Raw genomic sequence first — 57,671 nt, 5'->3', positions numbered from 1 at the left:
GCTAACTGGATCGCCACATGACCCACGCCACCAGCACCCCCATGAATTAACACCTTTTGTCCAGGTTGTAATCGTCCTCGATCATACAATGCTTCCCAAGCGGTAATTAAGACTAAAGGAGCCGCCGCCGCTTCCGCAAAACTCAAACTTTGGGGTTTCAAACTGGCAAATTTTTCATCAACAACAATTAATTCCGCATAATTGCCCGATTCTGCACCTAAACCCCCCTGACAAAAATAAACCGCATCTCCGACTTGAAATTTTTGCACTTGGGAACCGACTTTTTCTACAACTCCCGCCCCATCACAACCTAAAATGGCGGGCATTTGATCGGGATAAAACGTGCCTCTACTGCGTAATTTGATATCAATGGGATTAATTCCCGCAGCCTTTAAACGGACTAAAATGTCAGTGTCAGATTTTATTTGAGGATCGGGTATTTCTTGAAGTTGTAAAACATCGGGTTCCCCAACTTCGGTCATGAGAACTGCTTTCATTGTTTAATAATAAAAAAGTTTTGTTTTTGGGTTTTGTTGTTGGGCTTTAACCCTAAATTTTTAGACTTGCTGCCCAACAACAAATTTACATTGTCAACGATTGAACATTGGTTTCAATCAATTTAGCTAAACTTTGTAGGAATGTTGCCGCATCCGCCCCATAAATAATCCGGTGATCACAGGTAATATTCACTTGCATTTGGCGTTTAACGGCCATCGAACCATCGGCAGCAACCACTAATTGGGGACGGGACGCACCGATGGCCAAAATTGAACCTTGACCCGCAGGTAAAATAGCATCAAACTTATCTACCCCAAACATTCCTAAATTCGAGAGGGTAAAGGTTCCACTGCTATATTCATCGGGTTGTAACTGTTTTGCCCTAGAGCGTTCGACTAAATCTTTCCAAGTCCGAGATAGGGAATAAAGATCAATTTGATCGGCATTTTTTAAGACCGGAGTAATTAAACCGCCATCGGGCATAGCCACGGCGATCGCAATATTAATTCCCGCCCGATATTGAATCCCATTTTCTACATAACTAGCATTCAAAATCGGATGTTTTTGTAACGTCACCGCCACGGCTTTTGCTAACAGAGCCGTCATGGTCACACCTTTGGATTTCAGTTGTTTATAAAGCTGATCCAACCCATCCGTAGTAATCGTATATCCCACCCGGAACACCGGAACCGATAAACTCGCCGTCATATTTCTGACCACGGCGTTTTGTAGGGTATTCATCGGGGCAACTTGACCCAGGGGAACGGTGACTGGGGTTGGGGCCGCCACGGGCTTACTAACAGCCGGAGCCGGAATCTGAGGTAGAGTCCCGACAGTAGCCGGACGTCCCGAAGCTGTTTCCACATCTTCCGCAATGATCCGACCATTCGGCCCACTTCCGGTTAAGGTGGCTAAGTCTAAATTGAGTTCCTTGGCTAATTTGCGGGCGCGAGGTGAGGCAATAATCCGGCCATTTTTAGGGGGGGTGGGGGTGGCGGCAACAGCCGTGGCTGCCACGGGACTCGCGGCAACGGGTTGGGGCACGGCGGCGGGGGTGGCGGTTGCAGTAGAGGCGGCTTTTTGTTTGGCCTGTTCAATTTCCCCTGGAGTTTCTGCGATTAAGGCAATGGTATTTCCCACGGGGGCGGCTTCTCCGGCCGGAGTAATAATTGTGGCTAGATACCCTTCATAGAAAGATTCCACATCCATATCCGCCTTATCCGACTCAACGATCAAAACCGTTTCGCCCTTTTCAATTTTATCACCTGGGGATTTTTGCCAAGAAACGATTTTACCCTCGGTCATGGTGGAACTCAGGGCGGGCATAAAAACTTCATGAATGGCCATAAGCGTTAGAAGAAATAGAGTTCAAATGTTATCAATAGGGGTTGAGTTTTGACTGTTAACGGTTAACAGAAGACCGTTAACCGAAACCTTTTAAATATCGCCGCGAATTTCTTCGATTACACCATCTCGTAAAAGAATTTCCACTTGCATTTTGGTAATCAAATTGTCGCCTTCTACCACAGTAAAAATACTTTCAATTTGTCCTTGAACAACTTCTTGTTCCAGTTCTAAGGTTTGCACCTGTTGGAGTTGTTGCAAGTTTTGATTTTTCTGCTCTAAGAGTTGACTTTTTCGTTCATTCACCTCAACTTGGATACTGTCTACTTTTTGCATCGCATCGGGGCCAAGGGGTTGCAGGCTTTGGCGTTTAATTTCCGCCACCATGCGTTGTCCTTGCATTTCTAACTGTTGCAACTGACTATCAATTTGATTAATTTGGACTTGAAGTTGCTCTTGGGCTTCGTTTTTCCAACGGGGTGTGACCACCGCCTTCACATTAATCGGTCGTTTCAACAGTAATTGTTTGAGATTGTCCATAGGTGGTTATGCTGTGTCCGTTATTAGTCCGCCGTCACCCGCGCAACGTAGGGGTAACGCAAACGGTCACCCTTACACAATCACAAAGAGGTTTAGGAAGGTAATCACCGTGAGTTACCTATTTCGATTCAACTTGGCAGAGGGAGTAGAGACACTCAATCGTTAGCGGGTGACGGTTTCATACATTTTGTTAATCATATCGCGGTAATGTTCCATTACAACGGGGCGTTTGACCTTCAAGGTTTGGGTTAACATTCCGTTTTCCATGGAAAAGGGTTCTGCCAATAACTGAAATGGGCCAATGCGATCATCAATTCGATAACTCGGACGGTTTTTAACTTCGCGGTTGAGTTCTTCCCGGAACAGGTTTTGAACGGCGGGACTCTCTAAGGTTATTTCCTGAGTTTTGGTCACGGTTTCTTCAGGCAGTTTCAGGGTCAGATTTTGTCGAATTGCCCACTGTTTTAAAGCATCTAAATTCGGAACAATTAACGCTCCTAAATTTTTTTGATCCTGACCCACTAACATGATTTGATCAATATAGGGACTGCGTAAACAGGCATCTTCTATGGCTTGGGGTTCGATGTTTTCACCATTGGTTAAAACAATAGTATCTTTAGCTCGACCAGTTAATACTAAGTCATTTTGCGGGGATAACCAACCTAAATCTCCGGTATCAAACCAACCCTCTGGATCAATGGCTTTGGCCGTCGCTTGGGGATTTTCAAAATACCCGGTCATCACCTGGGGCCCCCGGGCGAGAATTAACCCGGTTTGACCACAGGGCAGAATTTGACGGGTTTCGGGGTCAACGATGCAGAGTTCGGTTTCCGGGATGGGTTTTCCCGATGATCCGCGTAAATTGTGCCATTCCCGACGGGCACTTAATACCGGAGATGTCTCTGTTAAACCATATCCGACTAATAGGTTAATTCCGACGATTTCATAGAAATCCTCTAAGTACATGGCTAAGGAGCCACCCCCACTAATGGCAAATTTGAGTTGTCCTCCGGTGGCTTCTCGCACTTTTTGATAGACTAAGCGATCGCCGATAATTTGAAAGGGCGCGTATACCCAAGTTTTTAACTGAGCCAGAAGTTTTTCCCCAGCAGAAGCGGGCTTTAAATCTAAAGTTAATCCCTGGGTAATTCGACGGGCTAGAATATATTTTTCACTCAAGGAAAAGCAGAAATCAACAATTTTTTGTTTCTGGGCAGACTGTTCTCGAAATTGTTTTTGCGCGCTTTCATGAATCGCTTCCCAAATTCGAGGTACACTAATCATATAATGGGGTTTAAATTGCTTTAAATCCTGCTTAAAATAGCGAATATTGGTATAAACAACCGTACATCCTTGAGATAAACAAAAATATTGTCCGGTGCGTCCAAAGGTATGCCAAGTGGGAAGAATACTCAGAAATATTTCTCCGGGTTCGGGTTGGATCACATCGGGAATAGCATTAATTTGATGTAATAGGTTTTCATGGGTTAACATGACTCCTTTCGGTTGTCCGGTTGTTCCCGAAGTATAGAGAAGGGTAGCTAAGGTGTTTTGGCTAGATTTAGAAGGTTTGAGACTTGTCTGTTTTCCAGTTTCGATTAATTGATTAAAATTCAATACCGGAATAGTCGGTAAATCTCGGGAATTTGGCGTTTCATCCGATAATAAAATTACAAATTGAATCGGTAAATCTTCAATCTGCGATCGCAATTTTTTTAATAGGGAAAAGTTTTCGACAACCAGGGCGGTACTGCCACTATCTTTCAGAATATAAGCTAATTCTAAGGGGTCAGCCGTGGCCCCGCGCACCACATCGGCGGCTCCGGCGGTTAAAATTCCCTGATCCGCAATGATCCAACGGGGGCTATCATCAGAAAACAGAGCAATGCGTGGTGGTAGACCATCGGTTGTGGATTCTATACCTAAGTTTTGTAACCCCGTGGCAAATTGTTGAATTTTTTCCCACAGTTGGGAATAGCTCAGACGCAGTTCGGGTTTCCCGTGGGGGTCATCTAAAGCAATAATTTGACCAACATTTTGATCCAGAATTGGCCAGATTTCAGGAATAGATTGCACAGAAGAATAGAGGGAACGCCAGTGAGTTGAGTTAATCATAAAAACCTCGGGGGAAAAGGGTCAACCAATCAATGCAAGTTGCTGATGTATTTAGTATGTTTATGTTCATACATCAGTTTATCAGCTTTGGCTATCCATTCTTCCAGGGAACAATTATTATTGATATCGCAGGGTTGTATACCAATACTAATAGAAAGTTTATAGACTCGCTGGGAGTTTTGATTAAAAAAATCAATATTAGTTTGTAAGCGAGTTTTAAAATCCTGTGAATGGATTTCTTCACCCAAAAGAAATAGGGTAAATTCATCCCCACCGAATCGTGCTAAAATATCAGCATCCCGAAAAGTTTGCCGGAGAATTTGGGCAGCATCAACAATCACTTTGTCTCCTAATTCATGTCCCAGGGTATCGTTAATTTTTTTTAACCCATCTAAATCGGCAAATATCAGACAGCATTTATTTTTAGTGCGTTGTGCCGCTTTTAATTGTTGTTGGGCGAGTAAAAAAAAGCCCCGGCGGTTATAAAGTCCCGTTAATTCATCCCTTAAAGATAGCTGTCTAACTTCGGCTTCGGCTTTCAAGCGTTCTTGAATTTCCCGCTCTAACCGTTGGTTTTGTTCAATTAATTGTTGGTGTTGTTGTTGAATTAATAATTGATTTTTCACCCGGACTAAAACTTCCTGTTCTTGAAACGGTTTAGTAATATAATCTACCCCACCTAACTCAAAGGCTCTGACTTTATCTTCGAGTCTTTCCAAGGCACTCACAAAAATCACCGGAATTTGGGCTGTGGTTTCTGACTCTTTTAGCTTTTGGCACATTTCATAACCGTTCATATCGGGCATATTAATATCTAGTAGAATCAGATTGGGTGGATCACGCTGCACCCCTTGAAGTGCCATTCTACCATTGAGAGATTTACGGACAATATAACCCTGGGACTCTAAGATTTTAGTTAACAATCGCAAATTATCAGGGGTATCATCCACAATTAAAATATTCGTTTGAGTCGCACTTTTGAGTGGAGTTGTCATGATCTTTCCCCTAAATCTGAGTCAGAATTGCGATCGCCTCTAGCTGAAAATTATCGACAAGAGAAGTCAGGGTTTCGATCAGAAATTGATGCTCCGGTGGAATTTCAGTAATCAGTTGAAAAATCCGGTGATCATTGAGATCCAGTGCTGCTTCATGGACTTGATTGATCCAGTCCGTGGACATGACTTTCAAGTCTGCTGAAGTTAGGGTTTTAGACGGGCTGGGGGCAGTTTCGGGGGCTACAGGTTCAGAATAGCGATATTCCAAACCCAAATATTGGGCCATTTTCTGAAACAATAGTTGTTCTCGGAAGGGCTTACTCATGTAGTCGTTACAACCCGCCGCCAGAGCCAGGCTACGATCACTCTGGGAGGCTTGGGCGGTAAGGGCAATAATAATACTGCTTTTCCCCTGTTCTATAGCTCTAATTTGCTTTGTCGCTTCATATCCATCCAAAACAGGCATCCGAATATCCATCCAAGTCAAATCAGGTTGCCATTCCCGCCATAGTTGTACGGCTTCGAGTCCATTACTGGCTTCTCTGACCTCCAATCCCAACTGGGTTAATAACCTGACCAACAATAGGCGATTTTCCTCTCGATCATCAACGACTAAAATTCGATGATGAGTATGACCTGGAGCCAACCCCAAGATCAGGCGATCGCTCTGTTCTGGGATGACCTCCATGTCATCACTGACGGTGACTCTGAGGTTAAAGCTAAAGGTCGTTCCTTCTCCTATTGTACTGCGAACGGAAATGTCTCCCCCCATCAGTTGCAGGAGTTTTCGGCTAATGGTCAATCCTAACCCGGTACCACTTACCGTTTGCTTTCCGGCTTTGGCTTGGACAAAGGCATCAAAGATGCAGTCGAGTTCCTCTGGAGCGATCCCAGCCCCAGTATCAGTCACCGCAAACTCAATCATAGATTGATGGGGAAGTTCAGTTTCCCCAAGAAGATGTCGCACCTGTAAGGTAATTCCTCCTTGACGGGTGAATTTAATGGCATTTCCCAGCAGATTAATTAAAACTTGACGCAGTTTTTGAGGATCGGTTTTAATAAATTGGGGAACATCTGGATTGATATTAAAACTCAGTTCCAGCCCCTTAGAACTAGCCCTTTCTGCTAACATATTTCGCAGAGAATGGAGCAAGTTAATTAAGTCAAAGTCAGTTTCTTCTAAGGTACAGTGTCCCGATTCAATTTTGGACAGATCCAAAACATCATTAATTAAACTTAAAAGGTGATCACCACTGCGTCGAATCGTTTGCAGGTCTTCTTGCAAATTGGGAGTCAGGGCAGGATCATGGGCCATGACCTGGGCAAATCCCAAAATCACATTTAAGGGAGTACGGAGTTCGTGACTCATATTGGCTAGGAAAATACTTTTAGCCAGATTCGCCTGTTCTGCGGCTTCCATTGCCCGTCTGAGGGCGATTTCTTTTTGTTTGCGATCGCTAATATCCCGACAAATACAAAAATGCAAAATCTCTCCGTATAAAATCACCCGACTGTAACTAATTTCCACATCATATTTAGAACCATCTTTGCGTCGATGTTTGGTTTCAAAAAGCGGCATCATGGTATCGCTATTCATGATAACTTGCAATTCTTCTTTTGTCCATTGAGCATCCCAATCTGCCAGATTTAAACCCAAAGTTTCTTCTAATGTATAACGGAGCATATGAGCAAAACCAGGGCTGGCTTGCACCACATTGCCTTGATGATTCATGACAACAATACCGTCCATTGAAGTATTAAAAATTGTTTTGGTTTGCAGCAGTTCTTTCTCTAATTGTAATTCGGCTTTTCTGCGTTCGGCTTCGAGTTTTGCTTTTTCACTAATATCCTTCATGAAGCAATAATGACCCGACAGTTGATGCTGTTCGTCGTAGGTGGCAATCATGACTAATTGTTTATAAAAAATCGAACCATCTTTACGAATACCAATGGTTTCTACCTCGACTCTACCCTCTTTTACCATCTGACCATAAGCGGCAATCAGTTTTTCTAATTCATCGGGATGTACGGTTTTTTGCCAAGGCATTCCAATCATTTCTTCTGGTTGATAAGCCGTAATTTGAGCGTAGGTTTTGTTAACATAAACATAACGACCTTGAACATCTAATTTAGAAATCCCAGATACGGCATTTTTCATAACTTCACTAAGTTCTTTGCGCTCGCCTTCGACTTTTTTCTTATCGGTAATATCTTCTGAAAAACAGAGTAAATATTGAGGCTGAACCTGTTCATCATAAACCGGAATTTTGGTCGTATGTAGCCAACGGGTTCCCATATTTAGGCTACTAATTATTTCTTCAGAAATATATACTGGACTCCCTTTTTGCAAAACTTCCCTATCTTTTTGATCAAAAAATTCCGCCTGTTCTCTAGGGAAGAAGTCATAAACGGTTTTACCGATAGCAGTTTCTGCGGAAATTCCAAATAACTGTTCGCTGGTTTTATTCCAAAACTGAAACTCCCCAAATTTTTCCGGCTGAATATTTTTAACAAAAACAGCAACGGGTAAATGATTCAGGAGGGCTTGTAAAAAATTACGAGTTTGTTGAATTTTATCTTCAGCTTCCTTGAGTTGGGTAATATCAACAAACATAATTATCACTTGTTTGAGTTGATGGTTAGAATCAAATTCACAGAAGGCATTGACTAAAACCCAAACTCGAGACAGATTAACTCTATTAATTCCTAATACATAATCTTTAAAAGGCTGTTTTGTAGATATAATCCGATAGACCGGATACTCCTCAAGGGGCATTCTGGTTCCATCTTCCCTGAGAAAATACCATGCGGGATCAATTGCTGTTTTTCCCATCATTTGATCCATCGATAACCCTAATAACTCACAGGCGATCAAATTACAGACTAAAATTTTGGTATCTGCCCCATGAATTACAAACCCCAGACTTAAATTATTGATCAGTTCTCGATAACGGGATTCACTTTGCCCGAGAGCCGCTTCAGATTGTTTGCGTTCGGTGATATTTCGAGCAATCTTGGCAGCCCCAATTACAGTTCCTGTTTTGTCTTTAATCGGGGAAAGACTTAAAGAAACATCAATCACATTCCCATCTTTTCTAAGTCGCTTTGTATCGTAGTGTTTAATGTGTTCACCCTGGAAAATTCTTTGCAAAATTTCCTTTTCCTCATCGTTATCTTGTTGGGGAATTAGTTTTCGGATCGATTGTCCTACCATTTCCAAGGTACTATAACCAAAAACTATTTCTGCTCCTTGGTTCCAGCTTGTAACAATCCCTTCTAAATTTTTGCTGATAATAGCATCTTCTGAAGATTCCACAATTGCTGCGAGTCGAGTTAGGGCTATTTCTACTTGTTGGCGTTGATGTATTTCCCGTTGCAATTGGTGATTGATTTGCTGTAATTGATGGATTTGACGCCGACTGATTTGTACCAAATAAATTACTAATACGGATAACCAAACTAAAAATAATCCCCCAATTAGAACAACAATTGGTAAAGGAGTAGTTGCTTTTTTGATTAAGGCTGAAGTCGGGAAAACAACCACTTGCCAGTCAGCACCATAGGCTTTAACCACAACGGTTTTTTCCAGTCCGGTAGGAGGGGGCAGTCCGGGTTGAGCATAAATTAATTCTGTCCGATCATAAATCGCTACTTTATAATCCGGTGACTCTCTCAAAATACTCTCGAATAGGGTTTGAAATTCAAAAACTCCAATAATAAATCCATCAAAGCGACTATTAATAAATAAAGGTACATTAGCCAAAAAACCTTGACCCCCTTGCACCAAAGAAATTCGATGAGTTAAAATAATTTGATTCAGATCCCTAGCTACTTTTAGGGTGATTTGGCGACGGGGTTCTTGATTAAGATTAATATTATCTATGATGTTATTTTTATCCCTTGATACCACCCAACGAACAATAAATTTAGGGTCAACCCATTCAATGCTTTGATAACCAGAAAAATTATTAATATAAGCCTTAGCATCGGCTTCCCAAAGTTCCTTGGAGGTACCCCCACTGACTTGCCAGCGATTCGCCATTTGCTGTAAGGTCAATATTCGAGTGGTGAGTTCTTTGCTGATTTGTAACTCAATGCTATTAGCTTCGGTGTTGATTAGTTGCTGAACTTGGAATTTTTGATTGAGGTATAGTCGTGCCACCAGAAAAAAAATTCCCACGGTCGCCAGTCCACCTAATAATAAAGGTAACAGTCGTTTCCACGGTGTTTGGCTGAGGATTTTCATAGTTGAAATGGGGAAAATCTCAAGGATTAGGAATGGTGAGGTTAATGGAGGCTTCAATCCCTTTAATTAAACAAGATAAAGGAATCACACCCGAAACAAAAACTAAATAACCTTTAACTGAATTATGACAGAATTCAAAGGTCGTATCAACCATTAAAACATAACGGACTTCATTTCTGCTTAACATTAGGGATTTGACTAAATCCGGTAAAGGTTCAATTTGGAACGTAGGCATGGAAAAGGTAAATTGACATCCCATTAAAGTGCCTAACAGACCAATATAGGAATTTAATAAAATATTGCCCGCTTCGGTTAAAACTTCACAAGCAGAAATATTCAAATAGACAATCTGATCTTTACTATTATGTCGGAGTAAATTTGTTAATTGAACCGCAAAAGAATAATTTAAAAGTAATAAAGCATCTCCACTAATTGAGCCTTTAAAGACTTGATGAATACTAACAACATCTTCCTTAAAATGCTGGGGAAATTGCAGAGTTAATTTACTCAAAGGAGATAAGGAAACCCCCGCAACTATCATCTTGACATCGGAACCAGTCAATTCTGATAGGGCCGTTGCTGTTGTCATGGAGAGAACCATTCTCATAAACTCGGATAACGCCATTTTTTGCTTTTCAGTGAGTAGCATTTATACACCTTTTTCGGTTGTTATTTATCAGTTAATCTCCTGTTTTCTCTGGCTATAAAACCTCTAAAATTGCCTGTGCCATATCAGATAAAGGAATTTGGCGATCGCTTAACCCCGACTCCACCACCGACCGAGGCATTCCGTAGACAATACAGGTTTCCTCTGATTCGGTAAAGATCGAACCGCCAGAAGACTTAATCCAGGCTGCACCCTGTTTCCCATCGGAACCCATTCCGGTCATCACAATTCCCAAAACCCGATTGCCATAAACCTCGGCCGCCGATTGAAACATCACATCAACCGAGGGACGATGGGGCATATCAAAGGGTTGGGCAGCTAAACGGGCCACCACATGATCGCCTTGACGTTTAAAGGTTAAATGACGTCCGGCGGGGGCGATAAAAACCATACCCGCAGAGATAATTTCCCCATCGGTTGCTTCTACCACTTTCAACTCAGATAATTGATCCAATCGTTCCGCATACATTTTGGTATAACCAATGGGCATATGTAAAACAATGGCGACGGGGATGGGAAAATTACTGGGTAACTGCGGAATTAAAAAGGCTAAGGCTTGGGGGCCGCCGGTGGAAATTCCAATCACAATTAAATCCGTAACACTCGTATGGGTTAGGGCTTGAATTGGATGTGTTCGATCGGTAGACTTCGCCAAAAAGGGAAGGGGAAGACGCTTAAGGGGAACATTGGCGGCGGCTTTGACTTTATCAATTAATTCTTCCGCCAGTTCATACATTTTTTCTGTCGCTAAAGCCGTAGGTTTATGGACAAAATCCACCGCCCCCGCATCTAAAGCCGCTAAGACCATTTCCCCTCCTTCGTTGGCAATACTGACCACAATCACCGGGATGGGATGTCGTTCCATTTGTCGCCGCAGAAACTCCACCCCGTCGATTTTAGGCATCAATAAATCTAGGGTAATCACATCGACTTGATCCGCCATCTGTTCTAGTTTGTCTAGGGCTTCTTCCCCATCGTGAGCCGTTCCTACCACTTCAATAAAAGGACTGCGAGACAGCATTTGTTTAATCACTTTACGCACATAAGCTGAATCATCAACCACTAAAACTCGAATAATTTGACTATTCATTGTTATGCTCCTTGGTTATAAAAATTTAGATTTATACCTAACTATAAATTTAGCATTTTTGCTTTGATTTTGCGATTATTCTTTCTCATATTTTAGCTGAAGAAAAAGAGTTTTATTTTTTTTGTTTTGCATAGACAAATGACCCATCAATTTCCTGTAACTCAAAATTTGTTTTAAGTTTAAGTAATGATTCCGAAGCACTCAAAAACAAATAACCTGGGTTAAACATTCTTTGATAAAAAAAATTCACCGTCTTTGAAATAGAAGCCTCAGAAAAATAGATAAAAACATTCCGACAAAAAATAAAATGAGCCTGGGCTAAATATTGAATATCTGATTCTACCAATAAATTATTCACCGACCAATGAACTCGATTATGAATCAGGGGAGAGATCTGCCATCCTTCCTCATGGGCAGAAAAATATTTGGCTTTTAAGGATTCAGGAAAACCACGAAAGGAGTATTGTCGATAGACTCCCGATACAGCCTTATGAATCGCTCGCGAAGAAGCATCACTCGCCCAAATTTCAATCGGAATCCGTTCAAACCAACCCGCTTCATGTAAGGCGATCGCAATGGTTAAAGGTTCTTCTCCCGTTGAACAAGCCGCACTCCAGATCCGCAGGGGTTGACCGGGATAGGAAAGGTTATAAAACCGCTCTAAATATTTTGGTAACAACACCTCAACTAAAACTTTGATTTGGTCATACTCTCTCCAGAAATAGGTTTCCTGCACCGTTAAAGCATTAATCACTTCCTGCCATTCGACCGATGCTGATTGATCATATTTTAGCAAATAATAATAGTCTAAAAACGATTCTAAACCCAGTTCTTTTACTCTAATTGATAGCTTATCTGCTAACATTGTCTGTTTGGAAACACCATAAAACAATCCAGTCCGTTCATGGATTAGATCTCGTAAAATTACAAAGGTATTATCGCTTAAATCCAGAGGTTCTGAAGAAAATTTCATATCATAGTAGTAATCAGTAATCAGTCAGCAGTTATAGCAAGAGGCAATAGGGAATAGGCAATTGGCAATAGGTAAATACTTACTGTGAGCAGCTTTTGGCTTTCGAGAATGTCCTAATAGATGTGGCGACTGCTATATCAGTTATTAGTTATTAGTTGTTAATTGATAGTTACTTTTACATGATTTCATTTCTTTCACTGATAACTGTTGACTGTTGACTGATAACTCTTAACTGATAACTGTTAACTGTTAACTGATAACTGATTATTGGTGTATTCCTTTTTGAGCCGCTCGACGAACCGCGGCAGAAGCGTCATTCCGGGCTAATATTCCCAACTGTTCAGTGCAAGAACGATTACCCAGGTAGACCAAAGCGTTAACCGCAGCTAAACGGACGCTTTGATCCTGGTCATTCAAGGCACTAATTAAAATTTCCGAAGCAAAAGGATGTTTGAGGCGTTTGAGGACTTCCACCACCGCACAGCGAACCGCCGGATGGATATGCTTTAACCCCTGACTAATCCCCTCAATATAGTCCTCCTTGATGGTGGAATTATCCAAATTGCGAGAAGCCAAGGCTAAAATACAAGCCTCCCGACTGCTCGGATCAACCGATAATTCCAATAAAGCCGCGATCGCCTCAGAAGTTCCCATCCGCGAGAGGGACTCAATCGCCGCCTGAACCACTTTTTCCTCCGGATCAGCCGCAGCCATCCATTGCAAAGCCACTCCCGCCTCCTCTCCTCCCCGTTCTCGAAAGGCGTGGAGGGCATCCAAACGCCGTTCGGGATTCGTCGAATTCAAAGCCATCAATAACGGAGCCACCGCCTCGGGACTATCAATACGTCCCAAAGCAATCACCGCAGCCCTGGCCACATCCCCATCCCCGACATCAGTCCCCACCAAAGAAGTCAGTAGAGGAATGGCCCGTTCGCCCCCAATGTAACCTAAAGCCGAAGTTGCCGCCGCCCGCACAGGATAGGCAGAGTCCGTGACCACCAGACGCTGTAAAATCTCAAACACCGCCATCAGGGTTTCATCCTCAGCGATTACCAACTCAGTTAAATCCAGACGGCCAATCGAACGGGAGGCTTGATAGCGTACCCAAGAATCCCCATCCCGCAAAGCCGTCAATAGATGAGGGAGAACCACCGTTGTCTCCAAATCCCCCAAGGCGTGGGCAACGGCGGCCCGCACCGCGGGAACCTCCTCCCTTAAAGCCATCACCAAAAGGGGTAGAACCCGTTCATCCTCAATGTAGGGTAAATGCTCAATCGTCGCCCGTCGAACCTTCTCCTCCGGGTCATGGATACAGTTTAAGAGGGCTTCGATACACTCACTGAAGGCAAAATAGCCCGCAATCTTAACCGCCGACTCCCGAATAATTGGATCAGGGTCGGCGAGTAAATGCAGAATTCGTTCAGGTAAGGCAGGATGACCCAGGGAATTTAAGGCAGCGATCGCCCCCAAACGCACCGCCGAATCGGGATGTCCCAACAGATTCAACAAAGCCTCAAAAGCTCTAGCATCACCAATTTGGGCTAAAGCAGCCGTGGTCACCATCACCAATTCCGCATCCTCCCCGAGTAAATGGGTGAGGGCTGGCACCGCCTGATTGCTGCCAATCCGACCCAGTACCGTAATCACAGCCTTCCGCGTTTCCAAATCCGGGGCATCTAATTGGGCAATTAATAAGGAAGTGATGGAACTGCCAAACTTCACCAAAGCCTCAATAATCGGTTCTCGTAACTCGGCATTATTCAATAGTTCCGTCAGAGCAGCCGCCACATTTTTCCCATCCAACCATCCCAGAATCAGGGCAAGGGACTGTAATTCCTCGGAATTTGAGGTTTTAATCACATTGAGTAGGTTCTGAGTTCCTAGCTCATCAACGGCACGGCGGGTCAGATCGGCGATAAACGCTCCCTCCCCAAATTCCTTGTGATAGCGGTGATAAATCTTAGCTAAGGCGATTGCCAAACCCCCTGCCGAACAGGGAAAGTTGCTGCTATCCGGTTGATTCAGAAAAGCAGCCATGGGTGTAACCACCTCCGCATCGCCCAAGACCCCCAAGACCTCAGCCACCTGATTTCCCAGAAGTTCATCACTCAATAGGTCAACAATTCGAGAACCAATGGTGGTGTCTCCAATTTTCATCAGGGCTTCCAAAGCCGGGAAAGCCAAAAAGAAATCCCCAGAATGAGCAATTTCAACTAACTTATCCACCGCCTCCGTCGCCCGCAGATGTCCCAGGGATTCAATCGTGTGATAGCGAACATTCACATTCGGATCGTCAAGCACCCGAATTAAAGCCGGAATAGCCCTGGGGTCGTGGCGCTCTCCCAAAGCTAAAGCCGTATAAATCCGTAAATCTGGGTCGGGGTCATTCAAACAGCCCACCAACGAAGGAATCGGATCAATATGGCTGAGAACCAAAACCTGAAGCACACTATTGAGAATATCGGGATTGCGGTGTTGTTCTCGCAGCAGGCGCAACAAATCCTGGGTTAAGTTCGGATCATCCTGCATAGCCAAGCTATCGACGGCTTCCCGACGCACCCGCCAATTCAGAGTTTTTTGGATTAATGGCATTAAACGTCCTGCGATAGAAAGATCTCCAATTTGCATCAGGGCATCTAAAGCAGGAAACGCCAGGAAAAAGTCTTGGGATTGAGCAATTTCGAGCAGGGGATCAATGGCGTCTCTCGCTTTCAAACGTCCTAATGCTTCAACGGCATGATAGCGAACATTGGTATCCGTATCAGCTAAGGCTAAAATCAGGGCAGGAACGGCTCTTTGGTCGTCCCGTTGTCCCAGGGCTTGGGCAGCATAAATTCTAAGTTCCGGGTCAGAGTCGGTGCAACACTCAATTAAGGTTGGGATTAAATCCACCCGACTGAGTGCCAAAACCTGAATCACACTATTAACAATTGTGGCATTGCGGTGTTCTTGACGCAAAAGCCGTAACAATTCCGTGTTAATTTCTGGGTTGTAACTGGCAGTTAACTGCTGCACCAGTTCCTGTCTAATCTGCCAATTGTTTTCTTGCAGGGCGTTCATGAAGTCGGTGGTGTTAGAAGATACACCTTGGCTGAGGTTCTCGGACACCGAAAACAGTAAATTCTGATGCTGTTCGTTCGTCAGCCTAGAATAAGAAGCATCAAAGGCTGACGAACTTTCCCCCCGTGGATAAATTTGGGAAAGATCCGCCTCCCGTTCCCGTCGAACCGTCACATCCTCGATGGTGACAATGGTTCCGACAATCATATTTTTTTCCCGCAGGGGGGTAATAGTAACCCGTTGCTGCATATATTGAAAGTGCTTAGACGAGATCAGGGGGGGACAGGGAATCAGGTATTGGTGGAAAGCTGGAGCCATGGTTTCCACCACTCCCTGAGTGAGTACCCGTTGAAATCGTTCTAATAAACCCCGTTGTTCTAAATCAGGAATTAGATCGGTAATTCGTTGGCCACAACTAATGTCTGCACCAATTCCGGTCAGTTCCAATAATCGGGAATCCCAGGAACGGATGGTTAAATTTATATCGGTTGTAAAAATACCAATAGTCATATTTGTTACTGAGGTGTCTTAGCTAGTAGTGAGGTGTTCACGCCTCAATCTGGTAGTGAGGTGTTTACACCTCAATCTCTCCTTGCCTAATATGTTAAAGACAGCCCTGAAGGGCTTACTACATTGAAGTTAGGGTTTGGGAGCGGTCTAGGAGAGTTTGTACGGCAGCCATAATAGTTTTGGCACTTTGTAGATGACGTTGACTGATTTGGCCAAAACTCTCTAGGCCTTCTAGGACTTGCATCGAAAGATTAGAATGTTCAACATTTGAACTCCGAATTAAATTAATTTTCTGGGTAATACTCTGAATCGCTTTTTTCATCTGTTGAATCGCCTTCGACTGTTCCCTCATCGCCGTTGCCACCTGTTCCGACTGGATTCGCACATTATCAACGGCCAGGGTTACCTGAGAGGCAATCGTTGCCTGTTCCGTCATATCCTTAGTCACACTATTAATCAGAGTCGCCAGTCGTTCTGCCTCCTTCGAGATTTGATCGACCGCCACCGACTGTTCTCGGATCGCCCGGGAAGTGGTCATCACCCCCCGCCGCATCGACTCCACCGCCTGCATGATTTGAGAAGCCCCCTTATTTTGTTCAAAGGTAGCCTTGCGCACCTGTCCGGCTAAATTTGTCGTATTTTGAGTCGCTTTAATCACCTCCCGGGCTGCCCGAGCCTGTTCATTCATCGCCTGGGTGACTTGTTTAGCGATTTGTTGCATTTGTCGCGTCGAAACCACAATCCCCTGGGCGGTTTTCGATTGCTCTATCGTAGCTTTAGCCACCTCCCTAGCTTGGTTAGCCGTTGTATTAATCGAATTAACTACCGTTTGACCTGCAATCATTTGCTCCTCAGAAGCCACCGCAATTTGACTCACCAATTGGGTCGTTTTTTCAATCCCCGATAGAATTTTTTTCAGTCCACCCAATCCCTCCTCTGCTAAACCGCCGCTATCTTCGGCAACCCGTAGACCTTCATTGGAAGTATTCACCGCATCTTGAGCCACCACTTGCAGAGCCTTGATAATTGCCGCAATATCCGATGTCGCTTGGGCAGCGCGATCGGCTAAATTTCTAATTTCCTCAGCCACCACCGCAAACCCCCGACCCGCATCCCCGGCCCGCGCCGCCTCAATCGAAGCATTTAAAGACAATAGGTTAGTCCGTTCCGAAATTAAATTAATCGTATCGACAATACTACTAATTTCATTGGTACGTTTGCCCATATCCCGAATTACATCGGAGGATTTCACCATGGACTCCCGCACCCGACCTAACCCTTGAATCGCCTTTTCCACGGTTTTACCCCCCACCTCCGCATCCTGCATCACCTTGCGGGTAATTTCATCGGCCTGTTGGGTGAGGGTGCTAATCGAACGAATCGAGCGATCCAACTGTTCGGCGGAGATAGCGGCATTGGTGGCGGCTTCGGTAATTCGTTCCGCATTTTGGGCTACCCCCACCACGGATTGTGCCATTTCCTCCATGGAGGTGGAGACTTCCTCCACGGTGGCAGCTAAATTTTCGGTAGTAGCGGTGACTTGTTCAATCGAGGCGGCCATTTCATTAATTGAAGCCGTGGTTTGTTCCGAAGCAGCGGTTAAGTCATCGGCGTTTTGGGCAACTCCCCCAATGGAACTGGTCATTTCCTCAATCGAGGCGGCGGTTTGGTTGACAGCGGCAGCTAAACTCTCCGTATCCGCACTCACACTTTTAATGGAGGCGGCCATTTCCACCATTGATGCGGTGACTTGAGAGGCTGAAGTTGCCATTTCCTGAGCACTCCCGGCCACATTATGGGTGGAAACGCTACTTTGTTGGACTGAAGTAGCCGTTTGTTTCACCACCGTTGCCAGTTCGTTACTACTGGCGGTGACTTGTTCAATCGAGGCAGCTATTTCATTAGTCGAAGATACTAATTCTTCCCCTAAAGTCTCAACGGATTGGCTCTGGGAAACCGTTTGCTTTAATAGGGCGACCAGGGTTTGAACTCCCGTGCAATTCTCCTGTGCCAAGCGACCTTGGGATTCCATTCCCAAACTTAGATGTTCGGTATTTGCTAGTAGATCCTGGGTTTTAATCAGGATTTGCTGATTTTCCTCCCTCATCTGTTCGACTATCCGATCAGATACCATAGAGCCGTTGCTTTTTGATGAACTTTTGGAGGAATTTTTGTCATCTTTTTGTTGTTTACTGTTAATTTTAGACATGATTTTTTCCTCAGTGGTTTATATTTATTAGTGGTTTTTTATATGGGGTCGTAATTCCTCAGTCAATCCATTAACTTTGATACTGCTGAGGTGTTTACGATTCTCTCTTTTGACTAAACATTTAGCATAACTCAGTCCTGAAACATCACAATTTTTCATTCCGTTTCCCCCCGACCCCCATGGAACCTGTACTGAATTCAGAGATGGGTTGTTGACGTTTGATTTTAAAGTCCTCGGCGACCGATTCGTCATTGAATAATTCTTCAACATTGAGAATCAGGACAACTCGTTTTTCCAGGGTGGCAACCCCGGCTAAATACCGACCGCTTAAATGGGACATTCCCTCGGGGGGAGGTTGAATGATGTCTTCTGATAGGGCTAAAAATTCCCGGGCGGTATCGACAATCACTCCAACGGTACGATGATTAGTCTGAATCACTATTAGACGGGTTCGCAGATTATAGGCGGTTTTCTCTAGTCCAAATCGGACTCGTAAATTAATCGCCGGAATCACTTGTCCTCGGGAAAATACTACCCCCTCCACAAAGGGTAGGGTATTGGGAACGGGGGTGATTTGTTCGATCATTTCCATTTGCTGCACAACTTGAGAGGAAATTCCATAGGTTGTGTCAGCTAGTTCAAATAAGATATAGGTTTGAGTGGAAGTCGTAATGTCTGACATTTGACTGTTCAAGGGGTGAGATGTTGATGGTTAATGGTTATTGGTGAGCAGCAGCGATCGTGATCGGGTTGTACCTACGGTTGAACATCGTAGGACGGCGGCCACATCTAAAATTAAAACGACGCGCCGATCCCCGAGTTCCGTTGCTCCGGCGATTCCCATTACTTGGACTAGGGGATCGGTCAAGGGATTCACCACAATTTCCCTTAATCCTGTTACCCGATCCACCACCAGAGCGACGGAGTTTCCGGTGCTCCCTACGACGACGACTTGGTAGGTAGGGGAGGGGAGGGTAGGGGGAGCAGGGGGGGCAGGGGGAGCAGGGGGGGCAGGGGAGGGGAGGGTAGGGGGAGCAGGGGGGGCAGGGGGAGCAGGGGAGGTAGGGGAGGGGGGAGAGATGGAGAAAATTTTGGCGAGTCTAATTAGGGGTAAAACGGTGTTGCGATAACTAACAATTTCGTTATGCTCAAGGGCAATAATTTGTGATCTAGAAACTTCTAGCACTTCCTTCACGGTGGTTTGAGGAATGGCAAAGGTTTGTTCCCCAACGGTGATAATTAGGGCATCTGTAATTGATAGGGTCAGGGGCAGTTGAATGGTAAAGCGAGTTCCTTGACCTTTATGGGTTTGTAAACTCAAAGAACCCCCTAATTCCTGAACTGTATTTTTCACAATCGCCATTCCTACCCCCCGTCCCGAGATTAAATCCGCTTCCGTTTTTGTGGAAAATCCGGGGGAACACAAAATATCTAATAAGACCATCATATTATAGGGTTCGGGCTTTCCAGTTTCCCTGATTTCATCGACGATCTGGCTATCAATTCCGGCTCGCTCAATGACAGTTTCAAGATCAACACCGCGACCATCGTCTTCAATTTCAATAATCACGGTTTCTCCGGCGGTGATGGCCTTGAGGGTGATGGTTCCTTGGGGGGGTTTTCCGGCGGCGGAACGTTCGGCGGGGGATTCAATCCCATGACTCACGGAATTTCGGACTAAATGGAGCAGGGGATCGAGCATTCTCTCCACAACGAATTTATCAATTTCGGTTTCCTGGCCGCTAATCTCTAGGGTGACTTGTTTTTCACTGGCCCGCACTAAATCCCGCACGACAAATTGCATCCGGGCAAAAATTTCGCCAATGGGAAACTAAACGGACTTGCATCACTCCCTGACGCAAATCTCTTAATTGTCGTTCGAGCATGAGGTTGATTTCCTGTAGGGCTCGGGTTTGGGGAGCCTTCAGATAAGTGGCGATCAATTGCAGATAATCTTCTAAACGACCACGACTAATCACTAAATCTCCGACCATGCGCATCAAGTCATCCAGTTTGGGTAACTCGACACGCACGACGTTGGAGGAGGGAGAGAGGGGGATGGAGGCAGGGGGGACGGGGGGAGTAGGGGGAGCGGGGGAGGCAGGGGAGGTAGGGGGGGCAGGGGAGGCAGGGGGGGCAGGGGGGGCAGGGGGGGCAGGGGGGGCAGGGGGGGCAGGGGGAGCAGGGGGGGCAGGGGGAGCAGGGGGGGCAGGGGAGGTAGGGGGGGCAGGGGAGGCAGGGGAGGCAGGGGGGGCAGGGGGGGCAGGGGGGGCAGGGGGGGCAGGGGGAGCAGGGGGAGCAGGGGGGGCAGGGGAGGTAGGGGGGGCAGGGGAGGCAGGGGGGGAGTTTGTGGTTTTTAGATAGGGTTGCCAAGTTAAGCCATATTGATCGGTTTCTTGAAGGGGAATTTCACTGGAGGAGGTTGCGAGAATCAGATCAAATAGGATTTTATTTCCCTGGCTCATCCGGGGTGCAACATAAATTAATCGACCCAGGGTTTGTAAATGTTCTCGAATGGTATTGACTCTAATTCCTTGTTCGGACAGTTGGGTAGTTGGTGAAAACACAAAATGCCAGAGGTTTTCCCCGTGGTTGATGGCTTCGTTAAGTTCGTTTTCTTCCTGGGGTTTCAGTTTTAATTCTACTGGGGTGACTAAGCCAGAGGGTTGATTTTCCAGGTGTTCGCCCGGAATTACCGCGGCAAGTTGGTTGATGATGTCGGTAATATCCGGTGGCGGGGTTTGAGTTCGTTGACTACTGATCACTTGTTCGAGTAGTTTTGTTCCTGTGATCAGGGCATCAAATCCTTGAGTGGATAAAACAATTTGTTGATCTCGTAATACCCGTAAATAGCTTTCCATTTCATGGGCTAATTCTTCAGCTAAACCCACTCCCACCATTCCTGATAACCCTTTTATGGAATGGAAACAACGGAACAATTCATTGAGGCTAGAGCGCTCAATATGAGATTTATCAATCCAGGATTCAAGGGTTAGAAGTTCTCGTCTGACGACGGCTAAATGTTCTTCACATTCTGCAAAATAATCTTCTAAAAAGTCCCCAAAAAAATTATTTTCAGTTGGGTTAGACACAATAATCAGTTATCAGTTATCAGTTATCAGTTTAAGAGGTTTCAGTGTTCAGTTTGGGATTTTTTAGTAATCGGGACGAGAGCCATTGGTTATCAGTGTAATTTCTGCTAAGGATTAGCTTAAGATTTAAAACTTAATTTTTGACTGATTCTATGATTACTTTTACACTGATCATTGATTACTGATGACTGACCACCGAATTGAGTAGTTCTTTAATTTGACCGGCGAGGAATTTAGGTTGAAAGGGCTTGGTTAAATAGCAAGCTGCGCCAGCGGCAATCGCTTCGCTGCGACTATCTTCATCGCCTTTGGTGGTGAGAATCACAATCGGGGTATCGTGATAACTAGGATGGCTCAAAACGAATCTTAGAACTTCCAACCCGTGCATATCGGGCATATTCAAATCCAAGATCATTAAATCAAAGGGGGCAATTTCGATTTTTTCAATGGCTTCTAAACCATTCCCGGCTTCGCTAAAACTGACATCGGTTAAATCTCGCAAGGACGCGATGACCATTTTTCTCATCGTTGCTGAATCATCAACGACTAAAACACGTTTCATAACCTGGACTCCTTGAGGGGATAAGGCACAAATAGTTTGCATTTTCATCACTCACATATTGGCATAGTAGATGCCGACTTTAATATTCTTACAATCCCATCAACAACAAGGAGAGAATAGGAGGAATGTTTTAAGGTGTCGACCTAGCCATTTCAGGGACAATCAAGACTAGAAAAATAATGGGATTACTCCTGAATTAAAATTTTTTGCTTTTGTTGATTATGCCGGCTATCAACCAGGACAGCCCTCCCCCTAAAAATCACCGTATCTGGATTATAAATCAACTCCTTCTATAAATTATCAACTCTGTTTGAAAAGTTAACAGTTGACCATTTTCCATCGGATTAAATTTGTTTTGGAATTCCCTTTTGGGACATGAAATCCCCCTGGTTTGCTAATCTTGTCTTCTCCTGGGATGATGAAGTCGCGTTAAACTGTAAATAGAGGTAATCAAAAACCGTACACCGTCAAAGGAAGAACAGCGTCATGGGATTATTTGATCGCATTAGCCGTCTTGTCAGAGCCAATTTGAATGATCTGGTCAACAAAGCCGAAGATCCAGAGAAAATTCTGGAACAGGCGATCATTGATATGCAGGAGGATCTGGTGCAGTTGCGTCAGGCCGTTGCTCAAGCGATCGCCACTCAAAAACGTAATGAACAACAGTATAATCAGAACCAGTCCCAAGCCAATCAATGGGAGTCTCGCGCCAAGTTAGCCCTGCAAAAAGGGGAAGAAGGGTTAGCTAGAGAAGCCTTACAGCGCAAAAAAACCTACACGGAAGCGGCTAATACTATTAAATTGACTCTGGATCAACAATTGGCTCAGGTGGATGCCCTCAAACGCAATTTAATTCAGTTGGAGAGCAAAATTTCCGAAGCCAAAACTAAGAAAAATATGCTCAAAGCCCGGGCGCAAGCAGCTAAGGCCAATGAGCAGTTACAGGGTTTATTGGGGGGGATTAATCCCAGTGGAGCGACCGCAGCCTTTGAACGGATGGAAGAAAAGGTGATGCAGTTGGAGGCTCGTTCCGAAGCGGCCAAAGAATTGGGGGGTTCGGATTTTGAAAGCAAATTTGCGGCTTTGGAAGCCGGAAGCGATGTTGATGAAGAATTAGCTGCGATGAAGGCTCAGATTTCCGGTGGCCCGGCTCCCCAGTCCCTACCCCCAGGAACAACAGCAGCAACCCCTAATATTCCTGTGGATGATGAGTTGGAAAAGCTGAGAGAGGAGTTGAATAAAATGTAAGCCGGAATTCATGGGTTTTATAGGGTTTGGGCTTTTTGTCAGGGGTCAAGGGTAACGGAGTGTTAAAGTCACCATTGACTCCCGAAGGTTGATGGAAAGCCCTTGTCTGGAAATAGGGGAATGGGTAATTACGAATTACGAATGGGGGATGGGTAATACTGCTATTTTCAGAAAACTCCGATTCCTTGAGTCATCTTTTAAAATTTGGTTGTATAGTGATAATGGGTTTGATCCGGTACTTATACTTAATGACTGAATCTGCTCCTTGATTTAATTTTTATTCCCTACTTTAACTTAATGATGGCTAAGGTACGTTTACTGATTCTTAGTTCCTTTGCGGCGGGCTTTGGACTTTGCTCCATTGTTTTTTCCGTTTTTACAATGATTTCTGAATTTAATTTTTCTACGGTATTTAGATTTATTTTAACCCTGGGTTTTTTTGTAATTAATGTCTTATTTTCTTTACATTACTATGGCTTGATTTTCAAAGAATTTAAGCTAATTAATAAAATGAAAGCTCAATTGAAACGATTTAATTATAATTTTTAATTAAAGTTTGGGCGATCGCTAACCTAAAATTAGAAATCGGTTAAAATTAAATCTGTTCATCTCCAGAAATTTGATTATGTTAGATACTCTTAATGCTTTATTCGGTCGTCACCCAGAACGAAATCAAGCTAACGTAGAAATTTATACTTGGCAAACCTGTCCCTTTTGTATTCGAGCTAAACTTTTATTGTGGTGGAAAGGGGTTAATTTTACAGAATATAAAATAGATGGGGATGATGCCGCCCGAACTCAAATGGCGGAACGGGCAAATGGACGACGCACAGTTCCCCAAATTTTTATTAATAATCAACATATTGGCGGTTGTGATGATCTGTATCAATTAGATGGAGAAGGAAAATTAGAACCCCTATTAGCTGAACCTGCTCTATAAGTTTTGGGGCTTTAGCCCCCTCTTTAATTCGGGCTAAAGCCCCACAACGGACTTTTTTAACTCCTTAGCCCAATAACTTAATATTTATTTACAAAAGTTGTAATAAATTCATAATGTTTTTTTTGATTAACCAGATGTTAAATTGTGGCAAAAACACTTTAAATTAATAGAGTAAGCGAATCAAGAAACCGTAAACTTAAAGGAGCAGCATCAAGTCCCAATAGAATCGATTCAATTTCTATTGATCTACAGCCAACGAATTCGTTAAATTTAACAATTCCTTAATTTTTGGGACTCCATCCTTAACGGTTGATCCTGATTTTTGGGGGATAAACCCTCAGAATTGGTAATTTAGTAATTTATATTTGTGGAGCAAAAGATATGTCAGAAACTGTCACAAACTGCCGTAATATTGCCATTGTTGGCCCCTACTTAAGTGGAAAAACCACACTTTTAGAGAGTATTTTATCGGTGAGTGGAGCCATCTCTCGCAAAGGAACAGCTAAGGAGACAAATAGGGTTGGGGATAGTTCTCCAGAAGCGAAGGAACGGAATATGAGTGTAGAAGTTAATGCCGCTAGTACCGAATATGGCGGCATTCGTTTTACCTTTTTAGACTGTCCTGGTTCTGTGGAATTTACCCAAGAAACCTATAATGCTTTAATCGGAACTGGATTAGCCATTGTGGTTTGTGAAGCTGATCCGGGCCGGATTTTAACCCTATCTCCTCTGTTCAAATTCTTAGATGATTGGGAAATTCCCCATCTGGTTTTTGTGAATAAAATGGATCGGGTTTGTACCGATGAGGAACGCTGTGTTAACAGTTTTACTGAAATCTTAAACGCCTTAAAATCCGTTTCCACCCGTCCAGTGATTCCCCAACAATATCCTATTGGTAACGGGGAACAATTAGTCGGTTTTATTGATTTAATTACGGAACAAGCCTATCATTATCATTCCGGTGCTCCTTCTGATCCCGTCCCCTTTCCAGAATCTTTAAAAGAGGCTGAACACCTCGCCCGGCAAGCAATGTTAGAGGAATTAGCCAATTTTGACGATCATTTATTAGAAGAACTATTAGAAGAAATTGAACCGCCTCAAGATGAAATTGTTAAGGATTTAAAAATGGAATTGGGGGCGGATTTAATTGTCCCGGTGTTAATAGGAGTAGCTGAACAGGATCATGGGGTACGGGCGTTATTGGATGCTTTGGTTCGGGAAGCTCCAGAACCCACCATTACCGCAGAACGTCGGGGGCTAAAATCCTCGGAAAGTTTACCTATTGCCCAGGTGTTAAAAACCTATTATACCCCCCAAGGCGGTAAACTTTCCCTGGTGCGGGTTTGGCAGGGGGAACTGACCGAAGGCATGACCTTGAATGGGGTACGACCTGGGGGAATGTATCGGATGACCGGACAACAAGCCCAAAACGTACAAACGGCACAAACTGGGGAAATTGTGGCTTTGGGACGGATGGAAGGAATTCAAACCGGAGATACCTTAACTTCCGAACCCAATGCTTTAAAAAATCCCTTGCCAAAAGCGGCTTTACTTCCTGCGGTTTATGGCTGGGCAATTACTCCCGAAAACCGCAAAGATGAGGTTAAAATTAGTGCGGCTTTATCGAAAATGTTAGATGAAGATCCGGCATTAAATTGGGAACAAAATAGTGATACCCACGAAATTATTTTATGGGGTCAAGGTCAAATTCATTTGCAAGTAACTTTAGATCGGTTACGGCGTAAATATAATTTACCCATGGTCACCCATTTACCGAGTATTCCCTATAAAGAAACGATTCGCAAAACTACTAATTCCCACGGCCGTTATAAACATCAAAGTGGTGGTCATGGACAGTTTGGAGATGTGTATTTAGATATTAAACCTCAGCCTCGCGGGGAAGGGTTTAATTTTGGAGAAACTATTGTGGGGGGTGTGGTTCCCCGTCAATATATTCCGGGGGTGGAAACGGGAGTCCGAGACTATTTAAACCAAGGGCCGTTAGGGTTTCCGGTGGTAGATATCGCGGTAACTTTAACTAATGGTTCCTATCATGCGGTTGATAGTTCGGAACAGGCTTTTAAACAGGCTGCCCGGTTAGCGATGCAGTCGGGAATGGAGAAATGTGAACCAATTTTATTGGAACCCATTACATCGGTTGAAATTTGCGCGCCCAGTGATTTTACTTCCCAAATGTTTCAGTTAATTACTGGACGACGGGGGCAAATTTTAGGTTACGAACCGATGTCGGACTGGAAGGGATGGGATAAAATTTCTGCTTATATTCCGCAAGCAGAAATGCAGGATTTAATTGTAGAATTGCGTTCATTAACTTTAGGAGTGGGTTATTTTAATTGGCAATTTGATCGTTTACAGGAAGTTCCTGAAAAGTTAACGGAACGGATTTTAGCAACGGTGAAGGGAAATGGCAATGGTAATAGCAAATCATAACTTTTAAATCCAAACAGGGGAATTACAAGAAATTGGTATTTTCCCCTAAATTAATCGTAGAGTCTATCTGTCCCCCTGAAGAAATTACCCATTTGGAACCATTTGTGTTCGTCATAAAATTAAGCTCTAAGAATCAGCAGATATGTTATTAAGAATGGGTTTGTACACAGGACTTACGCAATTACGCTATATCAGGACTTACGCAAATTTTGGGATGTAACCCCCTAGATTTAGGGGTAATTCATGAATTACCCCTACTATTGATAGCGGTGATGCGTAAGTCCTGAAAATAACACAGCCGACCAAATTACAACAGGCTTCATTAACAATCTTGGTATTGCAAACCCAAAGAAAACGTGATCGCTAATTCCTATAATCGCACCACAACCGCCCTATTAATAAAGTGGCGCGGGGATTCCATCTTCATTAAATACCCCTCCCCCAGATGTATCCGAGTTCAGACGTATCGCTTTATTAATCAGATCTTCGGTAATAAAATCACAGATAAAGATGTTAAACCCTCCTCGCCAGTCATATAAATATTCATTTAGAAGAGGGTTGAGCTTTTCAGCATACGTTTTGATGCTCACATCTGGTCCCACTAAATCAACCAAACTTCCTAACCCAGGAATACTGCCTCCAATTGTTCGAGCAGTACTCAGGGTCATCACACCTTGAAGAACCCACAATTTTTCGTTCCCTTTCTCCTCCACTTGCTCACTCAAAAAATTGGTAATTTCCTCCGGATCGCCTGATTGATAAATTGACTCCTTGTAAGGAGAATCAATATCATCCCAAACAAAGTCTTTAATAAAGCTGCTGATAGAGTTGTCAGTGTTATTGTAAGAAAAGTCTGATGAAATAATTACTCTTTGATTCGTTTCTACCATTTCTTTGATTGTTGGCAGAACTTCAGCATTAGGGCGTTTAGCTATCCATGATCCCAAGGAATTTCTAACCTCCGATAAAAAATTTTCATAATCTCCTTGGTTGAAATTTTGCCAATGGGTGACGTGCAAAATTACTATTTCTTTTGAAAAATCTTCCAAAAAAGTCTTGAGTGGTTTGAGGATATCATTCAAAGTGACTACAAGACTTTTAGCAAGTCCATGATGGACATGATATCCAGTAGGAGTACAGATAAATCGAAGGTCAAAGTAACGTACTCCGAATGATAATTGCTCTGCAATAGACTTTTCCTGAGTTTTTATTGAAACACTGTCAAACGCATAGCATGCGCTATCATGAGTACCAGGAATAACAATTTCATTGAGACGACGATTTTCGATAAATGAATAAATTCTTTCCATCCAGCCTTGTTTAATATCTCCTTCAAAGTTTCCTTCTCCCGTATACATATTTAATGCTCCTCCTGTAATTGATAAGGTTGGGTGTGGTTGATAAATCTAGCCACCTGTTTAAGATTGGCTGTAAGTCGAGTAAATAGTTGGATTAGTTTTGAGCAAAGGCGATCGCTCTTCTGAATAGGGGTTATTAGACTGAGGAGCGATCGCCTTTTTGATGTGGAAAGTTACTCAAGAAAGAGAAACACCGCTTGACCCGTTGATCGGATTTCTGAAAAGCTTTATACAGCTTTTTAACAAAACCTAACAACCTTTGGCTTTTAGCACTTAGTCATTAATTTCAAACACCCAGATTGGTTTGCCATCTTTCTCAGTGATATAAGCCCGATTTGTGTCTACTGATTTATCGCTGCTATCGCTCATTTTATCCCAGGTTTTTTTCGGGTCATCACTCAACTCCATCGCGATCTTTCTTGAACCAAGCGTGGGATAGGATGCTCCTATGACAATTTCTCGGTGAGGCAAAGCGTATTTAGCAGCAAATGAAAAGGTTTTTGCTTTCATGAGCTTTATATCAATCATCTGGGGTGCGATATCCTCGAAAGGCCAATTGGAGGAATCGTTATATGCTCCAGTGCGTTTAAGTGTATAGATAGTGTTGTTGCGAATGATGAAGGTGAAATCATTTCGGCTCAGAAGTTCCGATATTCCTCCCCGAATATCCCCTAGACTATCCTGAAGGATATCGACAGTTTTTTGTATGTCAACGTCTTTGACCGGAATAGAGACACCTTCACTATTTATTTTTAAATCAGACATTAGATATCCTCCTGAAGTTAATTCAGAAATTTAACGTGTGTTCTACTTATAAGACGACTTAAACACTCAATTTGTGAATTTTTTGATTTTTGGTTTTTTCTTAAATTGGATTCATGCTATAGAACTTACATAAAAGATTGACTTTTTGATTAATCTCACTAAAAAAAACGATTGCTTTTCTGCAATCAATCAAAAAGAAGGAGTGATCGTCGCCATCATTCTTTAACTCAGAACTCGATAAAATCCCTTTGAAAATGCGCCTATCTTCTAGCAGAGATCAGCAGGCGTTGTTTGGTTTATATACTACACCAGTTTTTTTGTCAAGTAGGAAGTGGTATAATATATTCTTCATTGCTATTCCGACTTGGAATGATTGATTAACTCGGTTTCTGATCCGGTTCGGATCAGGTTAAATGGTCATTTGCGATCGCTTCTCGTGGCTTAAAGTCATTTGATTTTGAAGATTTTGAAGAAACCTTTAACGGATCATGAGGTTGATTGTCTTCTCCTGAATATTCATTAAACTGCTTTCTCAATATTGACCGAGCTTGAGAAATTCGCTTCCGAACATTTGGATTGGAAATATTCAATTTTTCAGCAATTTCTGAATAAGAAAGTTCTTCCTGAACGTGCAGGATAAAAGTCTCTCGCAGCCGAGGGGGTAATTCTTGAATAGCCCCCAAAAAAAAATTTTCCACTTCTTGCTGCTACGCAGCAAGAAGTGGATTTTCTTCTTGACTAACCCATTGATTTTCTAACTCAACATCCATCTCGTCTAAACTCTCAACGGGTTTTCCTCCTCGATTAAATCTTCGATGAATATCCATACAGACATTATGGGTTAATCGAGTCAGCCAAGCCTTAATATTTTTAATGGCTCCTTTTCCGGCTTGGATCTTTTCCCAAGCTTTCAACATTGCTTGACTGAGGGCATCTTCGGCATCAATAGGATTACCCATCCAATAAAGACAACGACGGTAAAGATAATTTTGATACTTTTGCCATAACTGCCAAAAGCTTGTAAAGCTATTAGGATAGGCAGAATCTGGGACAGATAATAATAAGTTGGATTCTGGACAATTAAATTGCATCATTATTCTGATGAAAATTGGACACAGTACAGGGAACCAACAGCATCACTTCAGTGACGAAGGTAGCTATTAGGAAGGTCATATTTCTAAGGTGCTGGCTACAAGGAATTTGACAAGAGTAGAAGCAAGAAAGCTTTTACAGACCGGATTTTGGTTTCTGCGGTTGTAACTTGAATTCTCTGCCCCGGCTGAAGATACCCTGAAATGATAGCCAAAATGTCGTTGACCGACAAGCAAAAATTATTTTGTCATCTATCTAAGGATAGATCATAAGAAAGTTACTTAACAATGTCAAGTCGGTACTGCGGATTTTATTAACTTGACGTGAGTTCGATGGAGTGCGATTATTCTAAACTACAATCAGAATAAAAAGCCTAAGTGGAACTTAGGGGCTTTAAACCCAAAATTTTCGCTAAAGGCCCTAAAATTTAAAATCTAAAGTTCATTTGATCCAATAATAGCAGGCGGCGGCTACGCCATCACACTCCGTCAAACTCACGTTGAATTAATATTTTTAGACTTCCCCAATACCGCTAGATCTCTATTTTTTCTGGTTTTCAAAAAAGCAAACTAAAGATTATGGGTTAAACCAAGTCTAATGCTCTGTGTTATTCGCGTAAACTCAAGTCGGTTGACCGATAACGAATCAACTCTTACACTGATAACTAATAACAGATTACTGAAACCAATGGACGAAATCGCAAAGAAAATTGCTGGTCTGGGTCTTCCCGGTATATTTCTTTTGATTCTCACTGTCTCATCAGCCGGAAGTAACGCTGCCATTGCTGCTGCTCTGACAGCCATGGGAGGGCCCTTTGGGATTGTTGGCGGCATAGGAATACTGGGTCTAATGACGGTGTTAGGAGATACTGTCGCCGGATATGGAATTGAAGCTGTTCTTCATGCTGTCTATGCAGAACGCAGTAAAACTGAATCTGTCAGATATCTCCTGAAAGAAATCCAAGATTTACCCATTTCAGACGATCTCAAACTCAAACTCAAAAATCAACTTAGCCCAGACGTACAAACTCGGGTGGAAGACGTTGAGCCGATAAAAATAGTTGAAATCGTTGAAGATTGATTTGAATGATACCTTCGTTTAAATTTCAGATAAAATCCTAGTTAATTAAGCGTAATCACGCTGGTATTGCTGCCGACAGGAAAATGGCTTCTGACCCCGATTATGTCGGATTAAACCCTCAAAAGCCATTATTTGTCTATTTTATCCTAGAAAAAATACTTTAATCCCATTAATTATTTTGTTCTTATATAAAAACTTTAAATCCAGCCTAAATGCTCTTTAACTGTGTTCATGGCTATTCTAATATTACTGGCAGTAAAGGATATTTTATAGGGATTATTCAGCTTTTTCGGGTTAGGGTCAAGGGTAATCACATTTCCTTGCCAAAGTTGACTTTCCCTTGACCAGTCGAGGGCGGCTAATTCAGAGACTTTTTCTAAATCAAAGGTATGGCTATATTGATCATAGGTTAGATGTAGTAACCGCCCTAAAATTTCTAAGCCCATACTGACCCCTAGGATATGTTTTTCTTTAAAACTATCAATTTCCTCAATTGTTAATTCTTCTTTAGGAGTTTGGGCAATATATTGAGTAGCAGGGCATTCTGCAAAAAACTGATTTAAACAACTGGCTAATTGTTCGGACGCCATATCAACATCATAGTCGATTAATTCATCGCTGGAATCATCTGTAAATACACAACTGACAAACTTGACAATATAATTCATCGTATAAATTAATTTCTGTTTACTCGCAGGAGTGGCTTTAATTTTCTCGGTTTTGTCCTTAAACATGAATACCGAGTCAACTAAATTCTTAGTAATCCCAATTCTGCCGGAAAACTCTCCAAAGGAAATTAATAAAGATTTATCTAGTTGTTTAGTTTGTGCCATATCTCTAAAGTCGGTTTGACATTGATTAAAATTACTTTCTAATACTAAGGTAATGGGAAAATCATGGTCGGCAATGAGTTCGGCTGTTGATATATCTTCTATTAATTCATGAATCGCTCGTTTCCGGTGTTGACCATCGGTAATATCTAGTTTAGTCGTGCGGGGGATAATGACAAAACAAACCCCGCGACCTAAATCTATTAATTCAATTTTTCCTGGGTCAACATTAGCGGTTAAAGTTCCAATAATCCAAGGTTTTTCTTGGCTGACTCGTTTTGTAATATAGTCTTTAATTTCTTGGGTATGACCTTTAACTTCCGGGCGGTTTTTACCGGAATCTGGGTTATTATCTAGGGAAGGTTGGGCTTGCAATAGGGTGGGCAAATCAAAGGCAGGGACGTTAATTTGAATCATTTTCCGTTTGCCTTGTTGCAACAGTAAGCCAATATAACACTTTTGACGGTGATTTTGAGTAAAAAGGGGTTCTAAGAGGGAATCAATTCTCAGGCTTAATTCTGAAAGGCTATTATTATTTGTATTCATTTCAAGGCAACTATAAAAAAGGTTAATGAGCTTATTTTAAACCTTTTTCTGACATTTGTACAACCTAATTTGTTATTTTATTTTTCTGGAAATCGTTGTTTCTTTTAACTCAATTCTTTTTAATATTCTCCGCATATTTACGGAGTTAATTCTTGTTATTGGAATCGGTTTTAAGTGTTGACTAAAAAATCAAGAGTAGGGGCGTGTTCACCCATAAGAATATTGTCTCCCAGGCGGCGGGTTTTGTCAACCCCCTTTCCAGAAAAACGAAATTTTTTTGAGTGGAAAGAATTTTTTTGACCGCAAAATATTATTGTCACCACCAAGAGGTTATAAGATTTCGGGTAAACCGACCTCTTTGGGTTTCACGAATTTACCGTCAAAACTGACGGCTTTATTTTCAAATGTCCTGGCATCGGCTAGGGCTTTGCGTAACTCGGCGCATTCCATGGGTTGCTGCATTCCTCCTAATAAATAGATGAGTAACTTGGCGGCTAGGTCTTTTCCGGCGACTCTGACCCGGCGTTTATTGGGGTCATATAATATTCCATACCAGAGGGAGTCGGGATATTCCATGCCGCTAAACCCCCCAGACCCATCAAAACTTTTTAATTTCTCGAAAATCTCTGCTAGGGGTTGTTGTTGATAAAAGACTAATACCCCCAGGGCGGCGGCTACGGCCACTTGTCCCACGGGGCGAAATAATATATTTCCTTCTCCTGGGGGTTTTTCAAAACTAAACCTGCGCAGGTCGGGGGTTTCCCAACGGTCTTCTAAGCGTTGATAGCTGGGTAAGGTTGCCAGGGCATCAAAAAGTTGTTGTAATTCCTGAATACCTGTTTCTAACTCCTGGGTTGTGGGTCGCACGGGGACTAACCCGGGTTTGGGGGCTTTCCAGTGGGGAAATTTGGGGGTTAAATACCGTTGACCCATATCCGTTAGGGCTTGCAGGGTGGTTAATACGGTTGACTTGGAGGCGACGGTGGCGCTATCCCAATTAATTCTAGGGTGGCGTCCGGGTTTATCGATAAATAGAGGATGGGAAACGACGACTTGGCGAGTCACAATAGAAAACCCATCATCTTCGTCTAATAGGGCTAACTGGCCCTTACTGAGTTTAACGGCCATTAAGTTAACGTGAACAAAAATAGACCTCACCCGTTGTCTAGCTTGGGCGCGGGTTTCTCCTTTAACAACGGCGGGAATAAATTCTACTCCGATGGTTTCTTGAGAGAGTTGTTGTAACTGTTGGGGGGTGATACCGATTTTTTGGGTTAACTCCTTAACGGTAATAGCATCGCCGATGGGTTTTTTCTGTTTGGTGTAGGGTTGCAGGTGTCCTGTCCGTAGGAGTTGCATTAACCCTTGTATCCCCATCAGGCGATGTTGTCCATCGAGGGCAAAGATGGAGACGTCCTCGGACATTTGCAGGAGTCCGAGTTTTCCTTGGGTATCGAGGGGTAAAAAGTCGATGGCGGACTGGGTGGCTTGGCCCTGTTTATTCCATTGGGGGGCTTGGGGGTTATCGACCCAGGAGGGACTGAGGACGACTAACACGGCGGGGAATTTATGGTCTTTGTGGTTGGTGAGATATTGGGTGAGGGTGGCTTGACGTGACCAGTCGAGGGGACGCTGTAAGATATCGTCCACGGTTTCGGTGTCTCTTTCGACGTTTCCTGCGGGGTCTAAATGGGGTTGAAATAGGGGCAGTTGGGAGGCGAAACCAACTTTGGCCGCTATCCATTCTAGGGTGACGGAGGTGATAAAGGTTTCGGTTTCGGCCATTTGGGTTTTGTGGGCCAGGATGCGATCGTTGTTGTAGAGGGGTTTGAGGAGATCGGCGATCGCTTTTAAGTCTTGTTGGAGTGGGTCGTGGGTGTTACTTGGCATTAGCTTGTCAGGATGATCAATAGGCGTTACACTACTTTAAAATGGTTTTTAAAAACTTGTTATTAATTTTTAAAAACTTATTCCTAGTCCTGATTCTACCTAATTAGTGGGGTTTAGGGAATATTTTTTATGGCTGAAGGGGGCACAATGACTACAGGGGGACAACCAGAAAGTAAAAATCTAGCTTACTATATTAATTGTTTCTCTCAAATTCAGGTCTATAAAAATAACAAAAAAGGTGGCGAAGCACTTAACCAACCTATTCTACTCTTATCGGTAATTGATGCAATTTCACAAGGTTTGATTAAAGAAAACCTTATTTTGATCTCTGATGATTTGATTGATACATTTAAGAAATACTGGTCTGTTTTAGCTTCTGATCCATTTAAAGGTAGTGATTTTGCCTTACCGTTTTTTCATCTCAAGAATGGTAAGTACAAATTTTGGCATCTTCAATTTAGTTCAGAATATGACGGAGGAAGACCCCAAACAATTCCCAAAATCAGAAAAGATGTTGATTATGCTTATTTAGATCAGGATCTTTTTAACTTTATTCAAGATCCAAATAGTAGAAAGGAATTGATAGATAGTTTAATTAATGCTTGGTTTACTTCAAGTCAAAAAGCTATAGAAGAAATATTGAAAATCAACCAAGATTTAGAAAATTTTAGCTCAGATGATTTAGAAACAACTTCTGAATCTGATAATACAGAGAAAAAAAAAATAAAGTTTTACCTTAAAAAGTCAGTTGTTAGAGAGGCATTTTTCCGTAAAGCTGTTGTACATCTTTATGATTATAGATGTGCTTTCTGTAGATTACGGGTAACTCGCTCTTTAAGTCAAAGCCTTGTAGATGGCGCACACATTAAACCCTTTGCTAAATTTTATGATAGCAATATAAAAAATGGAATTTCACTTTGTAAAAATCATCATTGGGCTTTTGATCAAGGTTGGTTTACAATAGATAATAATTACAAAATTATCATTGCTCAAGATTTAGATGAAGATTCACCCTATAATAGAGACATGAAAGAATTTCATGGGGAATTAATTTTTTTACCTAATTCCGAATTAAATTTTCCTCGAATGGATTCACTAATATGGCATCGCCAGAATATATTTAGAGCATAATTAAAGGTTTATTATTAAAACAGAGGTATTAAAATGACAGAAACTCTAATCGGTATTGAATCTAAAAGCACAGTTGAACAATTCATTGATGCTGTTGAAATATTAACTCAAGAAATCCAAGATTTATACTTACAAGAAGAATGCCCTTTAATTATAGGATGGAGTGGTGGAAAAGATAGCACTTCTGTACTTCAAATTATTTGGAACTCTATTGCAGCATTACCCGTTGAACAACGGACAAAAACAATTCATGTTATTACTAATGATACCTTGGTTGAAAATCCCATAATTTCTACTTGGGTAAAAAGATCTTTAGAAAAAATGCAAGTAGCAGCGAAAGAACAGAAAATGCCTATAGAAACACATCTAACTTATCCAGCCATTCAGGATACATTTTGGGTGTGTTTAATTGGTAAAGGTTATCCGACCCCTAGACAACGATTTAGATGGTGTACAGATCGCTTAAAAATCCAGCCCGCAGATTCATTTATTCAAGAAGTTCTTAAAACTAATCGTGAAGCTATCTTAGTTTTAGGAACTCGCAAAACCGAAAGTATTCAAAGATCAATGAATATGGCAAAGCATCGAAAACGGAGAGTTCGCGATCGCTTAAATACAAATCCTCGTCGTCCTGATTGCTTAGTTTATTCCCCCATTGAAGATTGGCAAACTGATGAAGTTTGGATGTATTTAATGCAGTGGGAAAACCCTTGGGGTTTGGATAATAAAGAATTATTAGCAATGTATCGAGGTGCAACGGCCGATAATGACTGTCCCTTGGTTGTGGATACTTCTACCCCTAGCTGTGGAAGTTCTCGGTTTGGATGTTGGGTTTGTACGTTGGTAACTAAAGATAAATCAATGGAGGCAATGATTATTAATGATGAAGCTAAAGAATGGATGCAACCCTTATTAGATCTCCGTAATGAATTAGATCCTACAAATGATCGAGATAAACGAGATTTTAGACGAATATTTGGAAAAGTTCAACTATTTGAACGGAATATTGATGGGGAAATATCCGTCGAACCCATTCCGGGGCCCTATACCAAAAAATGGCGGGAACATTGGTTAAGACGGGTATTAGAAGCGCAACAACAAATAAGACAAACAGCACCCGAAGAATATCGAGATATCACCCTAATTACCCTAGGAGAACTGAGCGAAATTCGGCGAATATGGTTAGAAGAAAAACACGAATTTGATGATAGTGTCCCTAGAATTTATCAAGAAGTTATGGGAGAAACCTTTGAAGACCCCCGTTTGGGTGCAGGAAATACCGTCCTCGGTGCAGATGAATGGGAATTATTAGAAGAACTGAGTCAAGGAGATAATATGTATATGGAATTGATGGCAAAATTGATTGATACCGAACGTCAATATAAAACCATGGCCAGACGAAATGGTATCTATGATGATTTAGAAAAGTGTTTAGAAACCAGTTCTCGACCTCAAGAACAAGCTATTAATAACGCCCATTATGAACGCAATTTAAAAGAAGCCGCCAAAACCGGAAATGTTGAACAAGTCAAGCAGGCCATAGAAGACAAAAACCCCGAACCTCCACAACAGTTAAGTTGGGGAAGTTTGAAATTTCAAAACCCGACCTAACCCTCGTTCCCAGGGTCTCCCTGGGAATGACTGATGCAGGCTCCGCCTGCTATTATTGGAGGCGGAGCCTCTTTAAGAGCATTTCTAGGTAGAACCTAGAAACGAGATAACGAGATAAACGGGATAAAAATTAACCTTTAAACTTTTAATTTTATGATTTTCTTAGAATTAACCTTAGAAAACTTTGGCCCCTATCGAGGCAAACAAGTTATTGATTTACGCCCTAAAATTAAGGATAATGTGATTAGTCCCATTGTGTTATTTGGAGGCATGAATGGAGGCGGAAAAACCACCTTAATGGATGCAATGCGGCTGGCGCTTTATGGACAACGCGCTCAATGTTCTACCCGGGGAAGTTTAAGTTATCCTGAATTTCTCAAACAAGCGGTTAATAAACAGACCTTAGCCCATGAAGAAACCAGTGTAGAATTGTTATTTGAACATATTGTTAAAAATATGCAAGTCGAGTTTCGGGTCAAACGTCGCTGGACAAAAAACCCGAAAAATGGTAAGGATATTTTAGGCATATTAATTGATGATTGGCCGGACTCCGCTTGGGTAGAAACCTGGGATGAACGCATCGAAGATTTTTTTCCCATTGGAATTTCTAACTTGTTTTTATTTGATGGGGAACAGGTGAAGGAATTAGCCGATTTAGACAGTCCTCCTAATGTTGTGGTACAAGCAATTCAATCTTTATTAGGATTAGAATTATCTGAACGTTTGGCCGTAGATTTAGATATTTTAGCGAACCGTAAACGCCGACAGTTAGCCGACTCAAAAGAGTTAGCCTATTTAGAAGAAATTGAAACTAAACTCAATCAGTATAAATCCGAAAAAGAGGCGGCGGAAATAGCGGTAGAAGAATTAAAAATTAAGGCTGGAATTGCCAAGAAAAAGTTAAATCAAGCTAAGGAAAAGTTTAAACTCGAAGGGGGTAAAATAGCCGGAGAACGGAGTCAATTAGAGAAAAAGTTAGAGGAGGAGAAAGAAAAAGCCAAACAACAACGGGAACAGCTTGGTGAATTAGCAGCCGAAGGTTTACCTTTAAGTTTAATTCAACCTTTATTAATTCAAGCGCGAAACCAAGGAAAACAAGAGTTAAACTGGGAAAAAGCCAAGGTAGCCCAGGATTTTATTAAAGATCGAGATCAACGATTATTTCAATATTTAGAAGAACTTAATCTTGCCAAGAAACAGTTAGAAAGTGTTAAATTATATCTGGAAACCGATTATCAAAATTTGACCGAAAATCATCATCAAGACAATATATTTTTAGAAATTGATGAAAAAATTTTCAGTCAATTAGGAACATTCTTAGACCATCAACTTCCCAGTCAAATCCAACAATCTCAGGACGTTTTAGAGGCTTTACGGGTGATTGAAGATAGCCTATCTAGTCTGGATAAACAATTGGCTATTGCCGCCCCTCCAGAGGTCTATGAACAACTCTTAGAAACGGTATCCCAAGCCCAAACCGAATATACTAAAATTGAAACGGCGATCGAAGGAGCCGAACAACGGGCTAAAAAATGTTTAGCTGAATATGAAAAGGCCAAAAAAGACCTAGAAAAATATAGTCAAAATACCATTGATCGAAAAAATGCTAATCATATTATTGAGACTATTAGTAAAGTTCAGAACTCTTTGAAAATATTTAAAGAAAAATTAACCCTGAAAAAATTGAATAAATTAGAAGTGGAAGTGACCGAGTGTTTCCGTTATTTATTACACAAATCAGACTTAGTACATCGAGTGGTCATTGCTACAGAAGATTTTAGTTTATCCCTCTATGATCCCCAGGGACAACCTGTAGAGAAACATCGCCTCTCTGCGGGGGAAAAACAACTCTTAGCGATCGCCTTTTTATGGGGTTTAGCTCGGGTTTCAGGACTCAATTTACCCATCGCCATTGATACTCCATTGGGTCGTTTAGACTCCTCCCACCGTCAAAACCTAATTGAACGGTATTTTCCCGCAGCGAGTCATCAAGTTATTTTACTCTCAACCGATACGGAAATTGCCCAGAAGGAAGTTAATAGTTTACGAGAACAGGATGCGATCGCCCGTGAATACCTACTCAAATACGATCCCAAAAAGCGCCAAACCCGGATAGAACAGGGTTATTTCTTTTGAAATTAAGGGAATAGGGAGTAGGGGAGGTAGGGGGAGCAGGGGGAGCAGGGGAAGCAGGGGGAGCAGGGGGAGCAGGGGGAGCAGGGGGAGCAGGGGGAGCAGGGGGAGCAGGGGGAGCAGGGGGAGCAGGGGGAGCAGGGGGAGCAGGGGGAGCAGGGGAAGCGGGGAAAAGACTTCACCGCAAAAAAATATTAATTTTGAAAAAATTTCGTTTTTTGGCTAGGGGGGGTTGACAAAACCCGTCGCCCGGGAGACAATATTCTAAGGGGGAGTTCGCCCATACTCTTGACTAATTAGTCAACAAGCCCCCACAAAACTTGAGTTATCGCAGTGACCGCTTCCTGCCTTGGTGGTTAAAACAGGAATATTTATCAAAGGACATGAAAGGGGGCTGTTATTCACAGGCTTCTATTGTTGCGGGGGGTAGGGTGTAATTTTGTGGCTCAAATACACATCAAATTAAGACATCAATCTATCCCTGAATCCAGTTATTGCATATCAAGTTAAAACCCCTACACCGTAGATAGTGCAGGGGTTTCAGTAATCATCTATATCTAGTATCCGGAAAAGCGGGTGGCGGGAATCGAACCCGCATTAATAGCTTGGAAGGCTATAGTTTTACCACTAAACTACACCCGCGTTGTCTTTCACAATTTCTAACTATAGCATAAACCTCAGAATTGTAAACCCCAGTTCTCAAAGTTTTTTTTGAGGACTGGGGAAAACCACTGGGACATCAGCTAAGAAGCCGAGGATTCAAGGGTTTGCTTGGGTTTGAACTGCACCACCAGATAATTGAGTGCCTGTTTATTGACATCCGCCCCGCCGTAAACGGACGGGGATTCCTCACCACGCCACCTTTTTAGGATGGTCGCTGAATGGGGTTGACGCTTCGCGCTTCGCGCAGGCTTCGCCAACGCAGACTGTTGCTACTTTTAAAGTAGTCTTACACTGTCTCCACGTCCGTTTTAAGTCTCGGAATGCCCTCCCGCGACCTGAGTTTAACCTCGTTCACTAAGTTAAACTTTTTGTTTAATTTGTTAATTAATGCGTTCAAGGTTGGATTTACCATTGCCTTACATCCGCTTCCCCAGTTTCTAATCTCAACCCCACAGGACTTTCAACCTTGTTATTTATTTCGGAGTATCTTTGATTCGGGCGGGTCTTTTCAAAACCACTAATGTGTTAACAGAAAACCACAGTAATTCGGTAGTTTTGTTATTTATCTTAATAAAAAGTCGTCCCCCATTTTCATGAGGGCAGGCCTAGAAGGACGAGGTTTTAAACCCATTTTTCTGATAAAAGACTGTAATAAATTGGCCTGTTGATTTTGCTGGAATACGGTTTGTAGGGTTTTCTTAAGACTATCCCAATTCAAACTCGGATTGTCGGTGGCTTCTAACAGCAGGGACTGGGCTTGGAAATACTCAATTAAACTCAATCCGGCAATTCGGGTTAAATAGGCCGCGCTCACCCCCTGTACCAAACTTCCAGCAATAAACGTCACGGTATTAGTTTTCAATAACGAGGTTAAGGTTTGGGTGGAGATTTCTACCAACCCCAATTTCAACATCTGGGTGCTAATAGTTGTGGCAACTTCTTGACCTTGACTTAGGGAGAATTTCTGTTGATAAATCGCCCCTAAATCCATTACCAATTGGGCATTAACCGCCGCCGTTGCTAACATATCTAAAGCCGGAACTGGATTAGCCACCGTCGCGGCCGCCGCAATCCATTGATATTTTTCAATCAGAGGTAAAGCCTGTTCTCGGCGTAATTGATTGAAAATCTCTTTCGCTTGCCGTTGCAATTCTAATGCTTCCCGATAGGTTGTTGCTAATACTAATTTTTGCTGTTCTTGACTTAAAATAGAATTGAGATGGTTGATAACCGAATCAAGGATAGGTAATTGGGGTTCTAACCATTCTTGAACTGTCCCATCATCTTGATGTTGACGCACTTTTATCGCATTGGGAGAAGCTGCGATCGCCACAATATCTTCCGGGGATAATACCCCCGTCAATGTGGTTTTTAGCTGCTGTAAAATCACCGGTTGTTCCCCAATTAAATATTGATCTTGCTTATTCCAAACTAAAATTAAGCGCTGGTTATTAGCCACCAATTCAGATATAGTTTTAAATTCGGGGTCGGTTAAATCTCCGGCGGTGACAAATAAAACCACATCCGCCACCGTGATTAAATTAGGGAGGGCAGAATCGAGTTCTGGGGTGGAAATTTCCATCAAACTTAACGTCTGAGGTTGTTGGGGCAGCCAGTCGGACTGCAACCTTTGTAACAAGGCGGTTTTTCCCGTGCCTTTGTTGCCCGCAATAGCTACCCGCAGGGCTGTTCGTTGCAGTTGACCGTTGAGTTGCTCCCCTTGCTGTTGTAGGGATTCTAAACGGCTATTCTGAGTTGGGGATTCTGTGGCCAAACGAGCGATCAGACTTTGGGTTTGGGCGATCGCCTTTTCTACTTGATCCTGATTTAAAAGTTCTGGAGGCGGCGACAATTGCAGGGATTCTGTCCTTTGTTGCTTAAACCACCACAGTCCGGCACTACTGAGGGCTAAACCAAATAGAACTATTTGTCCGAATTCAGAAGCTGAATTCTGAACACTTTCCAACAACCATAGACCGAAAGAAAGCCCGACCCCCCCAATTAAAATTGGGCGTTCCAATTTAACTGTCATTTTGTCCTCCGCCAACGCATCAATTAACCCTAATTTCTATGGTACTTCGACCGGGGCAATTTGTGGAATTTTAGCTCAAAATCACTGCCACTGATCGGTTTGTCAGCATTCAGGAGCTTGATTAATTTAAACTTGCTAAATTAAGTCTTTTTTTTAAACTTAATTTGCCTGAATAAATAATTAATAAAAAGCTGTTTAAACATTCGTTAACCTTGATTTTACCCCGACTTATAAATATTGAATAATTTTTTTACAATTTTAACCATTCAGAATTACAATAGAGATTGAGTTGATCCTACCCACCTAAATTCTAAATTATGTCCAAAACTAAAAAAACAGAGCCAAAAATTACCAAAGACATTAATCTTCAAGATCCCCAATATTACTTGAGTCGGGAACTTAGTTGGTTAGAATTTAACCGTCGGGTCTTAGCAGAAGCCTTAGATCCTCAGAATCCTCTGTTAGAACGGTTAAAATTTTTAGCTATTTTTAGTTCTAATTTAGACGAATTTTTTATGGTGCGAGTGGCCGGAATTAAACGACAAATTGAAGCCCAAGTTAATAAAGTTACCGCCGATGGTCGGACTCCACAACAACAACTAAATGCGATCCATGAACGATTGTTACCAATGGTTACGGAACAGCACCAATATTTTGAACAACAAATTAAACCCGAATTAGCTCAAAATGGGATTCATTTATTAAATTATATTGATCTAAATCAAGAACAAAGAACTTATTTAAAACATTATTTTGACGAAGGAATTTTTCCGGTTTTAACCCCCTTAGCCATTGACCGTAGCCATCCCTTTCCCTATTTATCTAATCTGAGTTTGAATTTAGCCGTTGTTCTCAAAAATCCTGAAACCAAAGAAGAATTATTTGCTAGGGTGAAAGTACCGAGTTCTTTACCTAGATTTATTTCCTTACCTAAAGAATTAAGAGTACAAGAAAATGGGGAATTTTCCCCTTGGGTTGGTATTCCCATTGGTCAAGTCATTGCCCATAATTTAGAATCCCTATTCCCGGGAATGGATATTCAAGATTATTATATTTTTAGGATTACCCGCGATGCTGATTTAGCAGTGCAAGAAGATGAAGCGGATGATTTATTATTAGCGATTGAACAAGAACTACGCAAACGTCGAGTCGGTGGGTCTGTTGTTCGTCTGGAAACCAATAGTTCAATACCGGACTATTTACGCGATTTATTAGTCGATGAATTAGAGTTAGAACCGGAAGATATTTATGCCGTAGATGGGTTGATGGGGTTACGCGATTTAATGTCTTTTCTGAGTTTACCCTTACCCGAATTAAAAGATAAACCTTGGACTGCCGTTTTGCCCCGTTGGATGAAAGATAGTGAAGATATTATTCCGTCTAATTCGGAAACAGATGAAAAAGATATTTTTGCCATCTTACGACAAAAAGATGTCTTAGTTCATCACCCCTACCATTCATTTTCTGCGACAGTTCAACAGTTTATTAATCAAGCAGCCTATGATCCTAATGTCTTAGCCATTAAAATGACATTATATCGCACTTCCGGGGATTCTCCGATTATTGCTGCTTTAATTGATGCGGCGGAAAATGGCAAACAGGTTGCCGTTTTAGTGGAACTTAAAGCCCGATTTGATGAAGAAAATAATATTCAATGGGCAAAAAAATTAGAACAAACAGGAGTTCATGTTGTCTATGGGTTGGTTGGTTTAAAAACCCATACTAAAATTGTGATGGTTGTGCGTCAAGAACAGGATAAAATTCGCCGTTATGTTCATATTGGCACGGGAAATTATAATCATAAAACTGCTAAACTGTATACGGATTTAGGGTTGTTAAGTGCCTGTCCAGATTTGGGAGCAGATTTAACAGATTTATTCAATTTCTTAACCGGATATTCTCGTCAACAGTCCTATCGTAAACTGTTAGTTGCTCCGGTGAATATGCGAAAACGATTTTTAGGGTTAATTCGTCGGGAAATCGAACAGGCAAATCAAGGGAAAACCGGGCGAATTGTTGCTAAACTTAATTCCTTAGTTGACCCAGAAATTATTGCTACATTATATGAGGCATCTCAAGCGGGAGTTGGGATTGATTTGATTGTGCGGGGAACCTGTAGTTTGCGTCCTGGTTTAGAGGGAATTAGTGATAATATTAAGGTGATTAGTATTATCGGACGATTCTTAGAACATTCTCGGATTTTCTATTTTTATAATGGTGGACAGGAGGAGGTTTATATTGGTTCAGCAGACTGGATGTCTCGCAACTTAAATCGTCGGGTTGAAGCGGTAACTCCGATAAAAGATCCTGATATTGCTAAGGAGTTAGAAGAAATTTTAGGGATTATGTTATCGGATAATCGGAAAGCCTGGGATTTACAGCCCGATGGTCAATATATTCAACGTCATCCGGCAGAAAATACCCCGGAATTAATTGCCCATGATATCTTCATGGAAAATGCTTTAAAGAGTTAAAAAACATGAATTATTGGTTGATTAAATCAGAACCAGATGTGTATAGTATTGAGGATTTAAAACGCGATGGCACTTCGATTTGGGATGGAGTGAGAAATTATCAAGCCCGAAATTTTCTCCAACAAATGCAAATCGGAGATTTAGCATTCTTTTATCATTCTAATACTAAACCTCCGGGGATTGTGGGATTAGCTAAAATCATTGAAAACAACCTAATTGATCCCAGCCAATTTGATGTTAATAGCCCCTATTTTGACCCGAAAGCAACGCCAAATTCTCCCCGATGGTATACGGTTAAAGTTGAATTTGTGGAACAATTTTCTGCTATAATTAGTTTAGATAGTCTCAAAAAAACCTTTAATTCTGAGGAATTTGGCGTTGTTAAACAGGGAAATCGCTTATCTGTTATGCCTGTTTTAACATCCGTTGCTGAGAGAATTTTAAGGTTGAAATCATGATCACGGATTTAAGAGGATTTCACTGATTTCACGGATTTTAATCTGTGTTAATCTGCGTAATCCTCTTAAATCTGATTACTGATTATTTGGGGATTGCAGAAAATACCAAAAAGGGTTACAATGGTGTAGTATGTAAAAATTACACTTTTAAATCTTGAGGCATTGATTCAAACAGAAACCTTAGAACTACTGGAATGGCAACGGTTATGTCGTCATTTATCCACCTTTACGGCGACAAAACTTGCTGCGGTGGCGGCGCAGCATTTACACATTCCCACGACCGTTGACCAAACTCTGCAACTATTAGCACAAACTCAAGAAACTTATAAATTAGAACTGCGACAAAATGGCTTAAAATTTGAAGGAATTGAAGACATTAGCGTTTATTTAGAACGGGTAGAACGCCATGGAATGTTATCAGGAAATGAACTATTAGCGATCGCTACAACCTTAGCCGGAGCTAGACAATTACGGCGAATTATTAATAGCCATTCCGATATTCCTATTATAACAGAATTTGTCTCGGAATTGAGAACCTATCCCGAACTAGAGCAGGAAATTTATCACTGTATTGATGAACGGGGAGATGTTGCAGATCGAGCTAGTGTTAAATTAGGGGGAATTCGGGGACAATTACGGAGTATTAGAGATCGGGTTTATGGGATTTTGCAACATATTATTCAACGCAAATCTAACGCCGTTCAAGAGCAATTAATTACCCAAAGAAGCGATCGCTTTGTCATCCCAGTTAAAGCCTCTCAAAAAGATGTAATTCCTGGGATTGTTCATGATAGCTCAACAACGGGTGCGACCTTATATATAGAACCCAAAGCCACAATTGATCTTAATAATCAACTCCGGCAAATTCAACGGCTAGAAAAAGCCGAAGAAGACATAATTTTACAGGGATTAAGTGAGAAAGTTGGGGCAGTTCAAGCGGATTTAGAAAGATTATTAATGATTGTAACGACTCTCGATTTAGCCGTGGCTAAAGCCCGTTATAGTCTGTGGTTAGAAGCAAATCCCCCCCGCTTTATTGATTTAGAATCATCAGAAGATTCAACCTCAAATTACATCAATTTAAGACAACTTCGTCATCCATTATTAGTTTGGCAACAACAACATGAACAGGGATTTCCCGTTGTTCCCATTGATGTTGTCGTCCATCCTAAAATTAGGGTAGTAGCGATCACCGGGCCGAATACCGGAGGCAAAACCGTTACCTTAAAAACCCTGGGATTAGCAGCATTAATGGCAAAAGTCGGGTTATTTATTCCCGCTAGAGAACCCGTAGAAATACCTTGGTTTGATCAGGTTTTAGCTGATATTGGAGATGAACAATCCATTGAACAAAACCTATCAACTTTCTCTGGTCATATTCGCCGAATTAGCCGAATTTTAGCCGCAATTAATCCTCAATCAGAAACCAGTTATTCTAATTTAATTCTACTAGATGAAGTGGGCGCAGGAACCGATCCCACCGAAGGGAGTGCCTTGGCGATCGCCTTATTACAATATTTAGCTGATCATGCTTTATTAACCATCGCAACCACTCACTTTGGAGAACTGAAATCCTTAAAATATGAAGATGAAAGATTTGAAAATGCCTCCGTTGAATTCGACGAACAATCCTTACAACCCACCTATAGATTATTATGGGGAATTCCAGGGCGTTCTAATGCCTTAACCATTGCCAAACGGTTAGGATTAAACCCAGAAATTATAGAACAAGCTGCGGGTTATGTGGGGGAAACTTCCGAGGAAGTTAACCAAGTAATTGCCGGGTTAGAAGCCCAACGCCGTCAACAGGAAACTAAAGCTCAAGCCGCAGGTCAACTGTTAAAAGATACGGAACGTTTGCATCAGGAATTAGCCCAAAAAGCCGCAGCGTTAAAAGAACGAGAACGGGAGTTAAAACAAATTCAAGAAAAGGCAATTCAAGAAACATTAATTCAGGCTAAAGCTGAAATTGCAAAAGTGATTCGCCGCTTACAACAGGGGACTCCCACGGGTCAAGATACCACCCAAGCAACGGAGGCTTTAAACCAAATTGCCGGGCAGTATTTACCCTCTAAAAAAGAACCCCCCAAACCTCCCCCAGAGTTTAAACCCAAGGTGGGTGATCGAATTAGAATACCCCGTTTTGGTCAAACCGCAGAAGTCTTAAATGAACCCACACCAGAAGGTCAAATTACCGTCCGATTTGGGATGATGAAAATGACCGTTAGTTTAGGAGAAATTGAATCTTTAGATGGATTAAAACCCACAATTCCTAAGCCACCAGAACGGAAAAAAGAACCCATTCCTGAAAAAGAAATTAAACCCGAAAGACCAATTGTCAGAACCTCTAATAATACGATTGATCTGCGCGGAAAACGCATCTCAGAAGCAGAAAGTGAACTAGATCGAATGTTAGGTCAGATTCATGATTTTGGGGCAATTTGGATTATTCATGGCAAGGGAACGGGACAACTGAGAAAGGGAGTTCACGAATTTTTAGAAACCCATCCTTTAGTTGAGCGATTTGAATTAGCCCCCCCCAATGATGGCGGCATTGGTGTTACAATTGCTTATTTAGGGAATTAATAGGAATTAGCTCAAAGTCCCCCTTTTTAAGGGGGATTTAGGGGGATCTAATCTCGGATATAATAAGTGGTCTTGAAAATGCTAAATTCAGATTCTATTAATGATCAAAAATCCAATCCAAATAGCTATGATTTAGAACCCCAACCCCAAGCCGAACAATGGGGAAAAATCACGGTTCAAATTCAGATATTATTATTAGCAATTGAAGCCCTCATTGGTATTCCTTTAGAAACCATTTTACAAGTAGGAAACCTATTAAAATTAGAGCCGAATGTTCCTGATAAAATTAAATTATTAGAAAAAAAATCAGAAGAAAATCCCTTATCCCTGGAAGAAATGCGATCGCTAGTTCTGATTATTTGTTATATTGCTCAACAGGATCAAATTTTAATTCGCCGAGCCTTGGGTTTAGTCGAACAAATGGCACAGCAAAAAACTGATTTTCGTCAAGTGACCTTGCTGCGGGACTATTTAGACACATTTAATCACAGTTATCAACAGTGGATGACCCAACATCCTCAACCCCCCCTAGACCTTGATACCCTAGCCATTAAATTACTAATTGATCTATTATTTTATAGTAAACCCAATAGCCATCAACAATTATGGTTAACTTTCATAGAGTCCCCAGTTTAATCAATTATTAACGGTTCACCATTATGATGATTATTCGACGCTATACTCCCCCCACTTGTACCCTAGAAGTCCAGGCGAAACGTCCTTTTATATCTCGCCTGAAACAACAACCTGTTTTAGAACAGTTTAAATTTAAACTCTGCTTTGATGATCCCCGTTTACCCGATGCCGATCATATTACCATTGAAGGCGATCGCACCCAACTAGAAACCCTCTCTCAAGTCATCAAAAATTATATTCAAAATCTGCTTAATTTCGCCCAAAATTCAACCCGTGAACCTGCAAAAGTTTCCCTAAAATCTTCCGCTGAAAACACCCCATCCTTCGTTCTATTTGACGAAACCAACTCAGAAATTAAAATTAAACCCGATGGCTTATTATATCATGATTTATTCTTAGGAAATTTAGCTAAAAATCCTACCGATATATTTATTCATTTAAGTATTTTACAACTATTTGATCTATCGGCTGCTTTAGAAGAATATATAACAGAATCAGAAAATTTATCCAACCTAAAATCCCTAGAAAAAACCACCCCCGAATGGTTAAGAACAATTTTATTGATTGCTATTTCTATTGGCTGTTTAACTGGGACAATTAGACTCATCAATCTCTATCGACAACCCCAAGCTCAAACCGCCACCCAACCCTCAGAAACCGTTAAAATTCCGCCCCCAAATCTGGTTCCCTTACCCCCACCATCTAAGTTAGCACCCCTTCCCGTCCCGTCTGCACCCCCCATTCAGATTAAGGTAGCTCCCAATTTACCCCCCGTGAATACCGCCCCCCTGCCCATTCCCGCCCCTCTGTTTCCCAACCCGGCAACCCCCCAAGCCATACCCGACCTGCAACCCGGCTCCGGGGAGTTCATGATTATTCCCCAGGACTCAGGGATCAACGATGGGTCTGTAACCCCCGCACCACCGCCCTTAACGGCCACCGTACCCCCGCCCCCACCCCGCCTAGCCGTGGCTCCTACCCAAGTCCCGCCTCCGCCTCCGCCCGTAATTTTTGCACCCCAAACTATTCAGTTACCCACCTTAAAAAATGCGGCTCCTCCGGTTATTTTAAACGTACCTTCTGCGGAAAATTCTTCAAATTCTTTGCCAGAAAATTCCGACCTAGATAAACAGAATTATTTGGCTCAACTGAATAAACGCCCGCCCACAATTGCCGCCACTCGTCAACAGGATACCACCCTATTTGATCAAATTCCTCAAGTCAGTGAAGTCAGAAACTATTTTCAAAAAATCTGGTATCCGCCTAAAAATTTAAAACGCACTTTACAATATAGTTTAAAACTCAATTCCGATGGATCTTTGCTGAGTATTACCCCCGTGGGTCAACCTGCGGTTAATCGTCAAAAACAACTAGATTTTCCAGAAATCGGTCAACCTTTTGTTTCTCCTTTAGAATCAGGAAAAACCCCTAAAATTCGGTTAGTTTTACAACCGGATGGGAGTGTTCAAGCGTTTTTAGAATCGTTGAATTAGGGTTTTTGTAGCGATGTTTCCCAAAATTTCCCAGTTAATAAAATGTCTACATCCTGGGGAAACGGACAAATATCAGGAAATACTGCATCATATTCAACCTGCATATTGTTCAACGCTTCAAGGTAACAATTGAGATAAGTTTCTTGTAAATAATTCCTCAAACTCGGAGAATCCCTTAGCTGTTTTTTAATATCCTGTTGCGTTCGATAAATCGTTACTTCCCAACCTCGAAAACAATCGGGTAACGGAACATAATACCGTTTCAAAGCGTGTTCAAATAATGTAGTTAACCGACTTTCTAATTCCCGTTTATCCCGCTTTCCCAAAGATTCGATCTCCTCAATTAAATTGTCCCAATCTAAGTTTTCAATATTTCGAGATTTTAACTGATTAACTGTCTCTGTAATCCAGAGTGCAAAATCAATATCATAAAGTGTTTTTAACGAAGTTTTGGTCATGATTATAACCTACATTTTGATCAGGATTTTATTTTAACGTAGTTGAAAAGCGATCGCCCCTAGATTTATCAATTCCCTGGTTATAGTACAGATTCGCTAAATTGCTTAAGTATAAGTTAACTGGCTTGGATCATTCCGTCAATATCGGATTGAGACGCTTTTCCTTCAATTAGTTCAGCAAATAGTTGATTTAAAGATTTTTTTCGACTAACTTGGTTTAACATTACTTCTTCATTTTTAAAGTGTTGAATTACTTGAATTGCTTGTTGTTTTTCTTGAGAATCTGCTTTAAAAAAATCTTGATCAATTTCTCGAAATGTTAGCAAATAACATAAAGCTAAAAAGGCATTTTGTTTATATTGATCAGTAAATTGGTTAGCGGGTTGACTCAGAAGATAGTTAGTTATTAACACAAAATGATTTTTATAGTTAAAATTTTCAGCCTTTGATTGAAAGTTATAATACCACAATAAAATTCGAGCATATCCCCATAAATATTGATTATTTGGGGAGAGATAATTAGAATCAAATAGACTAAAATATTGTTGCTGTTGAGATTCATTCATAGCTGTTCTCGCCAAAGTTTGTAGATATTTATAATTAAAATAATTATTACTTAAAATATCAATATCTAGGAAATCTTTAAAATTTTCGTATAAAGAACAGGTTTCTGAAAAACTATAAATTTTCCCAATAAATTTTATAGATTTATCAATAAACTGGTTCTGTATAGGATAGGATTGAATAATCAAAGCAGGAATTATTTTTAAACTCGGATTGTTAAACATTTGTCTTAACTCTTGGATTTCAGCGATATATTGAAGACAATCAATACCTTGACTTTTTCCGGTAATAGCTTTATTAACTTGTTGCATTTTCTGAGTAATAGTGTTATAATTAATAGGTCTGGATGGATTATTAGCAAACATTTCTAGATCAGTAAATATTTGCTCTAAAACTGGTTTTAATCTAGCAATTAGATGACTCTTAGTAAATCTTTGAATTTGTTTTAAAGATTTTTCTTTTCTCGTAAAATCAATCTGTTGATAAGGAATATAACCAAAAGATTTAACTTCTTTTTCTTTTCGATCTACCAGTTTAGATGTAATTTTATAAGTTCCGTTAATATCACTGACTTTAAGTTGAGGAGGTGCATCAGGTTTGAGAATAAATTTAATTTCAATTTCAATATCTTCTGTACCCGGAAAGTTTTCAATAAAAATTTCATAACTCTGAGGACACTGATTTTTTAAATAGTCCTTACCGTTAACTCGGATGGGAAGTATTGCTGGATTAGTATTTTTAGGAATACGGAATACTTTTTGATTGGTTTCGGGGATAATTCCTGTTAATGTTTGTTGAGTACCTTCATAGGAAATAGCTTGATCTGATAATTTTATCCACTGGGTGATGGGATTATCGTTTTTATCTCTGTTTCCAATTGCAAATTCAATGGTATCTAAATAAATCCCAAATAAGGGAAGAAAATTAGAGTTTTGTTTCATTTCCCACACTCTAGGAAAAATTTGATGATCAGAAGTTACACATAAAAATTGTGGAAGTCGCTGTTTAATAATTGGAAACCGATTATATTGAGAAATTAAAATCCAGTGATAATTAGGATCTACTATTTTTTCTAAGTCGGAAAAATTAACTCTACTATTAACAATATTTTCAATGTCTGCCAGCTTTAACTGGACTTGTTTATAATAAATTTGCTCAAAATACATAATTTCAACGATAATAGAAATTGATTCTGTATTTAATTCTGAGGGGATTTGTTCAAATATTGCAATTTTTTGTAAATATTTTTGTAGATGATTGATCGCACTTTCTTCTAAATTACTATTCTGGAAAAAGTTATTTAAAATTTTGATAGCAATATCTCTACAAATTTGATTGTATGTTTCAACACTATTAAAAGGCGTTTGCATCAATAACGGTTTCTCTTGTATTAAGAATAGGAATTCCCTTCTGATCTCGTTGAATGGGAATTAAGCGATCGCATTCAAAACAATCTAAATCTATAAATACTAAGGGTTTATCAGGATTAAGCTGTTTTATTTGTTGATAATAATTCCAATAATAATAAGCACTTTGATATAAGTAAGTTTCTTGATAATTTAAAAATTGACTGGTACTTAAAGTTAACAAATCAATTGTATCTCTAATAATAAATAACCATTGTATTCCGGTTGAGGTTAACTCCTCACCCAGAAAATTATTTTCATTGGTTTTAACTTCTAACTGTTGAGTACGATGATTTGAAATAACGGGATTAACTCGATAGGAAGTCATTCCATATTCTGTGATTAATTCTTGTTTATATCTTCTGGGTAAGTTTCCCTGAGAATGAATTAACTCATCAGGATTTTGATCAAACTGATAAGCATATTGACATAATTTAATATAGGATTCTAAATTAAATAGTCGAGTCATGATTTTGAACCTCCTAATGCGTTAATAATTTGACTAATTTCTTGAGAATCTGTAGTTTTATACATTAAATCATAACTTCTTTGATGTTTCAGAGAAAAATTAAAGTTAATTCCGCCGATATAAGCGATTTTATTTCCTAATAGTGTAATTTTTGCGTGGAGGTTTTTCACTCTTTTAATATTGATAGTCGAATCTGAACATCCCATTTCTTGATCAATATAAACAGTAGTATTTAAACGCTGTAATTGGGATTTTAATTCAGCAGTTGCTTGAAAACTACGACTAAAAATTACGACTTTTCCTGCAAAATTACTTAACTCTTTTAAAAGATCATTATAATATTGATCAGCAGTTAGTAAAGTAGTAGAAACCGGATAAGATTCTTGACGATAACGTTTGATAGTTCGCAATTCAAACCCATCAAAACCCAATACAGGAACTACATGATCTCGACTAGAAGATTGCCAAAAATAACGAAATATATTAATCAGTTGTTGGTAAGTTTCAGTCTTTCTACAGATAATTCCTGACTCCAAATTAACATCTAAACTGCCTCTTGTCAAATTCACCGATCCTAAATAACCATGCTTTTCAGAAATGCAAGTTTTTAAATGAAATGCACCGCTTCTGATCTTAACTTTAGCATCTAACAATTGACGGAGACAATCTTTTTTCCGCTCATCCGCACGTTTAAAATGTTCAGGTAAGTCGCCAGAAATTGTCACTTGTTGATCCATTCTATCTACAACTTCGTCCCGTAAATCTGTTAATATCCAGACTCCTTGGGGTAGAGTTTCTGATTTTTCACAGATTTGATAAATTAATGCTTCATCTTCGAGAATATAGCTAGAAATGAGTAAAAAATTCTCCGCTTGAGCAATTATTTTTTGAAATAGATCCCGATTTTTTCGACTGATAAAAACTTGATTAACAGAAGAAAGATTAGGTTTTATAGTCAGAGTTTCAGGAAAATGACTCACAACAATTTTATAATGCTCTTGATATTCTTGAATCAATTGTTGAGTTGATTCTGACTGATCAGAAATGTCTGTATTTTCTGCTCGTAAACTGATCATTGCTTCTCTTAAACTCAGGGGTAATTCTTGCCCATTTATCCCTAATCTTAATTGGTCATTAATTCTAAAAACTGCCTCCTGAGTATCAACATTTCTCAAGAAACGATCAATTTTTTGATAATTGGGTAAATTCTGCCAAAAAGTTTCCGCTTCTTGCCATATTTTTTTAGCTATTTCTAATGATAACCCCGGATAATAAGGTTGATCTAAAACAACAGTATAACTCCCATCCTGTTGAGTTTTATTACCATTAAATAGAGGAAATTGAGGATCATCTGCTAACAAATCTAAGGTAATTTCTGAACTAATAAATTGATAAAGATAACGGTTAGCAATGCTTTCTTTTAAGTTAGACTCCCTAGGAAATAATAGTTTTAAACTAGAAGATTGATAAAGTTGATCCTCCTGAGTGACTCCATTAGCAATTTTTAATAAATCCGTTAAGACTGAATTAGGGATAAATTTTAATCCAAAAGATTGACGTAAAAGCTGCGGTGTTCGTCGATAATTTTGGGTAGCAACTGCTTGAATTTCTTTTAACAATTGCCATAAAGATACATCGGATAAAAGGTTTCCTTCTAGCAACTGACGGTAAAATGTTCCCTGAATTTGATAATGAATTTTCATGATAATACTCCTTGACGAATTCTAGGTAATCTCATTCGTTTTAATAGGGAAACTGCATGAGTCCATTTTTCATAGTCTCCCCATAAAATTAAGTAACTTTGTCCTCTGGTTAAGGCAATTTTCCAATGTTCTATAGAAATAAGTTTAGGGTTTCCACTACAACAAATTAAGACAATAGATGCTTCTTTTCCTTGCCATTCTGTAACTGTTTTAATCATAACAGAAGTATACTCAACTGGACAATTAGCAATTAACTGATCTCGCTGAATTTCCGAAAAGGTTAATATTCCTATTTTGGGAATTAATTCTAAATCAAAAGTTTTTAAAAATTCTAATATTTTTTCTCCTTCTTGTTGATTGGGAATATCTTCCCACCATAACCGATATTCCCACTGGGGAAAATAATCACTCATCTGTTGAAAATTTGTTTGTATCCATTCAGGGGAAAAGCTATCATAAATTGTAGTTGCTAGTTCAGGATGTAAACGAAATTGTTCTGAAAGTTCCATGGTATAAGCAGGAAGTAAATATTGCAATAACCAAGGAAAACCATAGAGAACACGCTGGAAAAAGTTTCGATTCCGAGAAGCAGGAATAAATCCGGTATTTCCATCTCCTAATAATACTAATTTATTGGTTAATCCTGAGATTAAGATTAATTCCAACCAGGTTAAATATTGAGCATCTTCAATAATAATTAAATCATAGAAATTTTCCCAGAGGGTTTGACCATCAACACCCAGAAATTCTTTAACCGTTGCTAAACAGGGATTAAGGGGATTTTGACTTAAATATTTTTCTAGGGTTAATATGGCATTTTTTGATAGATTTTGGTAGGATTGAACGAGAATAAGTTGCTGTCTTAATAAGGGTTCTAATCTCTTGAGTTGATAAGCAAACCTGTTTAACCTTGCTGCACTTAAATTGGGAAATTCTAAACTCAAAGTTTGGGTGAGTTGCGGGATAGATTGGGCGGCAATTAAGGGTAAATATCTTTCTAGTTTAGCTGGCGATCGCAACTGTTCTAATTCAGGATCAGGTAAACAGTAAAGCGGTAAATAATTGAGTTGTGGTTGTGCTAAATGATCGCGCTGAAGACGTTCAATGATTACGGATTGATTCCCCGATCTTTCCGACAATAAATAAGGATATCCGGGTAATTGTTGATAAACAGTTAATGTACTCGGATAATAACTTAAAATTAAAATACGTTTTTCATCTTTAATCCCCGCATCCGCAAGATTCAACGCTATGCGAGTTTTTCCCGTTGCGGGTAAACCAGAAATCACCGTAATCGGACTATTAGATAATCCCATTTCTAAAGCTTGGATTTGTTGCGGAGAAAGCGTTAAAACCGGATGAACTGCGGTAAAATTAAGTTGCGATCTCTCTTGTAAATAAACTGCACAATTACATATTGTTTCGACAATTAATTCCGTCGGTAATGTTAATTCAGTTTGGGTTTTAACTAATTGTTCTAACAACCTTAAACCCCATTCTGGGTTATTGCCAGAATCGTTAATTTGTGCTTTTAATCCTTGCCAAAATTGCTGTTTATTGATCATGATTTAATAACTTATCTTTGATTAAAATACTTATTAACTCTAATGTTTGCTCAAACCCATTAGCTAACATCGGGTCGGAAATTTTACAAACCCAAATTTTTTGATTAGTCATTCGTTTAATTTTACCTTTTTCTGATGCAGAATTAGGCAGGTCATGTAAAAACAATATAATCGCTGATTCAATATCTGATAATCCTTTAATATATGAAACAGCTTGTTTCAAAGTTTCGTTTGAGGGAAGATACCAGAATATCCAGATGGGAAATTGCAATTTTTTAACTGTTAATTCCGATGTATTTAAATCATGAACTTCCAGCGTCATTAAGCAATCTCCTAATCTGATATTTCTGGATTTTTGCATCTGAAATACATAGACTTTATCTCGTAAAAATACAGGAATTTTAGGGAAAACTTGATCATCATGGTTTAAATATTGTCCCTGTTTAGGACTCAGAAAACCTGTTAAATAGCTTAAAGGTTCAACATAAGAATCTTTAAATCGCAAAAATGTTGTGGTAAATGCTAAATAAATCACATCCTTTAACAGTTGATTTCTGACTCTCCATAACTTCTCTTTTTCTGACCGTTTGGCAATATAATCTAAATGGGCTTGATAAAAACTATGATAGATGGGATTTTGTAATAACACATAATTAGGTTTCCCGGGTTTAAAACGGTGTAAAGTTTTTAAAATCGGTTTAACAGTGGGTTGCTGTCTAAACTGTTTGATTGTTTGATGAAATTTTGCACATTCTGGATAAGTTTTATAAAGATTTGATTCTCGGTAGAGAACTTTTCCAGCAAAATAAACCAGAAACTTATTCTCAGGTGTATGATAATCTTGGTGACGTTTTATCCCCATTAATTCCTGTCGAGATCCGGCTTTTTCGGCGGCGGTTAAACCCGGACGACGGGTATAATCTCGTAAACAATAAGCATCCATTTCCTGAATATTCCCAACGGGCATTAATTCAGCTTTTCGTCTGAGTTGTTGTCTCAGTTTAGGGCCAATGATTTGTAAGTTTTTGTCTAAATTATACTTATTTAATAAAGCAATAATTAAAGGTTTAGTAGCATCGCAAGTCTGTAATTGTTGAAACTTTTCGGGTAACTCAAGCACTCGAACTTGTTTATTTTTCCCTACTTTTTCAGCGAAAATCTTTTCACCTAGTCCAGTGAAAATTTGCAATAGTTGAGCAACTTGATCATCTAAGCGATCACCTAATTTCTCTTTCCATTCTTCTAATTGTTTATCATCTTCAATGGTAGCAGAATCTAACACTTCATCTCGAATTTTTAAAACATATAAATGCAGGTTAATTTCTAAATTTAACTGCTGATCACGTTGATCATTATTATGTTGTAAATCCGTTGGATTTAACCAAGGAAAACCAATTTCATAAACCTGATCTGTTTGGTCAATTAACATAGGACATTGGGATAAAATATCACCTGCTTCCAATACCAAACAGGGGCGATCTTTGGCTTCAAAAAGATGATCAACTCTAACTTCCTGTTGATTCAAATAAGCAAAAATGCTAGAATATAACTTCATTTGTGTTTACTCCTCCTCTGGATAAATTAATCCTTTCCATTCAAACTGACCAGAACGCGAACCTCGCGCTTTTATAAACGCTTCTGTTAAGGAAGCATCGCCCAATTGTTCAATTAAACTGGCAAATTTATTTAATTCTTCCTGGTAATCATCAATCATTAATCCTCTGAGTTTTGGTAATAATTTTTGAGCAAATTGATCGACTAAAGCAAAGCGAAATTCCTCAGAATTTGAGTCAGAAACCTCAGGATAATTAATCACATATTGAGTAATAGCTTGATACACCCGATGGGCGAAAGGATGTCCGATGCTTTCCATAATATTATTCGCCCGATCTAAATAATATTTAACTTTTTGAACTCCCTCAGAATTTTGATCCGGCGTTTTGAACCATTGTTCAAATGTTGAATAACTGACATACATAGAACGTTCAGCTTCAGTAGTCCTCGTCTTGCTTAATTGTAAAGTTTTGGGTTTTCCAAAGGTGAGAACATTAGCCCTATCTAACACTTTATCCGATAAAGTTTGAGTCGTTTCGTCTTCATTCATAGTTCCCACAAATAAAAATTGTGAGGGGATTTTTAACTTTCTTTGTGCTTCAGGAATCGGTAAACTCCCTACATCTAATTCTAA

At 40.7% G+C, this 57,671-nt stretch carries 41 protein-coding genes and 1 tRNA gene (2 of these 42 only partly in view); 12 read left to right on the top strand and 30 right to left on the bottom strand.

Going from position 1 to position 57,671, the window contains the following annotated elements; translation table 11 throughout:
- The 15 genes from AC2D3N_RS15065 to AC2D3N_RS14995 form a co-directional block, all read right to left on the bottom strand.
- Window positions 1-497, bottom strand: the 5' portion of a protein-coding gene (locus AC2D3N_RS15065) for a zinc-dependent alcohol dehydrogenase family protein (RefSeq protein WP_079681474.1). It extends 505 nt beyond the left edge of the window; only the first 497 of its 1,002 coding nucleotides appear in the window; the start codon lies at window positions 495-497; its stop codon lies beyond the left edge, outside the window.
- 85 nt (window positions 498-582) lie between these two features.
- Window positions 583-1,845, bottom strand: coding sequence for a dihydrolipoamide acetyltransferase family protein (locus AC2D3N_RS15060; protein ID WP_484691347.1), 1,263 nt, complete (start codon window positions 1,843-1,845; stop codon window positions 583-585).
- A 90-nt stretch (window positions 1,846-1,935) separates the two neighbouring features.
- On the bottom strand, window positions 1,936-2,382 hold the full coding sequence (locus AC2D3N_RS15055) for a YlqD family protein (RefSeq protein ID WP_079681473.1): 447 nt from the start codon (window positions 2,380-2,382) through the stop codon (window positions 1,936-1,938).
- A gap of 162 nt (window positions 2,383-2,544) precedes the next feature.
- Window positions 2,545-4,497, bottom strand: coding sequence for an AMP-dependent synthetase/ligase (locus AC2D3N_RS15050; protein WP_484691346.1), 1,953 nt, complete (start codon window positions 4,495-4,497; stop codon window positions 2,545-2,547).
- A 29-nt stretch (window positions 4,498-4,526) separates the two neighbouring features.
- Window positions 4,527-5,492, bottom strand: coding sequence for a GGDEF domain-containing response regulator (locus AC2D3N_RS15045; RefSeq protein WP_484691345.1), 966 nt, complete (start codon window positions 5,490-5,492; stop codon window positions 4,527-4,529).
- A gap of 10 nt (window positions 5,493-5,502) precedes the next feature.
- Window positions 5,503-9,738: a PAS domain S-box protein gene (locus tag AC2D3N_RS15040; RefSeq protein ID WP_484691344.1), complete on the bottom strand. Its 4,236-nt coding sequence runs from the start codon at window positions 9,736-9,738 to the stop codon at window positions 5,503-5,505.
- Window positions 9,739-9,757: 19 nt separating this feature from the next.
- Window positions 9,758-10,387, bottom strand: a complete 630-nt coding sequence (locus AC2D3N_RS15035) for a hypothetical protein (protein ID WP_079681469.1) — start codon at window positions 10,385-10,387, stop codon at window positions 9,758-9,760.
- Window positions 10,388-10,439: 52 nt separating this feature from the next.
- Entirely contained in the window at window positions 10,440-11,495 is a 1,056-nt protein-coding gene (locus tag AC2D3N_RS15030) for a protein-glutamate methylesterase/protein-glutamine glutaminase (RefSeq protein WP_484691343.1), read from the bottom strand.
- Window positions 11,496-11,607: 112 nt separating this feature from the next.
- Window positions 11,608-12,468 carry a CheR family methyltransferase gene (locus AC2D3N_RS15025; RefSeq protein WP_484691342.1) on the bottom strand — a complete coding sequence of 287 codons (861 nt, stop codon included), beginning with the start codon at window positions 12,466-12,468 and terminating at the stop codon, window positions 11,608-11,610.
- 264 nt (window positions 12,469-12,732) lie between these two features.
- Complete coding sequence (locus AC2D3N_RS15020; RefSeq protein ID WP_484691341.1) at window positions 12,733-16,038, bottom strand: HEAT repeat domain-containing protein; 3,306 nt, start codon at window positions 16,036-16,038, stop codon at window positions 12,733-12,735.
- A 118-nt stretch (window positions 16,039-16,156) separates the two neighbouring features.
- Window positions 16,157-18,247: a methyl-accepting chemotaxis protein gene (locus AC2D3N_RS15015; protein ID WP_079681465.1), complete on the bottom strand. Its 2,091-nt coding sequence runs from the start codon at window positions 18,245-18,247 to the stop codon at window positions 16,157-16,159.
- A 145-nt stretch (window positions 18,248-18,392) separates the two neighbouring features.
- On the bottom strand, window positions 18,393-18,929 hold the full coding sequence (locus AC2D3N_RS15010) for a chemotaxis protein CheW (protein WP_079681464.1): 537 nt from the start codon (window positions 18,927-18,929) through the stop codon (window positions 18,393-18,395).
- A gap of 30 nt (window positions 18,930-18,959) precedes the next feature.
- Window positions 18,960-20,051, bottom strand: a complete 1,092-nt coding sequence (locus AC2D3N_RS15005) for a chemotaxis protein CheA (protein ID WP_484691340.1) — start codon at window positions 20,049-20,051, stop codon at window positions 18,960-18,962.
- Window positions 20,014-21,339 carry an Hpt domain-containing protein gene (locus tag AC2D3N_RS15000; protein WP_484691339.1) on the bottom strand — a complete coding sequence of 442 codons (1,326 nt, stop codon included), beginning with the start codon at window positions 21,337-21,339 and terminating at the stop codon, window positions 20,014-20,016. The genes AC2D3N_RS15005 and AC2D3N_RS15000 overlap by 38 nt, the downstream gene beginning before the upstream one ends.
- A 178-nt stretch (window positions 21,340-21,517) precedes the next feature.
- Complete coding sequence (locus AC2D3N_RS14995; protein ID WP_079681623.1) at window positions 21,518-21,901, bottom strand: response regulator; 384 nt, start codon at window positions 21,899-21,901, stop codon at window positions 21,518-21,520.
- Between the two features lie 486 nt (window positions 21,902-22,387).
- On the opposite strand from AC2D3N_RS14995, the gene AC2D3N_RS14990 reads away from it, so the two are divergent.
- The 3 genes from AC2D3N_RS14990 to AC2D3N_RS14980 all read left to right on the top strand — a co-directional run bounded on the left by AC2D3N_RS14990 (window position 22,388) and on the right by AC2D3N_RS14980 (window position 26,540).
- Window positions 22,388-23,149, top strand: coding sequence for a PspA/IM30 family protein (locus AC2D3N_RS14990; protein WP_079681463.1), 762 nt, complete (start codon window positions 22,388-22,390; stop codon window positions 23,147-23,149).
- 625 nt (window positions 23,150-23,774) lie between these two features.
- Entirely contained in the window at window positions 23,775-24,089 is a 315-nt protein-coding gene (gene grxC / locus AC2D3N_RS14985; protein ID WP_079681461.1) for a glutaredoxin 3, read from the top strand.
- 381 nt (window positions 24,090-24,470) lie between these two features.
- Complete coding sequence (locus AC2D3N_RS14980) at window positions 24,471-26,540, top strand: elongation factor G (protein ID WP_484691338.1); 2,070 nt, start codon at window positions 24,471-24,473, stop codon at window positions 26,538-26,540.
- A gap of 395 nt (window positions 26,541-26,935) precedes the next feature.
- Here the strand turns inward: AC2D3N_RS14980 and AC2D3N_RS14975 are convergent, their stop codons facing one another.
- The 4 genes from AC2D3N_RS14975 to AC2D3N_RS14960 all read right to left on the bottom strand — a co-directional run bounded on the left by AC2D3N_RS14975 (window position 26,936) and on the right by AC2D3N_RS14960 (window position 29,757).
- Window positions 26,936-27,898 (bottom strand): phosphatidylinositol-specific phospholipase C domain-containing protein, encoded by a 963-nt coding sequence (locus AC2D3N_RS14975; RefSeq protein WP_484691337.1) that lies wholly within the window; start codon window positions 27,896-27,898, stop codon window positions 26,936-26,938.
- Between the two features lie 273 nt (window positions 27,899-28,171).
- A complete protein-coding gene (locus tag AC2D3N_RS14970) occupies window positions 28,172-28,663 on the bottom strand; it encodes a hypothetical protein (protein ID WP_484691336.1) in 492 nt (163 codons plus the stop codon).
- A gap of 404 nt (window positions 28,664-29,067) precedes the next feature.
- Entirely contained in the window at window positions 29,068-29,361 is a 294-nt protein-coding gene (locus AC2D3N_RS14965) for an RNA polymerase sigma factor (protein WP_484691335.1), read from the bottom strand.
- Window positions 29,362-29,370: 9 nt separating this feature from the next.
- The gene (locus tag AC2D3N_RS14960) at window positions 29,371-29,757 is read right to left on the bottom strand and encodes an RNA polymerase sigma factor (RefSeq protein ID WP_484691334.1); all 387 of its coding nucleotides are present in this window, start codon (window positions 29,755-29,757) and stop codon (window positions 29,371-29,373) included.
- 685 nt (window positions 29,758-30,442) lie between these two features.
- On the opposite strand from AC2D3N_RS14960, the gene AC2D3N_RS14955 reads away from it, so the two are divergent.
- Window positions 30,443-30,835: a hypothetical protein gene (locus AC2D3N_RS14955; protein WP_079681453.1), complete on the top strand. Its 393-nt coding sequence runs from the start codon at window positions 30,443-30,445 to the stop codon at window positions 30,833-30,835.
- A gap of 197 nt (window positions 30,836-31,032) precedes the next feature.
- Here AC2D3N_RS14955 and AC2D3N_RS14950 read toward each other — a convergent pair whose 3' ends face one another.
- Window positions 31,033-32,211 carry a DNA sulfur modification protein DndB gene (locus AC2D3N_RS14950; protein WP_484691333.1) on the bottom strand — a complete coding sequence of 393 codons (1,179 nt, stop codon included), beginning with the start codon at window positions 32,209-32,211 and terminating at the stop codon, window positions 31,033-31,035.
- 330 nt (window positions 32,212-32,541) lie between these two features.
- On the bottom strand, window positions 32,542-34,101 hold the full coding sequence (locus tag AC2D3N_RS14945) for a DGQHR domain-containing protein (protein ID WP_484691332.1): 1,560 nt from the start codon (window positions 34,099-34,101) through the stop codon (window positions 32,542-32,544).
- A 129-nt stretch (window positions 34,102-34,230) separates the two neighbouring features.
- Between AC2D3N_RS14945 and AC2D3N_RS14940 the strand changes: the two genes are divergently transcribed.
- From AC2D3N_RS14940 to dndD, 3 genes are all read left to right on the top strand, one after another.
- On the top strand, window positions 34,231-35,232 hold the full coding sequence (locus tag AC2D3N_RS14940; protein WP_484691331.1) for an HNH endonuclease: 1,002 nt from the start codon (window positions 34,231-34,233) through the stop codon (window positions 35,230-35,232).
- Window positions 35,233-35,265: 33 nt separating this feature from the next.
- On the top strand, window positions 35,266-36,843 hold the full coding sequence (gene dndC / locus AC2D3N_RS14935; protein WP_484691330.1) for a DNA phosphorothioation system sulfurtransferase DndC: 1,578 nt from the start codon (window positions 35,266-35,268) through the stop codon (window positions 36,841-36,843).
- A 153-nt stretch (window positions 36,844-36,996) separates the two neighbouring features.
- Window positions 36,997-38,979 carry a DNA sulfur modification protein DndD gene (gene dndD / locus AC2D3N_RS14930; protein WP_484691329.1) on the top strand — a complete coding sequence of 661 codons (1,983 nt, stop codon included), beginning with the start codon at window positions 36,997-36,999 and terminating at the stop codon, window positions 38,977-38,979.
- Window positions 38,980-39,547: 568 nt separating this feature from the next.
- Here the strand turns inward: dndD and AC2D3N_RS14925 are convergent.
- Window positions 39,548-39,618 (bottom strand) — tRNA-Gly (locus tag AC2D3N_RS14925).
- A gap of 583 nt (window positions 39,619-40,201) precedes the next feature.
- A complete protein-coding gene (locus AC2D3N_RS14920; RefSeq protein WP_484691328.1) occupies window positions 40,202-41,671 on the bottom strand; it encodes a slr1306 family protein in 1,470 nt (489 codons plus the stop codon).
- A 317-nt stretch (window positions 41,672-41,988) separates the two neighbouring features.
- Between AC2D3N_RS14920 and ppk1 the strand changes: the two genes are divergently transcribed.
- The 5 genes from ppk1 to AC2D3N_RS14895 all read left to right on the top strand — a co-directional run bounded on the left by ppk1 (window position 41,989) and on the right by AC2D3N_RS14895 (window position 49,318).
- The gene (gene ppk1, locus AC2D3N_RS14915) at window positions 41,989-44,145 is read left to right on the top strand and encodes a polyphosphate kinase 1 (protein WP_484691327.1); all 2,157 of its coding nucleotides are present in this window, start codon (window positions 41,989-41,991) and stop codon (window positions 44,143-44,145) included.
- Between the two features lie 5 nt (window positions 44,146-44,150).
- Window positions 44,151-44,603 carry an EVE domain-containing protein gene (locus tag AC2D3N_RS14910; RefSeq protein ID WP_484691326.1) on the top strand — a complete coding sequence of 151 codons (453 nt, stop codon included), beginning with the start codon at window positions 44,151-44,153 and terminating at the stop codon, window positions 44,601-44,603.
- Between the two features lie 162 nt (window positions 44,604-44,765).
- Window positions 44,766-47,189, top strand: a complete 2,424-nt coding sequence (locus AC2D3N_RS14905; RefSeq protein ID WP_484691325.1) for an endonuclease MutS2 — start codon at window positions 44,766-44,768, stop codon at window positions 47,187-47,189.
- Window positions 47,190-47,267: 78 nt separating this feature from the next.
- Window positions 47,268-47,825 (top strand): DUF3038 domain-containing protein, encoded by a 558-nt coding sequence (locus tag AC2D3N_RS14900; RefSeq protein WP_079681443.1) that lies wholly within the window; start codon window positions 47,268-47,270, stop codon window positions 47,823-47,825.
- Between the two features lie 23 nt (window positions 47,826-47,848).
- On the top strand, window positions 47,849-49,318 hold the full coding sequence (locus tag AC2D3N_RS14895; RefSeq protein ID WP_484691324.1) for a DUF4335 domain-containing protein: 1,470 nt from the start codon (window positions 47,849-47,851) through the stop codon (window positions 49,316-49,318).
- Here the strand turns inward: AC2D3N_RS14895 and AC2D3N_RS14890 are convergent.
- The 7 genes from AC2D3N_RS14890 to AC2D3N_RS14860 all read right to left on the bottom strand — a co-directional run.
- Window positions 49,315-49,776, bottom strand: coding sequence for a DUF29 domain-containing protein (locus AC2D3N_RS14890; RefSeq protein ID WP_484691323.1), 462 nt, complete (start codon window positions 49,774-49,776; stop codon window positions 49,315-49,317). The two genes, AC2D3N_RS14895 and AC2D3N_RS14890, sit on opposite strands and share 4 nt — an antisense overlap.
- A gap of 116 nt (window positions 49,777-49,892) precedes the next feature.
- Complete coding sequence (locus AC2D3N_RS14885; protein WP_484691322.1) at window positions 49,893-51,710, bottom strand: hypothetical protein; 1,818 nt, start codon at window positions 51,708-51,710, stop codon at window positions 49,893-49,895.
- On the bottom strand, window positions 51,694-52,215 hold the full coding sequence (locus tag AC2D3N_RS14880; protein WP_484691321.1) for a hypothetical protein: 522 nt from the start codon (window positions 52,213-52,215) through the stop codon (window positions 51,694-51,696). The genes AC2D3N_RS14885 and AC2D3N_RS14880 overlap by 17 nt, the downstream gene beginning before the upstream one ends.
- Window positions 52,212-53,918, bottom strand: a complete 1,707-nt coding sequence (locus AC2D3N_RS14875) for a phospholipase D family protein (RefSeq protein WP_484691320.1) — start codon at window positions 53,916-53,918, stop codon at window positions 52,212-52,214. Before AC2D3N_RS14875 ends, AC2D3N_RS14880 begins: the two co-directional genes overlap by 4 nt.
- Window positions 53,915-55,483, bottom strand: a complete 1,569-nt coding sequence (locus tag AC2D3N_RS14870) for a hypothetical protein (RefSeq protein ID WP_484691319.1) — start codon at window positions 55,481-55,483, stop codon at window positions 53,915-53,917. Before AC2D3N_RS14870 ends, AC2D3N_RS14875 begins: the two co-directional genes overlap by 4 nt.
- Entirely contained in the window at window positions 55,473-57,038 is a 1,566-nt protein-coding gene (locus AC2D3N_RS14865; RefSeq protein WP_484691318.1) for a DUF2357 domain-containing protein, read from the bottom strand. Before AC2D3N_RS14865 ends, AC2D3N_RS14870 begins: the two co-directional genes overlap by 11 nt.
- 6 nt (window positions 57,039-57,044) lie before the next feature.
- Window positions 57,045-57,671 carry the 3' portion of an McrB family protein gene (locus AC2D3N_RS14860; RefSeq protein ID WP_484691317.1) on the bottom strand. It continues 1,641 nt past the right edge of the window, so 627 of the gene's 2,268 nt are visible here — the last part of the coding sequence; the start codon falls outside the window, past its right edge; the stop codon is at window positions 57,045-57,047.

The sequence above is a fragment of the Planktothrix sp. PLAVEN19ND genome (genome assembly GCF_057220675.1).
This window is presented reverse-complemented; position numbering and strand designations above follow the sequence as displayed.

What these genes read in the sequence shown, in the direction of transcription:
- AC2D3N_RS15060 (WP_484691347.1), bottom strand. Translation starts at nt 1,845, where the DNA reads ATGGCCATTCATGAAGTTTTTATGCCCGCCCTGAGTTCCACCATGACC.
- AC2D3N_RS15055 (WP_079681473.1), bottom strand. Translation starts at nt 2,382, where the DNA reads ATGGACAATCTCAAACAATTACTGTTGAAACGACCGATTAATGTGAAG.
- AC2D3N_RS15050 (WP_484691346.1), bottom strand. Translation starts at nt 4,497, where the DNA reads ATGATTAACTCAACTCACTGGCGTTCCCTCTATTCTTCTGTGCAATCT.
- AC2D3N_RS15045 (WP_484691345.1), bottom strand. Translation starts at nt 5,492, where the DNA reads ATGACAACTCCACTCAAAAGTGCGACTCAAACGAATATTTTAATTGTG.
- AC2D3N_RS15040 (WP_484691344.1), bottom strand. Translation starts at nt 9,738, where the DNA reads ATGAAAATCCTCAGCCAAACACCGTGGAAACGACTGTTACCTTTATTA.
- AC2D3N_RS15035 (WP_079681469.1), bottom strand. Translation starts at nt 10,387, where the DNA reads ATGCTACTCACTGAAAAGCAAAAAATGGCGTTATCCGAGTTTATGAGA.
- AC2D3N_RS15030 (WP_484691343.1), bottom strand. Translation starts at nt 11,495, where the DNA reads ATGAATAGTCAAATTATTCGAGTTTTAGTGGTTGATGATTCAGCTTAT.
- AC2D3N_RS15025 (WP_484691342.1), bottom strand. Translation starts at nt 12,468, where the DNA reads ATGAAATTTTCTTCAGAACCTCTGGATTTAAGCGATAATACCTTTGTA.
- AC2D3N_RS15020 (WP_484691341.1), bottom strand. Translation starts at nt 16,038, where the DNA reads ATGACTATTGGTATTTTTACAACCGATATAAATTTAACCATCCGTTCC.
- AC2D3N_RS15015 (WP_079681465.1), bottom strand. Translation starts at nt 18,247, where the DNA reads ATGTCTAAAATTAACAGTAAACAACAAAAAGATGACAAAAATTCCTCC.
- AC2D3N_RS15010 (WP_079681464.1), bottom strand. Translation starts at nt 18,929, where the DNA reads ATGTCAGACATTACGACTTCCACTCAAACCTATATCTTATTTGAACTA.
- AC2D3N_RS15005 (WP_484691340.1), bottom strand. Translation starts at nt 20,051, where the DNA reads ATGCAATTTGTCGTGCGGGATTTAGTGCGGGCCAGTGAAAAACAAGTC.
- AC2D3N_RS14995 (WP_079681623.1), bottom strand. Translation starts at nt 21,901, where the DNA reads ATGAAACGTGTTTTAGTCGTTGATGATTCAGCAACGATGAGAAAAATG.
- AC2D3N_RS14990 (WP_079681463.1), top strand. Translation starts at nt 22,388, where the DNA reads ATGGGATTATTTGATCGCATTAGCCGTCTTGTCAGAGCCAATTTGAAT.
- grxC (WP_079681461.1), top strand. Translation starts at nt 23,775, where the DNA reads ATGTTAGATACTCTTAATGCTTTATTCGGTCGTCACCCAGAACGAAAT.
- AC2D3N_RS14980 (WP_484691338.1), top strand. Translation starts at nt 24,471, where the DNA reads ATGTCAGAAACTGTCACAAACTGCCGTAATATTGCCATTGTTGGCCCC.
- AC2D3N_RS14975 (WP_484691337.1), bottom strand. Translation starts at nt 27,898, where the DNA reads ATGTATACGGGAGAAGGAAACTTTGAAGGAGATATTAAACAAGGCTGG.
- AC2D3N_RS14970 (WP_484691336.1), bottom strand. Translation starts at nt 28,663, where the DNA reads ATGTCTGATTTAAAAATAAATAGTGAAGGTGTCTCTATTCCGGTCAAA.
- AC2D3N_RS14960 (WP_484691334.1), bottom strand. Translation starts at nt 29,757, where the DNA reads ATGATGCAATTTAATTGTCCAGAATCCAACTTATTATTATCTGTCCCA.
- AC2D3N_RS14955 (WP_079681453.1), top strand. Translation starts at nt 30,443, where the DNA reads ATGGACGAAATCGCAAAGAAAATTGCTGGTCTGGGTCTTCCCGGTATA.
- AC2D3N_RS14950 (WP_484691333.1), bottom strand. Translation starts at nt 32,211, where the DNA reads ATGAATACAAATAATAATAGCCTTTCAGAATTAAGCCTGAGAATTGAT.
- AC2D3N_RS14945 (WP_484691332.1), bottom strand. Translation starts at nt 34,101, where the DNA reads ATGCCAAGTAACACCCACGACCCACTCCAACAAGACTTAAAAGCGATC.
- AC2D3N_RS14940 (WP_484691331.1), top strand. Translation starts at nt 34,231, where the DNA reads ATGGCTGAAGGGGGCACAATGACTACAGGGGGACAACCAGAAAGTAAA.
- dndC (WP_484691330.1), top strand. Translation starts at nt 35,266, where the DNA reads ATGACAGAAACTCTAATCGGTATTGAATCTAAAAGCACAGTTGAACAA.
- dndD (WP_484691329.1), top strand. Translation starts at nt 36,997, where the DNA reads ATGATTTTCTTAGAATTAACCTTAGAAAACTTTGGCCCCTATCGAGGC.
- AC2D3N_RS14920 (WP_484691328.1), bottom strand. Translation starts at nt 41,671, where the DNA reads ATGACAGTTAAATTGGAACGCCCAATTTTAATTGGGGGGGTCGGGCTT.
- ppk1 (WP_484691327.1), top strand. Translation starts at nt 41,989, where the DNA reads ATGTCCAAAACTAAAAAAACAGAGCCAAAAATTACCAAAGACATTAAT.
- AC2D3N_RS14910 (WP_484691326.1), top strand. Translation starts at nt 44,151, where the DNA reads ATGAATTATTGGTTGATTAAATCAGAACCAGATGTGTATAGTATTGAG.
- AC2D3N_RS14900 (WP_079681443.1), top strand. Translation starts at nt 47,268, where the DNA reads ATGCTAAATTCAGATTCTATTAATGATCAAAAATCCAATCCAAATAGC.
- AC2D3N_RS14895 (WP_484691324.1), top strand. Translation starts at nt 47,849, where the DNA reads ATGATGATTATTCGACGCTATACTCCCCCCACTTGTACCCTAGAAGTC.
- AC2D3N_RS14890 (WP_484691323.1), bottom strand. Translation starts at nt 49,776, where the DNA reads ATGACCAAAACTTCGTTAAAAACACTTTATGATATTGATTTTGCACTC.
- AC2D3N_RS14885 (WP_484691322.1), bottom strand. Translation starts at nt 51,710, where the DNA reads ATGCAAACGCCTTTTAATAGTGTTGAAACATACAATCAAATTTGTAGA.
- AC2D3N_RS14880 (WP_484691321.1), bottom strand. Translation starts at nt 52,215, where the DNA reads ATGACTCGACTATTTAATTTAGAATCCTATATTAAATTATGTCAATAT.
- AC2D3N_RS14875 (WP_484691320.1), bottom strand. Translation starts at nt 53,918, where the DNA reads ATGAAAATTCATTATCAAATTCAGGGAACATTTTACCGTCAGTTGCTA.
- AC2D3N_RS14870 (WP_484691319.1), bottom strand. Translation starts at nt 55,483, where the DNA reads ATGATCAATAAACAGCAATTTTGGCAAGGATTAAAAGCACAAATTAAC.
- AC2D3N_RS14865 (WP_484691318.1), bottom strand. Translation starts at nt 57,038, where the DNA reads ATGAAGTTATATTCTAGCATTTTTGCTTATTTGAATCAACAGGAAGTT.